This window comes from Pontibacter sp. JAM-7 (assembly GCF_048548695.2).
GTDB lineage: Bacteria > Pseudomonadota > Gammaproteobacteria > Pseudomonadales > Balneatricaceae > Neptuniibacter.
In genome coordinates, this window is sequence record NZ_JBLYIF020000008.1 from 57,672 (window position 1) to 115,342 (window position 57,671).

General features: G+C 52.0%; 56 protein-coding genes (2 of these 56 cut by a window edge). 21 read left to right on the forward strand and 35 right to left on the reverse strand.

The window, feature by feature from the left end:
- The 3 genes from ACFVYJ_RS11695 to ACFVYJ_RS11705 form a co-directional block, all read right to left on the reverse strand.
- A protein-coding gene (locus tag ACFVYJ_RS11695) for an H-NS histone family protein (protein WP_419414872.1) crosses the window boundary here: on the reverse strand, positions 1-335 show its 5' portion. 58 nt of this gene lie to the left of the window's left edge; the window shows 335 of its 393 coding nt (coding positions 1-335); the start codon lies at positions 333-335; the stop codon falls past the left edge of the window.
- 89 nt (positions 336-424) lie between these two features.
- Positions 425-1,045: an L-threonylcarbamoyladenylate synthase gene (locus tag ACFVYJ_RS11700; protein WP_419414871.1), complete on the reverse strand. Its 621-nt coding sequence runs from the start codon at positions 1,043-1,045 to the stop codon at positions 425-427.
- A 48-nt stretch (positions 1,046-1,093) separates the two neighbouring features.
- A complete protein-coding gene (locus tag ACFVYJ_RS11705) occupies positions 1,094-1,933 on the reverse strand; it encodes a PHP domain-containing protein (protein ID WP_419414870.1) in 840 nt (279 codons plus the stop codon).
- Between the two features lie 148 nt (positions 1,934-2,081).
- Between ACFVYJ_RS11705 and ACFVYJ_RS11710 the strand changes: the two genes are divergently transcribed.
- The 3 genes from ACFVYJ_RS11710 (at position 2,082) to ACFVYJ_RS11720 (ending at position 3,767) form a co-directional block, all read left to right on the forward strand.
- On the forward strand, positions 2,082-2,627 hold the full coding sequence (locus tag ACFVYJ_RS11710) for a septation protein A (RefSeq protein WP_419414869.1): 546 nt from the start codon (positions 2,082-2,084) through the stop codon (positions 2,625-2,627).
- 9 nt (positions 2,628-2,636) lie between these two features.
- Positions 2,637-2,936 carry a YciI family protein gene (locus ACFVYJ_RS11715; protein ID WP_419414868.1) on the forward strand — a complete coding sequence of 100 codons (300 nt, stop codon included), beginning with the start codon at positions 2,637-2,639 and terminating at the stop codon, positions 2,934-2,936.
- A 216-nt stretch (positions 2,937-3,152) separates the two neighbouring features.
- Positions 3,153-3,767 carry an OmpA family protein gene (locus tag ACFVYJ_RS11720; protein WP_419414867.1) on the forward strand — a complete coding sequence of 205 codons (615 nt, stop codon included), beginning with the start codon at positions 3,153-3,155 and terminating at the stop codon, positions 3,765-3,767.
- A 605-nt stretch (positions 3,768-4,372) separates the two neighbouring features.
- Here the strand turns inward: ACFVYJ_RS11720 and purL are convergent.
- The gene (purL, locus tag ACFVYJ_RS11725) at positions 4,373-8,275 is read right to left on the reverse strand and encodes a phosphoribosylformylglycinamidine synthase (RefSeq protein ID WP_419414866.1); all 3,903 of its coding nucleotides are present in this window, start codon (positions 8,273-8,275) and stop codon (positions 4,373-4,375) included.
- A gap of 106 nt (positions 8,276-8,381) precedes the next feature.
- Between purL and mltF the strand changes: the two genes are divergently transcribed.
- Complete coding sequence (gene mltF / locus ACFVYJ_RS11730; protein WP_419414865.1) at positions 8,382-9,860, forward strand: membrane-bound lytic murein transglycosylase MltF; 1,479 nt, start codon at positions 8,382-8,384, stop codon at positions 9,858-9,860.
- Between the two features lie 170 nt (positions 9,861-10,030).
- Here the strand turns inward: mltF and tadA are convergent, their stop codons facing one another.
- Entirely contained in the window at positions 10,031-10,543 is a 513-nt protein-coding gene (gene tadA, locus ACFVYJ_RS11735; RefSeq protein WP_419414864.1) for a tRNA adenosine(34) deaminase TadA, read from the reverse strand.
- Between the two features lie 521 nt (positions 10,544-11,064).
- Between tadA and ACFVYJ_RS11740 the strand changes: the two genes are divergently transcribed.
- Positions 11,065-12,240, forward strand: coding sequence for an efflux RND transporter periplasmic adaptor subunit (locus ACFVYJ_RS11740; RefSeq protein WP_419414863.1), 1,176 nt, complete (start codon positions 11,065-11,067; stop codon positions 12,238-12,240).
- A 3-nt stretch (positions 12,241-12,243) separates the two neighbouring features.
- A complete protein-coding gene (locus tag ACFVYJ_RS11745; protein ID WP_419414862.1) occupies positions 12,244-15,378 on the forward strand; it encodes an efflux RND transporter permease subunit in 3,135 nt (1,044 codons plus the stop codon).
- A 118-nt stretch (positions 15,379-15,496) separates the two neighbouring features.
- Here ACFVYJ_RS11745 and guaA read toward each other — a convergent pair whose 3' ends face one another.
- The gene (gene guaA / locus ACFVYJ_RS11750) at positions 15,497-17,077 is read right to left on the reverse strand and encodes a glutamine-hydrolyzing GMP synthase (RefSeq protein ID WP_419414861.1); all 1,581 of its coding nucleotides are present in this window, start codon (positions 17,075-17,077) and stop codon (positions 15,497-15,499) included.
- Between the two features lie 90 nt (positions 17,078-17,167).
- Positions 17,168-18,637, reverse strand: a complete 1,470-nt coding sequence (guaB, locus tag ACFVYJ_RS11755) for an IMP dehydrogenase (RefSeq protein ID WP_419414860.1) — start codon at positions 18,635-18,637, stop codon at positions 17,168-17,170.
- A gap of 182 nt (positions 18,638-18,819) precedes the next feature.
- On the opposite strand from guaB, the gene xseA reads away from it, so the two are divergent.
- Genes xseA through ACFVYJ_RS11775 form a run of 4 tightly spaced genes read left to right on the forward strand, consistent with a single transcriptional unit; the run spans position 18,820 to position 22,455 of the window.
- Complete coding sequence (gene xseA / locus ACFVYJ_RS11760) at positions 18,820-20,166, forward strand: exodeoxyribonuclease VII large subunit (RefSeq protein ID WP_419414859.1); 1,347 nt, start codon at positions 18,820-18,822, stop codon at positions 20,164-20,166.
- 3 nt (positions 20,167-20,169) lie between these two features.
- Positions 20,170-21,000 carry a peptidoglycan DD-metalloendopeptidase family protein gene (locus ACFVYJ_RS11765; RefSeq protein ID WP_419414858.1) on the forward strand — a complete coding sequence of 277 codons (831 nt, stop codon included), beginning with the start codon at positions 20,170-20,172 and terminating at the stop codon, positions 20,998-21,000.
- 37 nt (positions 21,001-21,037) lie between these two features.
- Positions 21,038-21,661, forward strand: a complete 624-nt coding sequence (locus tag ACFVYJ_RS11770; protein WP_463255305.1) for an FKBP-type peptidyl-prolyl cis-trans isomerase — start codon at positions 21,038-21,040, stop codon at positions 21,659-21,661.
- Positions 21,662-21,693: 32 nt separating this feature from the next.
- Positions 21,694-22,455: an alpha/beta fold hydrolase gene (locus tag ACFVYJ_RS11775; RefSeq protein ID WP_419414857.1), complete on the forward strand. Its 762-nt coding sequence runs from the start codon at positions 21,694-21,696 to the stop codon at positions 22,453-22,455.
- A gap of 3 nt (positions 22,456-22,458) precedes the next feature.
- On the opposite strand, the gene ACFVYJ_RS11780 is transcribed toward ACFVYJ_RS11775, so the two are convergent.
- From ACFVYJ_RS11780 to bioB, 7 genes are all read right to left on the reverse strand, one after another.
- Positions 22,459-23,274 carry a putative metalloprotease CJM1_0395 family protein gene (locus ACFVYJ_RS11780; RefSeq protein WP_419414856.1) on the reverse strand — a complete coding sequence of 272 codons (816 nt, stop codon included), beginning with the start codon at positions 23,272-23,274 and terminating at the stop codon, positions 22,459-22,461.
- A gap of 49 nt (positions 23,275-23,323) precedes the next feature.
- On the reverse strand, positions 23,324-23,593 hold the full coding sequence (locus tag ACFVYJ_RS11785) for a hypothetical protein (RefSeq protein ID WP_419414855.1): 270 nt from the start codon (positions 23,591-23,593) through the stop codon (positions 23,324-23,326).
- A 72-nt stretch (positions 23,594-23,665) separates the two neighbouring features.
- Positions 23,666-24,355, reverse strand: coding sequence for a dethiobiotin synthase (bioD, locus tag ACFVYJ_RS11790; RefSeq protein ID WP_419414854.1), 690 nt, complete (start codon positions 24,353-24,355; stop codon positions 23,666-23,668).
- Between the two features lie 12 nt (positions 24,356-24,367).
- A complete protein-coding gene (gene bioC, locus ACFVYJ_RS11795) occupies positions 24,368-25,162 on the reverse strand; it encodes a malonyl-ACP O-methyltransferase BioC (RefSeq protein WP_419414853.1) in 795 nt (264 codons plus the stop codon).
- On the reverse strand, positions 25,155-25,919 hold the full coding sequence (gene bioH, locus ACFVYJ_RS11800) for a pimeloyl-ACP methyl ester esterase BioH (RefSeq protein WP_419414852.1): 765 nt from the start codon (positions 25,917-25,919) through the stop codon (positions 25,155-25,157). Before bioH ends, bioC begins: the two co-directional genes overlap by 8 nt.
- Complete coding sequence (gene bioF, locus ACFVYJ_RS11805; protein ID WP_419414851.1) at positions 25,916-27,073, reverse strand: 8-amino-7-oxononanoate synthase; 1,158 nt, start codon at positions 27,071-27,073, stop codon at positions 25,916-25,918. The genes bioH and bioF overlap by 4 nt, the downstream gene beginning before the upstream one ends.
- A 46-nt stretch (positions 27,074-27,119) precedes the next feature.
- Positions 27,120-28,163 carry a biotin synthase BioB gene (gene bioB / locus ACFVYJ_RS11810; protein ID WP_419414850.1) on the reverse strand — a complete coding sequence of 348 codons (1,044 nt, stop codon included), beginning with the start codon at positions 28,161-28,163 and terminating at the stop codon, positions 27,120-27,122.
- 245 nt (positions 28,164-28,408) lie between these two features.
- Between bioB and ACFVYJ_RS11815 the strand changes: the two genes are divergently transcribed.
- The 4 genes from ACFVYJ_RS11815 (at position 28,409) to ACFVYJ_RS11830 (ending at position 31,771) form a co-directional block, all read left to right on the forward strand.
- Positions 28,409-28,945 carry a ComF family protein gene (locus ACFVYJ_RS11815; RefSeq protein WP_419414849.1) on the forward strand — a complete coding sequence of 179 codons (537 nt, stop codon included), beginning with the start codon at positions 28,409-28,411 and terminating at the stop codon, positions 28,943-28,945.
- A gap of 64 nt (positions 28,946-29,009) precedes the next feature.
- Positions 29,010-30,647 carry a Na/Pi cotransporter family protein gene (locus ACFVYJ_RS11820; RefSeq protein WP_419414848.1) on the forward strand — a complete coding sequence of 546 codons (1,638 nt, stop codon included), beginning with the start codon at positions 29,010-29,012 and terminating at the stop codon, positions 30,645-30,647.
- Entirely contained in the window at positions 30,625-31,398 is a 774-nt protein-coding gene (gene tsaA / locus ACFVYJ_RS11825) for a tRNA (N6-threonylcarbamoyladenosine(37)-N6)-methyltransferase TrmO (RefSeq protein ID WP_419414847.1), read from the forward strand. The genes ACFVYJ_RS11820 and tsaA overlap by 23 nt, the downstream gene beginning before the upstream one ends.
- Positions 31,399-31,423: 25 nt before the next feature.
- The gene (locus tag ACFVYJ_RS11830) at positions 31,424-31,771 is read left to right on the forward strand and encodes a hypothetical protein (RefSeq protein ID WP_419414846.1); all 348 of its coding nucleotides are present in this window, start codon (positions 31,424-31,426) and stop codon (positions 31,769-31,771) included.
- A 264-nt stretch (positions 31,772-32,035) separates the two neighbouring features.
- On the opposite strand, the gene ACFVYJ_RS11835 is transcribed toward ACFVYJ_RS11830, so the two are convergent.
- Genes ACFVYJ_RS11835 through ACFVYJ_RS11850 form a run of 4 tightly spaced genes read right to left on the reverse strand, consistent with a single transcriptional unit; the run spans position 32,036 to position 34,754 of the window.
- Positions 32,036-32,650 (reverse strand): HvfX family Cu-binding RiPP maturation protein, encoded by a 615-nt coding sequence (locus ACFVYJ_RS11835; protein WP_419414845.1) that lies wholly within the window; start codon positions 32,648-32,650, stop codon positions 32,036-32,038.
- Between the two features lie 51 nt (positions 32,651-32,701).
- The gene (locus tag ACFVYJ_RS11840) at positions 32,702-33,478 is read right to left on the reverse strand and encodes an HvfC family RiPP maturation protein (protein WP_419414844.1); all 777 of its coding nucleotides are present in this window, start codon (positions 33,476-33,478) and stop codon (positions 32,702-32,704) included.
- A complete protein-coding gene (locus ACFVYJ_RS11845) occupies positions 33,459-34,310 on the reverse strand; it encodes an HvfB family MNIO-type RiPP peptide maturase (protein WP_419414843.1) in 852 nt (283 codons plus the stop codon). The genes ACFVYJ_RS11840 and ACFVYJ_RS11845 overlap by 20 nt, the downstream gene beginning before the upstream one ends.
- Positions 34,311-34,370: 60 nt before the next feature.
- Positions 34,371-34,754, reverse strand: a complete 384-nt coding sequence (locus ACFVYJ_RS11850; RefSeq protein WP_419414842.1) for an HvfA family oxazolone/thioamide-modified RiPP metallophore — start codon at positions 34,752-34,754, stop codon at positions 34,371-34,373.
- Between the two features lie 398 nt (positions 34,755-35,152).
- Here ACFVYJ_RS11850 and bioA point away from each other — a divergent pair, with 398 nt between their 5' ends.
- Both bioA and ACFVYJ_RS11860 read left to right on the forward strand, forming a co-directional pair.
- Positions 35,153-36,448, forward strand: a complete 1,296-nt coding sequence (gene bioA / locus ACFVYJ_RS11855; protein WP_419414841.1) for an adenosylmethionine--8-amino-7-oxononanoate transaminase — start codon at positions 35,153-35,155, stop codon at positions 36,446-36,448.
- A gap of 8 nt (positions 36,449-36,456) precedes the next feature.
- Positions 36,457-36,888 (forward strand): acyl-CoA thioesterase, encoded by a 432-nt coding sequence (locus ACFVYJ_RS11860; RefSeq protein ID WP_419414840.1) that lies wholly within the window; start codon positions 36,457-36,459, stop codon positions 36,886-36,888.
- Positions 36,889-36,894: 6 nt separating this feature from the next.
- Here the strand turns inward: ACFVYJ_RS11860 and dnaB are convergent, their stop codons facing one another.
- The 10 genes from dnaB to ACFVYJ_RS11910 form a co-directional block, all read right to left on the reverse strand.
- Positions 36,895-38,286: a replicative DNA helicase gene (gene dnaB, locus ACFVYJ_RS11865; protein ID WP_419414839.1), complete on the reverse strand. Its 1,392-nt coding sequence runs from the start codon at positions 38,284-38,286 to the stop codon at positions 36,895-36,897.
- 129 nt (positions 38,287-38,415) lie between these two features.
- Positions 38,416-38,865 (reverse strand): 50S ribosomal protein L9, encoded by a 450-nt coding sequence (rplI, locus tag ACFVYJ_RS11870; RefSeq protein ID WP_419414838.1) that lies wholly within the window; start codon positions 38,863-38,865, stop codon positions 38,416-38,418.
- Between the two features lie 40 nt (positions 38,866-38,905).
- Positions 38,906-39,757 carry a hypothetical protein gene (locus ACFVYJ_RS11875; protein WP_419414837.1) on the reverse strand — a complete coding sequence of 284 codons (852 nt, stop codon included), beginning with the start codon at positions 39,755-39,757 and terminating at the stop codon, positions 38,906-38,908.
- Positions 39,758-39,773: 16 nt separating this feature from the next.
- Entirely contained in the window at positions 39,774-40,001 is a 228-nt protein-coding gene (gene rpsR / locus ACFVYJ_RS11880) for a 30S ribosomal protein S18 (RefSeq protein WP_286239823.1), read from the reverse strand.
- Positions 40,002-40,024: 23 nt separating this feature from the next.
- Positions 40,025-40,444 carry a 30S ribosomal protein S6 gene (rpsF, locus tag ACFVYJ_RS11885; protein WP_419414836.1) on the reverse strand — a complete coding sequence of 140 codons (420 nt, stop codon included), beginning with the start codon at positions 40,442-40,444 and terminating at the stop codon, positions 40,025-40,027.
- Between the two features lie 119 nt (positions 40,445-40,563).
- Positions 40,564-41,010: a DUF2799 domain-containing protein gene (locus ACFVYJ_RS11890; protein WP_419414835.1), complete on the reverse strand. Its 447-nt coding sequence runs from the start codon at positions 41,008-41,010 to the stop codon at positions 40,564-40,566.
- Positions 41,011-41,053: 43 nt separating this feature from the next.
- On the reverse strand, positions 41,054-41,470 hold the full coding sequence (locus ACFVYJ_RS11895) for an OsmC family protein (protein WP_463255313.1): 417 nt from the start codon (positions 41,468-41,470) through the stop codon (positions 41,054-41,056).
- Complete coding sequence (gene trpC / locus ACFVYJ_RS11900) at positions 41,467-42,294, reverse strand: indole-3-glycerol phosphate synthase TrpC (RefSeq protein WP_419414834.1); 828 nt, start codon at positions 42,292-42,294, stop codon at positions 41,467-41,469. Before trpC ends, ACFVYJ_RS11895 begins: the two co-directional genes overlap by 4 nt.
- 11 nt (positions 42,295-42,305) lie before the next feature.
- Complete coding sequence (gene trpD / locus ACFVYJ_RS11905; protein WP_419414833.1) at positions 42,306-43,331, reverse strand: anthranilate phosphoribosyltransferase; 1,026 nt, start codon at positions 43,329-43,331, stop codon at positions 42,306-42,308.
- Between the two features lie 24 nt (positions 43,332-43,355).
- On the reverse strand, positions 43,356-43,937 hold the full coding sequence (locus ACFVYJ_RS11910) for an aminodeoxychorismate/anthranilate synthase component II (RefSeq protein WP_419414832.1): 582 nt from the start codon (positions 43,935-43,937) through the stop codon (positions 43,356-43,358).
- 181 nt (positions 43,938-44,118) lie between these two features.
- Here ACFVYJ_RS11910 and chrA point away from each other — a divergent pair, with 181 nt between their 5' ends.
- A complete protein-coding gene (gene chrA, locus ACFVYJ_RS11915; RefSeq protein WP_419414831.1) occupies positions 44,119-45,318 on the forward strand; it encodes a chromate efflux transporter in 1,200 nt (399 codons plus the stop codon).
- A gap of 2 nt (positions 45,319-45,320) precedes the next feature.
- On the opposite strand, the gene trpE is transcribed toward chrA, so the two are convergent.
- Positions 45,321-46,805 (reverse strand): anthranilate synthase component I, encoded by a 1,485-nt coding sequence (trpE, locus tag ACFVYJ_RS11920; protein WP_419414830.1) that lies wholly within the window; start codon positions 46,803-46,805, stop codon positions 45,321-45,323.
- A 282-nt stretch (positions 46,806-47,087) separates the two neighbouring features.
- Positions 47,088-48,260: a Na+/H+ antiporter NhaA gene (gene nhaA, locus ACFVYJ_RS11925; protein ID WP_419414829.1), complete on the reverse strand. Its 1,173-nt coding sequence runs from the start codon at positions 48,258-48,260 to the stop codon at positions 47,088-47,090.
- A 204-nt stretch (positions 48,261-48,464) separates the two neighbouring features.
- Here nhaA and ACFVYJ_RS11930 point away from each other — a divergent pair, with 204 nt between their 5' ends.
- Positions 48,465-49,418, forward strand: a complete 954-nt coding sequence (locus ACFVYJ_RS11930) for a LysR family transcriptional regulator (RefSeq protein WP_419414828.1) — start codon at positions 48,465-48,467, stop codon at positions 49,416-49,418.
- On the opposite strand, the gene ACFVYJ_RS11935 is transcribed toward ACFVYJ_RS11930, so the two are convergent.
- Positions 49,352-50,029, reverse strand: coding sequence for a phosphoglycolate phosphatase (locus ACFVYJ_RS11935; protein WP_419414827.1), 678 nt, complete (start codon positions 50,027-50,029; stop codon positions 49,352-49,354). The genes ACFVYJ_RS11930 and ACFVYJ_RS11935 overlap by 67 nt on opposite strands.
- Complete coding sequence (gene rpe / locus ACFVYJ_RS11940; protein ID WP_419414826.1) at positions 50,029-50,706, reverse strand: ribulose-phosphate 3-epimerase; 678 nt, start codon at positions 50,704-50,706, stop codon at positions 50,029-50,031. The genes ACFVYJ_RS11935 and rpe overlap by 1 nt, the downstream gene beginning before the upstream one ends.
- Before the next feature lie 164 nt (positions 50,707-50,870).
- On the opposite strand from rpe, the gene ACFVYJ_RS11945 reads away from it, so the two are divergent.
- On the forward strand, positions 50,871-51,920 hold the full coding sequence (locus ACFVYJ_RS11945; RefSeq protein WP_419414825.1) for a DUF3530 family protein: 1,050 nt from the start codon (positions 50,871-50,873) through the stop codon (positions 51,918-51,920).
- Here the strand turns inward: ACFVYJ_RS11945 and djlA are convergent.
- From djlA to ACFVYJ_RS11960, 3 genes are read right to left on the reverse strand one after another with little or no spacing between them, the layout of a single operon-like run.
- Entirely contained in the window at positions 51,898-52,689 is a 792-nt protein-coding gene (gene djlA / locus ACFVYJ_RS11950; protein WP_419414824.1) for a co-chaperone DjlA, read from the reverse strand. The two genes, ACFVYJ_RS11945 and djlA, sit on opposite strands and share 23 nt — an antisense overlap.
- 22 nt (positions 52,690-52,711) lie before the next feature.
- Entirely contained in the window at positions 52,712-53,407 is a 696-nt protein-coding gene (gene murU / locus ACFVYJ_RS11955; RefSeq protein ID WP_419414823.1) for an N-acetylmuramate alpha-1-phosphate uridylyltransferase MurU, read from the reverse strand.
- On the reverse strand, positions 53,404-54,456 hold the full coding sequence (locus ACFVYJ_RS11960; RefSeq protein ID WP_419414822.1) for an aminoglycoside phosphotransferase family protein: 1,053 nt from the start codon (positions 54,454-54,456) through the stop codon (positions 53,404-53,406). Before ACFVYJ_RS11960 ends, murU begins: the two co-directional genes overlap by 4 nt.
- Before the next feature lie 212 nt (positions 54,457-54,668).
- Between ACFVYJ_RS11960 and ACFVYJ_RS11965 the strand changes: the two genes are divergently transcribed.
- Together ACFVYJ_RS11965 and ACFVYJ_RS11970 are read left to right on the forward strand one after the other, a co-directional pair.
- The gene (locus tag ACFVYJ_RS11965) at positions 54,669-57,380 is read left to right on the forward strand and encodes an LPS-assembly protein LptD (protein WP_419414821.1); all 2,712 of its coding nucleotides are present in this window, start codon (positions 54,669-54,671) and stop codon (positions 57,378-57,380) included.
- A protein-coding gene (locus ACFVYJ_RS11970) for a peptidylprolyl isomerase (protein WP_419414820.1) crosses the window boundary here: on the forward strand, positions 57,370-57,671 show its beginning. The gene runs 988 nt beyond the window's last position; the window shows 302 of its 1,290 coding nt (coding positions 1-302); its start codon is at positions 57,370-57,372; the stop codon falls past the right edge of the window. Before ACFVYJ_RS11965 ends, ACFVYJ_RS11970 begins: the two co-directional genes overlap by 11 nt.

The window sequence follows — 57,671 nt, forward strand, 5'->3', positions numbered from 1 at the left end:
GGTGTACGGCCCCGGCCGGACCATTCATGCACTTCACCAGCATCATCAGTAACGCGATATTTCGCCTGAACCTTCTTCTTAACTGGTTTTGCATCACCTACCAGATCAAGCAAATCACTAATATCGACACCAGCTTCCTGCATGGTTTTACGAATGGATTCTATTTTAGCCAGTTTTTCCTGTTCTTCCGCCAGACGTGCTTCCTCATCAGCGCGCCGTTCTTCTAAAATTTCCGTCAGATCAGATATAACTTTTTCTAATTCGCTGACAGAGAGTTCATGACACTGTTTACGCAAAGAGTTTTTACGAGTGATCACTTTTGAAAATTCTGACATGGTAATTTCACTATATTTATTAACGTTCGAGAGAGTCATTATCTATATAGCCAAAAGTATATCAAGTTTCAAAAAATATTTATTGCTGTTTAATTAAATAAAGATGTTTCACCCGCACCTTGGCGAATTACTTCAGGTACATCCTCAGTTAAGTCAATTACGCTAGTTGCTTCCATGCCGCAATACCCCCCATCAATAACCAGATCAACCTGATGCTGTAATAATTCCCGCATCTCATACGGATCAGTTAATGGTTCCGCTTCCCCCGGTAGAATTAATGATGTACTCATAATCGGTTCACCAAGCTCTGCTGTGAGCGCAAGAACAATGGGGTTATTGGGAATGCGGATACCAATGGAACGGCGCTTGGGATGCAACAACCTACGCGGCACTTCTGAAGTCGCTTTCAGAATAAATGTATACGCACCCGGGGTATAAGCTTTCAGCAAACGATAATTGGTATTATCCACCTTAGCGTATGTGCTTATTTCACTTAAATCTCGACAAACAAGCGTAAAGTTATGCTTATCACTCAACTGACGAATACGTTTGATTTTCTCCATTGCATTTTTATCACCCAGATGGCAGCCCAATGCATATGCACAATCTGTTGGATAAATAACCACACCACCCTTGCGGATAATTTCTACCGCCTGATGTATTAAACGTGCTTGTGGATTTTCCGGATGGATCTGAAAAAACTGACTCAACGCTAAATATTCCTTACAAAAACCCTAATATTAAAAATTAAATTTCGCTTACAGGTGACACAAAACATGGTTATCAGTATTCATTAACTGAGGAAATCTCCCCAACTCGGTCCAAGTATAACTAGGTGAATGAAAATCACTGCCACCAGACACCATTAAATCATACTGTTCAGCAATGCGAAGCAGGTGCTTTTGCTGTTCAGATGTAACACCCGGATACGCCACTTCAATGCCATGTCCGCCAGCGATGACAAAATCATGTAAAAGACGGCGAAGTTTACTGAACGTCATTTTGTATTTGGTGGGATGTGCCACCAAGGCAAAACCTTTCGCCTCAGTCACCACGGCAACTGTAGTCTCCAACTCTGGCCATACTGCTTTTACATCGCCGGATTTCCCCGCACCTAAATAACGCTTAAATGCTTCCTGCTCTGACCCAACAACTCCACTGGCGACCATGGCTTTTGCAATATGCGGCCGACCCAATACATCCGATCCAGCAATATCACGCGCCTGATCATGCAGATCTGGCAATTGCAATTTCCGCAAACGCTGAGTAATTTTTTGGCCGCGCTCAACTCTGAGCTGACGCACCCCTGTCAGGTACTCTTGCAACGAGACGGATTCAGGATCGATACCCAGCCCCAACAGATGAACCACCCGTCCCTCCCACTGGCAGGTTAACTCAACTCCGCTTATCAGTTTTAACTGCTTCGATAAACCACTGCGCTGCAAAGACAACACCCCGGCTACCGTGTCGTGATCAGTTAACGCCAGAACATCAATCTCTTTTTCTACCGCTCGCTCAAGCAGCTCCTCTGGTAGCAAAGTGCCATCAGAGGCTGAAGAATGACAATGCAAATCATAGCGTGGCAGAGGTCGGGACATCGTAATTCCGTTTATATTAAGGAAAGATATGCCATCTTCATGGCAGCATGGACTGTTTATACGAGCATACCAACTTTATACTAGGCGACATTACATTCGGCACAGGCCATCAAACCGCCGCCTGTTTGCCCCAACTAAAAGGGTTGTCATGAAGTTATTGCTCGATTTTTTACCTGTGGTTATTTTTTTCGTCATTTACAAAGTCACTGGCGATATTATCATGGCAACCGCAGTTTTAATTCCTGCCACCTTGCTACAAATGCTCTACACCTGGTACCGGACCCACCGTATCGAAACCATGCAACTGGTGACATTGGGGCTGGTCGTCCTACTGGGCGGAGCCACTATTTTGCTGCAGGATAAAACCTTTATTCAGTGGAAGCCTACTGTTGTTAACTGGCTGTTTGCGATTGCCTTTCTTGGCAGCCACTTTATTGGCCAGAAAACCATTGTCGAACGCCTGATGGGGAGCAGCATCAGCTTACCAGCTCAGGTATGGAATCACCTGAATATTGCTTGGATCATTTTTTTCATCGCGATGGGCATTATCAACCTTTTTGTTGCCTATAGCTTCAGCGAAGATATCTGGGTGGATTTCAAATTATTCGGCATGTTGGGTTTAACCGTGCTGTTCATTTTAGGCCAGGGTTTCTACCTATCACGCCATATTCAAAATACAGAACCAAAAGAGTGAGCACCTACCGTGTATTATGCCATCATTGCTGAAGATATTGATAACAGCTTGGAACAACGTCTGGCAGCCCGCCCTGCGCACCTGGCAAGACTGGAAGCATTGAAACAGGCAGGCCGGTTACTGATAGCTGGGCCCCATCCAGCAATCGATTCAGAAGACCCGGGCAGTGCCGGATTTACCGGCAGCCTGGTCATTGCAGAGTTCAGCAGCCTGGAAGAAGCCACACAATGGGCCAGCGAAGATCCATATCAGCAACAGGGTGTTTATAAAAATGTCATGGTAAAACCTTATAAAAAGGTTCTACCTTAGGTTTACGGAAACTATAATGGTTCCCGTTTACAATAGGGACGCGGGATCACGGAAGGAAAAATCCCTAGAAAACTGAACAGTCGCAATAACAGACTGCTTACGACCAGAACCCTAATTATCATTTTTCAAAATGGTGTTGTACCGGGGAAATGTTGTAATAACCACACAGTTTATTATCATTCTAATTAAAGAATCACATACGTAAGGACAGCAATCATGAAAAAACTCGCACTTGCTACCGGCCTGGTAATGGCGATGGGCCTTGCCACTGGTGCACAAGCACACCCAGAAAACGAAGGTTACTGGGACGTTCAAGGCAAGACCATCTGGAAAACCGGCACCGGTGGCTGCTGGCGTCACGGTTTTTGGAAGCCCGAAAATGCCGTAGAAGGCTGTGAAGGGTATGTAGCACCTGTCGCAGCTGTTGAGCCTGCACCAGCTCCTCACGTACCTAAGCCTGTAATGGTTGATGCTGAAGAAAAACACATTGTTTACTTTGACTTCGACAGCACTGACGTTGAAAGCGTAAGCGACATCACTTCTTATATCGCTTCCCTGAAACAGCTGGATGCAGTACGCCTGGTCGGCCATGCGGATCGCATCGGTACCAATGCATATAACGATGCCCTCTCCGAGCGCCGTGTACTTAGAGTATCCGATGCCCTGGTAGCTGGCGGTGTCGATGCCAACAAAATCAGCACTGGCTACATGGGTGAAACTGCCCCTGCCAAGTCCTGTACTGGCCAGCGCAGTGCTGACCTGATCGACTGCCTGCGTGCGAACCGTCGCGTAGAAATCGCAATCACCGGTAAAAAAGTGATCATGCAGTAAGCGACAAACCAAGCTAAAAAGGTGCCTTGAAGGCACCTTTTTTTTGTCTCAAAACAGCACCTATCCCTTAGGGAACCTGCGAACAAGCCCAAGACTTTCTTTGCGGGCGATAAATTAGCCTTGTGCGCGAAAGGCGCGCAGTGGAATGACAAGTCCTTTCCAAGCTGCCTGACAAAACAGATGACTGCTTCCAAGCCAGCCCCCATGGGGCTTTCAGGGCAATCCAATCTCTGCGTTACCGATTTTCGACAGGCCACCAGCATGCCTGTAACCGCTGCCTTGATCTCAAATTGCCCTGAAAGCCAGAGACGTTTGGACTTATTCGTAGATTCCTTAGCACTGAATCTGTTTAGTTATTAAAGGTAAACCTGTGCAGTGTATTTCCAGCCCTGTTTCACCGCTGCAGGTTCAGGCACAAAACAACCAAAGCAGATTAGTTTTAATATGACCACCGGCCTAAAAAACGCATTGGCCGATTTAACCCACCATATTACGGTTTATGTCGCAATGAGCAGCTGAAAAAATGCATTGCTATCGGGCCTATGAGCAAAAAAAGGCACCATCCGGTGCCTTTTGTATTAAAACCTGCATATCACTAATTTAAATTAGTCCACCCATACTCTGGCATTGCGGAACATACGCAGCCAGGCACCATCTTCACCCCACTCATCAGGTGTCCAGCTATTGGTCACCGCCCGGAAGACCCGCTCTGGGTGCGGCATCATGATCGTAACGCGGCCATCAGGCGTGGTCACCCCAGTTACGCCGTCTGGAGAACCATTCGGATTCGCCGGATACTGCTCTGTTGGCTGACCCTGGTTGTTCACATAGCGCAACGCTGCAGTGCCTGAAGACTGCAGGGCCGCCAGATGATCCTGACTGGCAAACTCTGCCCTGCCCTCACCATGCGCCACAGCAATCGGCATTCGCGAGCCTGCCATACCCTGCAGGAAAATAGACGGACTGTCCTGCACTTCCACCATCGCCACCCGCGCTTCAAACTGCTCGGACATATTGCGAACGAAATGAGGCCACAAGTCCGATCCCGGGATAAGTTCATGCAGATTCGACAACATCTGACAGCCGTTACATACACCCAGCGCGAAACTGTCTGTACGATTAAAAAATTGCTGGAATTGCTCACGTGCACGCGTGTTGAACAAAATGGACTTAGCCCAGCCTTCACCCGCACCCAGCACATCACCATAAGAGAAACCGCCACAAGCAACCAGGCCTTTAAACTGATCCAGACTGATGCGACCTTCAAGAATGTCACTCATGTGAACATCGCGGGTAGCAAAACCCGCCCGGTCAAAGGCAGCAGCCATTTCGATCTGGCCATTGACACCCTGTTCACGAATGATCGCCATTTCCGGGCGAGCTCCAGAATTAATGTAAGGTGCAGCCACATTGTCATTCACATCGAAACTGAGCGCCACATTCAGGCCGGGGTTCTCAGTTTCCAACAACCCATCAAACTCCTGCTGGGCGCAGTCCGGATTATCACGCAATGCCTGAACTCTATAGGAGGTTTCTGCCCACCAGCGCTGCAACGTAACGCGGCTCTCGGTGTACACCTCTTCATCATCAAAATAGAAGTTGATTGAATCATCTGCATTTGGCGCACCAATGACTTGGGCAATGTCACCCAGTCCGGCAGCATTCAGCTCTGTCAGCACTTGCTCCAGATCTGCGCGCTTCACCTGCATCACTGCACCGAGTTCTTCACTGAACATGGCTGCGGCCAACTCATTACTATCTGCGGCCAACATGTCGAGATTAATATCAACACCCACTCGGCCGGCAAACGCCATTTCAGTCACCGTTGCCAGCAAACCACCATCAGAACGGTCATGATAGGCAACAATAAGTCCCTGCTGATTGAGTTCCTGAATCGCCGCAAAGAACGCCGCCAGCACAGAAGCATCATCAACATCAGGAACACTCTGACCAACCTGGTTATACACCTGCGCCAGCGCAGACAGACCCAGTCGATTCTGACCCTGACCCAGATCCAGCAGGATCAGGTCGGTTTCACCCAGATCAGTGCGTAACTGAGGGGTTAACGTACGACGCACGTCAGTGACTGAGGCAAAACCGGAAATGATTAACGACATAGGTGCCGTGACTGATTTGCTTTCTGCCTCATCCTGCCAAACCGTGCGCATCGACATCGAGTCTTTACCGACCGGGATGGTAATTCCCAACTCAGGGCAAAGCTCCATACCCACCGCATGTACTGTGTCATATAGCTTTTCATCTTCACCCGGATGACCGGCAGCACACATCCAGTTAGCGGAAAGTTTGATATCACGAATATCCGCGATTGCCGCAGCAGCCAAATTGGTAACGGTTTCACCAATAGCCATACGACCTGAAGCCGGCGCATCAACCAGTGCTAGCGGAGTACGCTCGCCCATGGCCATCGCTTCACCGGCATTGGTATCAAAAGAACTGGTTGTAACGGCACAATCCGCTACCGGCACCTGCCATGGACCAACCATCTGATCACGCGCCACCTGACCGGTAATAGAGCGGTCACCAATCGTAATCAAAAAGGATTTAGACGCTACAGCAGGCAGTTTAAGTACCCGTTCAACAGCATCGTCCAATGCGATTGAGCTGGTATCAAACGCAGCAACATTATAGGTCTGACGTTGCACCGAGCGGTGCATTTTTGGTGGCTTGCCAAACAGTACACTCATTGGCAGATCGACCGGATTATTATTGAAATGGCTATCGCTCAAGGACAGGTGCATCTCATCAGTCGCTTCACCTACCACGGCGTAAGGGCAACGTTCGCGGAGACAGATCGCTTCAAAGCGCGCCATATTCTCTGGCGAAACCGCCATGACATATCGCTCTTGTGCCTCGTTACACCAGATTGCCAATGGTGACATACCTGGTTCATCATTATTCACATTACGCAGTTCAAAACGACCGCCACGCTCGCCATCCTTCACCAGTTCAGGGAATGCATTAGACAAACCACCCGCACCTACGTCATGAATAAAGGCGATAGGGTTGGCAGCTCCCAGTTGCCAGCACTGGTCAATCACTTCCTGGCAGCGACGTTCCAGTTCTGGGTTGTCACGCTGTACTGAAGCAAAATCCAGATCAGCAGACGACGTACCAGATGACATGGATGAGGCAGCACCGCCACCCAAACCAATCTGCATAGCCGGGCCGCCCAGACAGATCAACTTGGCGCCCACTGGAATTTCGCCTTTTTCGACATGATCTTCACGGATATTGCCAAGGCCACCAGCGATCATAATCGGCTTATGATAACCACGTATCTCTTCCCCGGCCGCACCATTCACTTTCTGTTCAAAGGTGCGGAAATAACCAGTCAGGGCCGGACGACCAAATTCATTATTGAAGGCAGCGCCACCAATTGGGCCCTCCAGCATGATATCCAACGGCGTGACAATTCGATCTGGCTTGCCGTAATGTGACTCCCAGGGTTGTTCAAACCCAGGTATTTTCAGATCAGAGACAGTAAAGCCGGTCAGACCCGCTTTTGGTTTGGAGCCCTTGCCAGTGGCCCCTTCATCACGAATCTCACCGCCAGAACCGGTTGCTGCCCCTGGATGAGGTGCAATCGCCGTTGGGTGGTTGTGGGTTTCAACCTTCATCAGGATATGGATAGGCTCCTGATGATAAGCGTACTCTTTGGTTTCCGGATCGGGATAAAAACGCCCAGCCGTAGCACCCACCATCACCGCCGCGTTGTCCTTATAGGCCGACAACACATTATCACCCGCCACTTCATTGGTATTGCGGATCATGGCAAACAGCGATTTCTGCTGTGCTTCACCATCGATATCCCAGGAGGCATTAAAAATCTTGTGGCGACAGTGTTCAGAGTTCGCCTGAGCAAACATCATCAGTTCAACGTCGGTGGGGTTGCGCGCCAGGTCAGTAAAGCTGGCCACCAGATAGTCAATCTCATCATCAGCCAACGCCAGGCCTAATGCACTATTCGCAGTGACCAGCGCATCACGACCACCGCCGAGAATATCCACCGTCGTCAGAGGACGAGGCGTTTCCTGCTGAAACAAACCCGATGCAGCCGAAATGTCCGGTAGAACCGTTTCCACCATCCGGTCGTATAAAACTGCAGTAATCGACTGCAGTGCAGCTTGATCCAGTTCAACGGATGCCTGAAGATAGTACGCAATGCCACGTTCTATACGGCGAATCATCTGCAGCCCACAGTTACGCACAATATCGGTGGCTTTAGATGACCAGGGTGAAATCGTGCCCAGGCGCGGAACCACTAAAAACAACGCGCCGGCAGGCTCCTGAACGTCCGCTTTGGGTCCGTACTGGAGAATCTGCTGCAAATTTTCCTGCTGTTCAGCCGATAACTCAGCTGACAGGTCTGCGAAATGCATGAATTCAGCGTATAGCCCGGTAACTTCGGGTACAGTTGCCTGAATGACGGATAGTAGCTTTTCATGACGAAAAGCAGATAGGGCGGGTGCGCCGCGCAGTGCCAGCATCTCGGTGTCAGCCTCTTGATCGAATCCGGTGAAAACCGGGATTACAGGAGAAAATCAGGCATCGGATTTTACCGAATCAGCATGTGGGTTGCCAGAAAAGCAGTATATGTTTGACCTCAGACGCAAAAAAGATGCCGCCCACGCCCTGTTGGTGCTGCTTGTGTTATGCATTCCTGCCCTTTTGAGCTGGAATAGCAAGACACAATTAGGTGCGATTCAGGAAGCCGGGGTAATTAAACTGGTGACTCGGAACTCGCCCAACACCTATTTTTTGGAAAAAGGTGAACCTGCTGGTTTCGAATACGAGTTAGGTAAAGCATTTGCTGACTTTCTCGGTGTCAAACTTGAGCTTATCGTACCGCTCGACTTCAGCAGCATCTTTACCACTATGCGACAACGGGACGGTCATGTTGCTGCAGCTATGCTGACAGCCACCCCCGAACGTGAACAAGACTTCGCCTTCTCACCAGCGTATCTGGAAACAGCAGCGGTGCTGGTATATCGCATCACCCAGGGGCAGAAAAAGCCCCAAAAACTGACCGATGCCGCCACCCCAGACAAACAACTGATGATTATTGCCGACAGCAGCCATGCCTCGCTCATGCAGAGCCTTAAATTGCAGCAACCCGAACTGGTCTGGCAGGAAACATCCGATTTTTCATCCGTAGAGCTGATGGAAATGGTCCACAATCAGGAGATTGATTACACCATTGTCGACTCAGTTGCCTATAACGCCCAACACTCGTTTTTCCCCGGACTGGCAACAGCTATGGAAATTGGCGAACCGCAACCCCTGGCCTGGATGATCAATCCCTATTACGACAATTCACTTGCCCTTGCTCTGCAGCGTTTTTTTGAACGCGAGACAACTCAGGAATTAATTGAACAACTCAAAACCAAATATTTCCAACGGCAGAATCCGTTAAATTTCTATGATACTGCTGCGTTTCGCGAGCATATGCAGAGCCGTTTTCCCTCGCTAGAACAGTATTTCATGATGGGCGAACAGGAAACCGATATCGACTGGCACCTACTGGCTGCGGTGGCGTATCAGGAGTCCCACTGGAACCCTGACGCCGTATCTCCTACCGGTGTACGCGGCATCATGATGCTGACCAATGCCGCCGCGGCCGATGTCGGGGTGACTGACCGCACTGATCCTCAGCAAAGCATTATTGGCGGCGCTCACTACCTCACCCAAGTCATGGACAAGATCCCTGAGCGCATCCAGGGAGAGGATCGCGTCTGGTTTGCTCTGGCCGGCTACAACGTAGGTTTTGGTCACCTGGAAGATGCCCGCAAGCTGACCTCGCAGGGCGGTAAAAACCCAGACAATTGGGATGATGTAAAACAGTTTTTACCCCTGCTCACTCAGGAAAAATATTACACAAAAGTACGTTATGGTTATGCCCGGGGGTACGAGCCAGTACAGTACGTGCGTAATATACGTCGCTACCTGAAACTGCTCCGCTGGGAGATTCAACTACTGCAAGCAAGACGCCTTGATGCCGCTTCAGACCATGACCCCGACCATCCCAGCTGGGATCCGGCCAGCGTTAAAGAAAACATCTTACCGTCTTTATAAACCAACACACTGCCTGCTCAGGTCTATCTAATATCGAACAAGCAATACCAGGAACCAGCGGGTAAAGTGCTGAGGCTCTATAAGTGACAAGCGGCCAAACGCATGCGCAGCCTGACATACTCACTGAGACTCGATTGCCTATTGCAGGCACTGCGCAAAATCAAAGGTTTTTAATCCAACAACTTACTCAGAAGACGCTTTCTGCTGGCTTTTTGAGTGTCACGCCGACGCCGAAAGAACTGGCTTATTTTACTGCTGCACTGTTCCGCCAAAACGCCAGAAACCACCTCAACCTGATGATTAAACCACGGCTGGTCAAGGAGTTGACCATTGCTCTGTACGATGCCTGATTTGGGCTCAGTTGCACCGTAAATCAATCGCCGTATACGCGCATGAACCAAAGCCCCGGCACACATGGTACAGGGCTCAATTGTAACGTAGAGATCCGCATCTACCAGGCGGTAATTACCGATGCGATTAGCAGCATCTCGCAGCGCCATAATCTCGGCATGAGCAGTTGGGTCATGGCCACTGATGGGGTGATTCCAGCCTTCACCAATGACCTCACCATGCAGCACCACAACGGCACCCACCGGCACTTCACCCGCACCTTCTGCGTGATCCGCCAAGCTCAGAGCATGCTGCATCCAGAGCTCATCCCCTGGGTGATTGCTATCTGTCATGGTAATTACCTCATCGAATTCAGAGAAAACTGCCGCTGCTGTTCCAAATAGAGTCCTGCATCAAGGCCTACTCAGTTTACCCCATCTTAAGATTGGCACAGAGTATTACGTCACAAAACAGGGGGCTCAAAAATTACGGCTTAAATCTCGACTGGGCTACCTTGACTTGCAACAACCTTAAAAATATCCGGTTTTTATACGTACCAAACAACTGGGCATTCGCGCATTTTCAATACGTTTTCATGCACACCCGGAGGATTAGGCAATCATTGGGCATAATTGTTTTACCCCAGTCAGGTATCCAGGCGTTACATTCTTAAACTGGCAATATTGCGATTGACACACAGGAGTAGCATTGCGACAGGGATAACACCTTGGCTATCACGGTGACAGGTGCTTTTGATCTCACAGAAACCGACCCAAGACCCAAGGCAACACCCGGACACGCCCTTTAATACGGCCATGCCAAGCCAATAGCTGCACAAAACCAATGCCCGTTTAGCATCAAGGACCCGACAACCATGAATAAACGATTACTGATCCCTGCACTGCTCTTGGCTATTGGCGCCATGTTTCTGTATACGTTGGGCTTACAGACACAGAACGAAACCGTAGTCAAAACAGGCGCTCCTGTCCTGGAGGTGGCTACCCTGAGCCTGAAGACACAACGCATTTTGCTGCGCCATTCTCTGCCCGGTCGTGTTACCGCCCTGCGCCAGGCCGATGTGCGGCCTCAGGTGGACGGCATTGTTACCCGCCGCCTGTTTAATGAAGGCGCAGAGGTGGCAAAGGGTCAGCAACTGTATCAAATTGATGACACCCGCTACAAAGCCGAACTAAACAGTGCTGTAGCCGATCAGCGCAGTGCCGAGGCAAATCTAAAAGCAGTTGAAGCACGCAGTAGACGTTATGGAGAACTGCTGAAAAAAAGCGCTATCAGCCAACAGGACTATGATGATGCCGTGGCAGGTTTAGACCAGGCAAGAGCCGCCGTTGTCGTTGCCCAATCCAAGGTAGAACTGGCACAGATCAACCTGGACTACACCAGAGTTCATTCTCCTATTAGCGGACGCATCAGCCGATCGTTTGTTACAGAAGGCGCACTGGTAACCGCCAATCAGAATCAGGCATTGGCAACCATCACCGTACTCGACCCGGTGTATGTGGATATGCAGCAGTCGGCCGACAATCAGGCAGTGATGGAGCTACGCACTGAACTGATGCGCAACACCAGCATGCCCGTCCAGCTGCGACTGGAGCGCGACAACCTCGACAGCACCTACGCCCATGTTGGCGAATTAAAATTTTCTGAAGTGACCATGGACAAGACCACAGGGTCCACTACCCTGCGTGCAGAAATCCCCAACCCCGAGAGTTACCTGATGCCAGGCATGTTTGTACACGCAGTACTGGAACTTGGCGAGAAAGAGGTACTGCTGGTACCGCAACGTGCCACCGCACGCACCCCCCAGGGCCAGCTACGCGTCTGGACAATAGATAGCGGAAACAGCGCGCAGCCGCGTACTATTCAGGCCGAGGCACCCTACCAGGACAGTTGGATTGTGACCGATGGCCTTAAACCAGGCGAAACCCTGATCATGGCCGGCTACCAGAAACTACAGGCTGGCCAGCAGGTCAGCACCGTGGCCTGGAAAGGCAATCAAACCACCAAACTGGCTGACACTGAGGGGAAATAGAACATGGCCCGATTTTTTATCGACCGCCCGGTATTCGCCTGGGTCATTGCCATTGTCATTATGCTGGTCGGAGTTCTCGCCATCAGGCAGTTACCAATCGAACAATACCCGTCCGTAGCCCCCCCTACCGTTACCATTCAGGCAGATTATCCGGGAGCATCGGCACAGACCGTAGAAAACTCGGTCACCCAGATAATAGAACAGCGCCTTAATGGCATTGATCACCTGCGTTATTTCAACGCCAACAGCTCAGACGGTTCCATGAGTATCACGCTGACGTTTGAGCCAGAAGCCGATCCGGATATTGCCCAGGTACAAACCCAGAACAAGATCCAGGCAGCCATTGCCCGCCTGCCCCAAGTGGTGCAGTCACTTGGCGTCCGGGTAACCAAATCCAGTAGCAACTTTCTGCTGGTCATCGGCATGTATTCCGAAGACGGTGCACTGAGTCAGGCCGATTTAGGGGATATGATTGTCACTAATTTCCTCGACCCCGTTTCACGTATCAACGGAGTCGGCGATATCCGCGTGTTCGGCAATCAATATGCGATGCGCATATGGCTAGATCCGCAAAAGCTGTATAGCTATCAGCTCACGCCTCTGGATATAGAAAGCGCTCTGGAAGCGCAAAACACCGACGTCTCTGCCGGCCAGTTGGGCGGCATGCCCGCCCTGCCGGGTCAGCAGCTAAACGCCACTGTCACGGCACAATCCCTGCTGCAAACGGTCGCAGATTTTGAAAATATCGTGCTACGCGTCAATACCACGGGGGCACAGGTGCGCCTTAAAGACGTCGCCCGGGTTGAACGGGGCACACAGTCATATGACGTCATTGTGCGCTACAAGGGACACCCTGCCGTGGGCATGGGGGTAATGCTTGCATCCGGCGCCAATGCGCTGGAGACATCCCGCCTGATCAAAGAGAAGGTCACCGAGTTATCTGCACTGCTGCCTGATGGGGTGAAAACCATGTACCCCCGCGATGCGACGCCGTTTATTGAACTGTCGATCAAATCCGTGGTGCAAACCCTGATTGAAGCAGTATTTCTGGTATTCCTGGTGATGCTGCTGTTCCTGCAAAACCTGCGCGCCACGCTGATTCCGACCATTGCCGTACCGGTGGTATTGCTGGGCACTTTCGCCATTTTGTATGTGTTCGGCTTCAGCATCAATGTGCTGACAATGTTTGCCATGGTACTGGCCATCGGCCTATTGGTGGATGATGCCATCGTAGTGGTGGAAAACGTCGAACGTATCATCCACGAAGAGGGTTTATCCCCCAAGGAAGCAACCAAAAAGTCCATGGGACAGATCACCGGCGCGCTGATCGGTATCGCCGTTGTGCTCTCCATGGTATTTATTCCCATGGCCTTTTTTGGCGGTTCTGCCGGTGCCATCTACCGTCAGTTCTCCGTCACTATTGTGGCGGCCATGGGTCTGTCGGTGCTAGTGGCGATGATCTTGTCACCGTCACTCTGCGCGACTTTTCTCAAACCCGCACCGGTGAAAAACGCTGACCACGAAGCAAAAGGATTTTTCGCTCTCTTCAACCAATATTTCAACAAGGGACGCGACAAATATCAGAAAGGCGCAGGCTTCATTGTCAAACGCTCGGCACGTTTTTTTGTGGTCTATGTGTTGCTGGTCGGCGGCCTGATGACAATTTTCAGCCAGCTGCCCAGCTCATTCCTGCCCAACGAAGACCAGGGTCTGATGTACATGCTGATCGCCACCCCTCCTGGCTCTACTGCCGAGCGTACGCTGGAAACGGCACAACAGGTTGAGGAGTATTTTCTGACCGAACACCAGGATATGGTGGAGCACCTATTTACCGTGATCGGTTTCAGCTTTTCCGGTTCGGCACAAAACGCAGGCCTCGGCTTTGTTGCCCTTAAAGACTGGGATCAGCGCACGCAACCCGAGCAAAGCATCTTCGCCATAAATGCCCGATCCATGAAAGACCTGGCGCAAATAAAAGATGCTTCTGTATTTACTTTCTTCCCGCCACCTATTCGCGAACTGGGCAATGCATCCGGCCTTAGCTTCCAGCTCGTTGATCGAACCGGGCTGGGCCATGATGCCCTGATGACCGCTAAAGACCAACTGCTGCAACTGGCCAATGCCAGCCCGACACTGGTCGGCGTTCGCGCCAATGGCCTGAGCGACGTTGCACAGTACCGGATCGACATCAATAGCGAAAAAGCCGCTGCATTAGGCGTACCGCTCGACGATATCAATCGCACCCTGCAGATTGCCTGGGGTTCAAGCTATGTTAACGACTTCATTGACCGTGGTCGTATCAAGCGGGTTTACCTGCAATCTGACAGCGCACACCGGATGATGCCGGAAGACTTGGAGAAGTGGTATGTCCGTAATACCTCAGGTGACATGGTGGCGATCAATGCATTTTCCAGTGGCGAGTGGTACTACGGTTCGCCCAAACTCGAGCGTTTTAACGGCAGCTCATCCCTGAACATCCTGGCTCAGCCCGCTCCCGGCATCAGCTCAGGGGAAGCAATGGACGAAATTGAACGTCTGCTTGAGCAACTGCCGGCTGGCCTGGATATCGAATGGTACGGCATCTCGTATGAAGAAAAACAGAGTAGCGCACAAGCCAATATACTGTATGCCTTGTCGGTTCTTGTGGTGTTTTTATCACTCGCGGCGCTGTACGAAAGCTGGGCGGTACCCTTTGCGGTAATACTGGTCGTGCCTCTGGGGGTTCTAGGCGCGGCAGCCGCCGCCCTGATATTTAATCTGTCCAATGACGTGTTTTTACAGGTGGCCCTGCTCACAACGGTTGGCCTGGCATCAAAAAATGCCATTCTGATAGTCGAGTTCGCCAAACACCTGCGAGAACACGGCCATCAACTCCAGGAAGCGGTGATCATCGCCGCCAAACAGCGTTTTCGCCCCATCATTATGACGTCCATGGCATTTACCATGGGGGTACTGCCACTGGCTCTGGCCAGCGGCGCCGGTGCAGCCAGCCAAAACGCCATCGGAATTGCGGTGATCGGCGGAATGCTGGGCGCAACGTTCCTCGCCATCCTGTTTGTACCGATGTTCTATGTACTGGTAGATAGAATTTTCCACGGCGCAGATACGGCGGAGATAACAGTAGAAAAAGGCCACTGAGACAGGCAGTAAGCTCGCTACCACTTCCCGCCCAGGTGGTAGCAACCAACAACAAAAAGCCCGCTTTGATGCGGGCTTTTTATTTTAGCAACACTGAGTGCCGGTCAACTGGACCAGGTTACTCCCACTCGATGGTGGCAGGTGGTTTAGAACTAACATCATAGGTCACCCGGGATACGTGGGGGATCTCGTTGATGATGCGGCTGGAAACCTTTTCCAGCAACTCATACGGCAGATGCGCCCAGCGCGCGGTCATGAAGTCGATGGTTTCCACAGCGCGCAGCGCAATAACGTATTCATACCGACGGCCGTCACCCACCACACCCACAGATTTCACCGGCAGGAAAACCGCAAAAGCCTGACTGGTTTTGTGATACCAACCTGAATTATGCAACTCTTCAATAAAGATCGCATCGGCTTCACGCAGGATATTGGCATACTCTTTTTTAACTTCGCCCAGAATACGCACACCCAGACCCGGCCCCGGGAACGGGTGGCGGTAGACCATATCGTATGGCAGACCCAGCTCCAGACCCAGTTTACGCACCTCATCCTTAAACAGTTCGCGCAGTGGCTCAACCAGTTGAAACTGCATGTCTTCCGGCAGGCCACCTACATTGTGGTGCGACTTAATCACATGCGCCTTGCCGGTTTTCGCCGCCGCGGATTCAATCACATCCGGATAGATTGTGCCCTGTGCCAGAAAGTTAACCTCAGTCAGCTTAGTGGCTTCATCATCAAACACCTCAATAAAGGTATTACCGATGATTTTGCGTTTTTTCTCAGGATCATTTTCACCTTCAAGGCGGCCCAGGAACAGCGCCTCAGCATCGGAACGGATCACTTTGACGCCCATGTTTTTGGCAAACATATCCATCACCTGATCGCCTTCCGCCTTGCGCAGCAGACCGTTATCCACAAATACACAGGTCAACTGATCACCAATAGCTTTGTGCAAAAGCGCGGCCACGACAGAGGAATCGACACCGCCAGACAGTCCGAGTAACACCTTACTGTTACCGACCTGCCGACGCACCTTTTCAATCTGATCGTTGATAATATTGGCCGGGTTCCACAGTGCCTCTGCGCCGCAGATTTCAAGCACAAAGCGCTCTAGAATACGCCCGCCCTGCTTGGTATGCGTCACTTCCGGGTGGAACTGTACGCCATACAGTTTTTTCTTCGGATGGCACATAGCCGCAACCGGCGCAGACTCAGTAGAGGCAATCACCGTGAAGCCTTCCGGCAGTTCAGTCACCTTATCCCCATGGCTCATCCATACATCTAGCATCAAGCCACCATGGTTCGCAACATGGTCCTCAATACCTTCAAGCAAGCGGCTCGGGCTGCTGTCCAGGCGTACCTGCGCATAACCAAATTCGCGCTTATCGGAAGAACTGACCTTACCGCCCAACTGCTCCGCCATGGTCTGCATGCCATAACAGATACCCAATACCGGCACACCCATCTCAAACACCCGCTGCGGGGCACGGGGAGAATCACCTTCGGTAACTGACTCCGGGCCACCGGCCAGGATAATCCCTTTAGGCGCATAGGCTTCGATGTCTGCTTCTGACATATCCCAGGCATGGATCTCACAATACACCCCTATTTCACGCACACGACGTGCAATCAGCTGGGTATATTGGGAACCGAAATCCAGAATCAGAATTCGCTGTGCATGAATATCTTTGGTCATGGCCTTGTATCTCTCACTTTGCGACGAAGGATGCCACAAAAAAAAAATGGGGCAGCTTAGGCACCGCCCCACTTCTCTAGCTGAATGCTGTTAGCTAACCCGGTAGTTGGGCGCCTCTTTGGTAATGCTGACATCATGTACATGGCTTTCCTGCATGCCCGCATTGGTAATACGCACAAACTGCGGCACTGTACGCATGTTTTCAATGTTAGCGCTGCCAGTATAACCCATGGCTGCGCGCAGGCCGCCCACCAGCTGATGTACAACACCACCCATTGGACCCTTGCATGGCACGCGGCCTTCAATACCTTCGGGCACCAATTTCTCAACACCCTTGGAAGCATCCTGAAAATAACGATCGGAAGAGCCAGTGCTCTGACCCATAGCACCCAGTGAGCCCATACCACGGTAGGACTTGAATGCCCGACCCTGGAACAGCTCAACTTCACCTGGTGCCTCGTCAGTCCCTGCCAGCATTGAACCAATCATGATAGTTGAAGCACCAGCAACAATGGCTTTTGCCAGATCGCCCGAGAAACGAATGCCACCATCAGCCACCACTGGGATACCACGCTCATTCATAACAGCGGCAACATTGGCCACGGCACTGATCTGAGGTACACCAACACCCGCCACAATACGGGTGGTACAGATAGAACCCGGGCCAATACCGACTTTCACACCATCCGCACCGGCATCCGCCAGTGCGATTGCAGCGTCTGCAGTGGCAATGTTACCGCCAATGACCTGTACCTGTGGAAAGGTCTGTTTCACCCAAGCAACACGATCAATAACACCTTTAGAATGGCCATGGGCAGTATCAACAATAATCACGTCAACACCCGCCCGCACCAAGGCGGTGACACGGTCAGGCGTCTCAGCACCGGTACCCACTGCAGCCCCTACCAATAAACGGCCACGACTGTCTTTAGCAGCGCTCGGATGAGACTGTGCTTTATTCATATCCTTAACAGTCATCATGCCCTGCAATTTAAAGGCATCATCCACTACCAGGATTTTTTCGATGCGATGTTTGCGCAGCAAATTGCGCACTACATCAGGATCAACGCCCTCTTTCACTGTTACCAGGCGATCTTTAGGCGTCATAATAGAGGCAACACTGGCCTCCATTTTATGTTCAAAGCGGAAATCACGGTCGGTCACAATCCCCACCAAGTCGCCGTCATCAACCACGGGGAAACCAGAAAAGCCAACACTCGCTGCCAGCTGGCGCAGTTCACCCACGCTCATATCGGAACGGCAGGTCACCGGGTCATTAACCACACCCGATTCATATTTTTTGACCTTAAGTACTTCTGCAGCCTGCTGTTCGATGGTCAGATTTTTGTGGATGATACCAATACCACCTTCCTGCGCCATGGCAATGGCCAGCGAAGATTCTGTCACCGTGTCCATGGCGGCCGAAACCAGTGGGATATTCAGTTGAATCTCGCGGGTCAGGCGAGTTTTCAGGGATACATCCTTAGGCAAAACCTCGGAGTAACCCGGAACCAGCAACACATCGTCAAAAGTGAGTGCTTCCTCAAGAATTCGCAACATTCTTTGCCCGCCTGTAGTCCAGTAAAAAGTTAAACGCGAAATTATACAGATTTGCCCAATCACGGACAATCCAAATCTAGCTTAAAAGCGGTTCGCTGCCAGTGATCGGGCTACTATTTTCGCTGCCACCAGTTGCCTGTTTTTTACTGCCAACCAACACCAAGTTCGTATACCATGGCCCCATGTCAGATCAATTGCACTCCGTTCCGCTCGCCCTGAGCGTCAGTGAACTCAACCGCCAGGTCAAAAACCTGCTGGAACGAGCCTTTCTCACTGTTCAGGTGGTGGGGGAGATATCCAACTTTGTTCGCCCCAGCTCAGGCCATTGGTACTTCACCCTTAAAGATGAACGCGCCCAAGTGCGCTGTGCGCTGTTCCGGCAATACAATCAGCGCCTTAACTTTACACCCAAACAAGGCGACAGGGTTCAGGTCAGAGCCAAAGTCAGCCTGTATGAGGGTCGAGGCGACTATCAATTAATCTGCGAGAGTATTGAGCCCGAGGGCAGCGGTGCTCTGCAACTGGCTTATGAGCAGCTCAAAGCTCGTCTACAGCAGGAAGGTCTGTTCGATACACGCCACAAGCAACCACTGCCCAGTCACTGTCGGCATATTGGCGTGATTACCTCCGCCACGGGCGCTGCAATCCATGACATCCTGACCGTTTTTAAACGTCGTTTCCCCGCGTTGCCGATCACCCTATACCCTACCGCCGTACAAGGCGCCGACGCGGCTCCGCAGATCTGTCGGGCAATACAGCAGGCAGAAGACCACGGCCAATGCGATGTTTTGATTCTGGGCCGTGGCGGTGGATCTCTGGAAGACTTGTGGCCATTTAATGATGAGCGGGTAGCGCGAGCGGTATTTAATTGCCACCTGCCCATTGTCAGCGCAGTGGGACATGAAGTAGACATTGTTATCAGTGATCTGGTGGCGGACCTGCGCGCCCCCACGCCTTCCGCTGCGGCAGAGTTACTCAGTCCGGATAAGCAGCAATTGCAGTTTCGCTTGGGGCAAATTCAACAACGCCTGCGACGCACTACCCAGCGGTACGTTCAAGTACAGCAACAAAAACTCAACGGTCTGCGAGCTCGCCTGCGCCATCCTGGACAGACCCTGCGCGAACAGTCGCAACGCCTGGACAGCCTTGAAATGCGACTTTACCGCTCCCTGTCTCAGCGTTTGCAACAGCAACGTGACAGATTAGACCGGCTTAAGGCCCGGCTCAGCTACAATTCTCCAGATCAGCAGCGCCAGCGACTGCAAATACAACTAGCGACATTGAACCGCCGGCTTGAGCGACAGTCACAGCTGCTACTTGAGCAAAAAAAACAACGCCTTGGTATGGCCGTAGCTCGCCTGCAGATGGTCAGTCCGCTGGCCACACTGGAACGGGGATATGCCATTATCACTGATATTCAGGGTCACGTCATGACAACCGCAACAGACGCTCAACCCGGACAAACCCTTGAAGCGCGGCTGCATCAGGGCAGCCTGACCTGTACTGTCACTGAGATCAACACGGATTAAACCATGCGAATACCTGTTATTGCTGTTAGTTTCCTGGCGTTATTTGCAGTCAATGCCCTAGCATTACCGCAAGAAAGCCGAGTCCCAGGAGGCGTTGCATTGCTCCCTCTGACCGGAATCAATACCGCGCAACCTCCTTCTACATGGTATCGCAGCAACCGGGTGATGGTTGTGCCCAGCACCGACACCCGTTTGGCCGAACAAAGCCGCTGGGTTGCTGTTATTGGCATTCCCCTGAGCGCCAAACCCGCCAAACGACAGCACGTCCGCTCTGAAGGCACTTCATTTTATTTTTCTATCCAAGAAAAGGCCTATGAAGCCCAGTACCTGACGGTACCTAACAAACGGCATGTAGAGCCTAATCCAGAAGATGTCGCTCGCTGGCAGCGAGAGCGTCGGAAAATGAACCAGGCCTTTGTTGCCTGGAGCCAACCTGCGCAGGCAGTGAGCCGCTTTGATTTACCGACCCAAGGACCTTTCAGTAGTGCATTTGGCCTGAAACGTTTTTTTAATAACCAACCGCGCAACCCCCACAGCGGCCTGGATATCGCTGCACCAAAAGGCACACCTATCGTTAGTCCCGCCTCAGGCAAAGTAGTGGATACCGGTGACTACTTCTTCAACGGCAACACCGTGATTATTGACCATGGATTCGGCCTCACCACCATGTACTGCCATATGAGTCAGATTGATGTTGCAATCGGCGATCAGCTCAAATCAGGTGACATCATTGGCGCCGTAGGCAAAACCGGTCGCGTCACCGGAGCACACCTGCATTGGAGCGTAAGCTTGAATAACACCCGGGTCGACCCCACCTTGTTCCTTTCAGAATAACCGGGCTTAGACCCAACCCAACCAACTGGAATTGATAATGACACAGACACTCGACACGCTGGAACAACATGCCAGCTACGGTATCGGCCGACAGATGGGCGATCAATTAGCGCAAAACGGTTTTGAAGGCCTGGATCTAAACGCCATAGCACTGGGCATTGCCGATGCTTACAACAACGAGGGACTGCGTGTTGAGGCCGACAAGATTCAGCAGGCATTTAATCAGATCAACGAGCGAATCCGTGAAGCCCGTGAAGCTGAGGCGAAAGAAGCCGCCGGTGAAGGTGAAACTTTTCTCAATGATAATGCCAAGCGTGATGGTGTCGTAGCTCTGGAGTCTGGCCTGCAGTATGAAGTCATCGAAGCCGGTGATAGCACATCAGATAAACCAGAAAAATCCTCCCATGTCCGTACCCACTATCACGGTACCTTTATTGACGGTAAGGTGTTTGATAGTTCCTATGATCGCGGCCAGCCGGCAGAGTTTCCGGTGGGTGGTGTCATCGCAGGCTGGACCGAAGCCCTGCAGTTGATGAACACAGGCGCGAAATGGCGTCTCTACATCCCATATCAGCTTGCCTATGGCGCACAGGGTTCACCGGGTGGTATCCCCCCCTACTCCGCACTGATTTTTGATGTAGAACTACTGGAAATCCTGTAAAACCCGCCAGCTAACTGCCAAGGAGAGAGACAATGCAACTGAACTTTCAGACTCAGGGTGAAGGCCCCGCGCTGATCATTATGCACGGTTTATTTGGCTCCCTTGGCAACTGGGCGGGCATCGCCCGCCAACTGGCTACCGAGTTCCACGTCATCTCGGTTGACCTGCGCAACCATGGTCGCTCTCCCCACGACAACCTGATGAATTACTCCCTGATGGCGAATGATATCGTCAAACTGATGAACCAATTGGGCCTGGATAAAGCGCATATATTGGGGCACTCGATGGGAGGCAAAGTCGCCATGGAGCTGGCAATGAACCATGCCGATTACGTCAACAAATTAATTGTGGTAGACATCGCACCCGTGCGTTATCCGCGCCAGCACGACAATGTATTTGCGGGATTGCGGTCACTGGATTTGGCAAGCCTGACCTCCAGAACGGATGCAGACAATCAACTTGCCGCTGAGATTTCTGAGGTAAGTGTTCGCGCATTTTTGCTAACCAACCTATACCGCACTACCCGCGGTGGCTTTGGCTGGCGCATGAACCTGGAAGGGCTCTATCAGGCCTATGATGAGATTGCAGACGCGCCGCATGGCGAACCCTTCGCCGGTCAAACCCTGTTTATCAAGGGCGGTAATTCTGACTATCTGGACGAAGCATATCGACCCACCGTTCTGAGCCACTTTCCCCAGGCCAAATATCAAATCATGGGCAAAACCGGCCACTGGCCCCATGCCGAACAGCCCAACGAATTCTGTCGCTTAGTAAAGCGCTTCTTAATGGAGTAATACTCAGACGCTCAGGTCGACCAGAGAACCTGTCGAACCAAATTGTTCCATTGCCCCGGCATTAAACAGTTTACGGTTTAGCTCTGCTAATTGCTGACTGACTCTGGCCATACGTTCAGAATCCAGCTCAAACAAAGGTGTATCCGTTTCATCTTTCTCTTCAGCGACTTTTGCTTCACTGTCTGCCGTGGATGTAGCCGTTGTTGCTGCGATGACCTCCGGTTGGACCTGATCACTCTCGCCCTCAGCACCACTGCGATCCAGTCTGGCAATTTCAGCCTGCGCTGCAGCCGCCATCGCCCGCGCCTGTGCAGCGGCATTGCGGTCCGCCGGTGATGGATCAGGCACCGCCAAGGCGGCCCTCTGAATCACCTGAGCTTTCTCCAAGCTGGCTTGAGGATTACCCGGTATCGACGTGGTATCGATCTGCACTTCACCAGACACCGCATACAATCGGCCATCAGGGCCGCGCTCATAGGTAAAACTGGGCGCAGAGGTATAGCGTCCGCCCACCGAAGCATGAATGCGTTCGTGCGTACGCACCTCTAGGTCGCGCCGTGCTAACTCACGCACGAGACTTTGCTGTGCCGCATCAGTCTTGTAGCTAACCGCAGTGGTCTGAGATGATACCGTGCCATCAGCACTGCCAGCTGACTGCTGTTCATTGGCTGAACGGGCACGGGCTTCTGGCGATAGCGAGAGAATAACACTGGGGGATGATGGCCTGGCTGGTGCAACGCTAGCAGGCGTAACCGCACCATTCCCTGAAGTTTTCAGAGACGGATCGGTAAACGCGGTGGCAGTTGCACTGATCTGCACGTTGCGACTCCTTGATTACTTCCGTTTAGCTACCTTTTAGCGATAAACACTAAATAAACAGGTCAATAATCGCACCGGGATCAGCGGTACCCGTTGTGGCGTTCACAAGGGTAGTTGATAACTGACCAAGATCCTGACCCTGGTCGGATGCGGCGACCGACTCTGCCCCCTGCGCCGTTGCAGCGACTGTACTTTGCTCTGTTGCAGAGACCTGCTGACTGGGTGTTATCTGGGCAACACCGGATTCATCCGCTGCGCCAGCACTGGTGTTACGTGCAGGAAATTGCTGTACCGCCTGATAAACACTGGAGATATTCATAGCTGAACCTTACGGTTGTGCGTTTCAATAACGACCGTTGCAGAGTATAGACCAGCATTAGAAACTGTACAGTTATTGTACAGGAAGCATATCCAGATCGAGGTAGTTGGCAACGATCTCTGGACTTGCCTGCGCCAGGCGGGGCACTTCCCCTAACAGAGGGGCACGTAACATAGTTTTTAATGTTGCTAAATTTTCGTCATAGCTGGCCATGTCGGGATCAATACAGTTAGCCACCCAACCTGCCAGTTGCAAACCATCACGAGCGATACTTTCTGCTGTTAGCAAGGCGTGATTTATACAACCCAGCTTCATCCCCACCACCATAATGACTGGCAACTGCAATGAGCGCGGCAACGCGGCTAGCGTTTCCCGGTTATTTAGCGGTACCCGCCAGCCCCCTGCTCCCTCGATGACCACCAGATCAGCAGACTGTAATAGTGCGCCACGACAATAGGCAGCAACGCGATCTGCATTAAGTTGCCGCCCCTCATGCAGCGCCGCAATATGAGGCGCAATCGGCTCTGCAAAGCTGACCGGGTTGACCTGATCGTAACTCATATTTACTGAAGCAGTTTGCTGCAGGATCAGTGCATCGCTATTGCGCAGCCCGGCATCGGTTTGCTCACAACCCGCTGCAATTGGTTTCAAACCCAGCGTTTTCCACTGCCGGTTGTTGCCTGCCTGTAACAAGCCAGCTGAAACCACGGTTTTACCTGCATCGGTATCCGTACCCGTAACAAAAAACACCCGTTTAGCCATCGCAAGGTCCTGTTATTTAGCCTGTTGAAACACAAGATAATAGATCTGGTAGGTCGCCGGCAGCATTTCATCTGAGCGCCGCTGCGCCTCATAGGCATTTCGAAACTGACGTAACTGACGGCGTCCGGTCAAACCCGTAGCCTGACCCTGGTTCATGTTATGCGCACCCAACTCTTTTAACTCGTCCGTGAGTTGCTTTAGCTGCGCATACTCAAGCACACGCTGCTCTTCCTGCTGCACAACACACTGCAACCCTTCAGGCACCGTCACTAGTAAGTCAGTCAGCGGAATAAAACGATTCACATGTACAAAGTCATCTACCGCCTCCCAAGCACGACGAAGCTCCAGCAGGGTGTCCGGCCCCAGAGTCGCCGCAACGAAGCAACCGCCGGGTTTCAGTACCCTTTGCACCTCGCTGAACAACAGGTCTGGTTGCTCGCACCACTGAATAGCCAGACTTGAAAAAATCAGATCCACACTACTATCAGCCAGGGGTAAAGCTTCCGCATCACCACAGAGCCAATGAGCATTACTGACTGGCCGATGCTGCCTGGCGTAGTGCAACATACCCTGAGCCAGATCGAGATTTAGCAACTGCGCCTGGGGGTAGCACTGCCGCAAGATCGGCCCAAAAAAGCCAGTGCCACACCCCAGGTCCAACACTCGTTCGGCCTGGATAGAAGGCAGGTAACTGACTAACATCTGTCCGACCTGACGCTGCAAATCCGCCACCCGGTCATAGCTGCCCGCAGCCCGACTAAAGGACTCCGCCACCCGCTGTTTTTTGAGGCGGTTCGATTCAGCCAACGGATGACTCCATAAACTGCTGCAGATCACTGCAAAACATTTCCGGGTGAGACAAGAAAGGCAGGTGTCCTGCACCCGAGTATAACTGAACAAATCGTCCGGTCAGTTCAGCACAAGCCTGTGCCGCACTCTGAGGGATAAGCTGGTCCCGTTCGCCAAATATCTGCATGATTGGTTGCTGTAACCCTGCCAGCTGCCCCCGGCTATCCAGCCGCAGCAGCTGCAATGTTTCCGACAATGCGGCATGCTCTAGATTGGGTTGTAGTGCGCGCAGGAATTTGAGATTTTCCCGCCCCGCTTCGGCCCCCTGGGTTTGCAGCATCATAAATCGGCTCAGGGTTTTCTTCGGGTTCTCGAGCAACGCCGATTCAAACCCGGCAAATACCGCCTCTTGCATGGCACACTGCCAGTCATCCCGTTCGACAAAGCAGGGGGAAGAAGCCACTGTAATGATACCTTTAACCCGGTCTGGCGCTTGTGTTGCACACTCCACCGCCAATTGCCCACCCAGTGACCAGCCAAGCCAGCAAGCCTGCTCCGGTGCAGCCGTCAGCAGCGCATCAATAATTTCTGCCAGATGACAGGAAGCAGTCCTGGCAGAACGGCCTAAACCTGGCAGGTCGATCAAGGTCAGGCTGTAACGCGAAGCCAGTTGTGGCAACACCGGCTGCCAGACATCACTGCTCATACCCCAGCCATGCAACAGCACCAGCTCCGGCATCCCGGGATTGGGAATATGTTGTGTATACAAACTCATTTGACGACAGACTCCAGCGCTAACAGCAAACGATCGACCTGGGCCTCAGTGTGTGTAGCTGACAGCGTAACCCGTAACCGCGCCGTACCCTGCGGTACTGTAGGCGGTCGAATCGCACCGACAAAAATCCCCTGTGCTTCCAACGCTTCACTGATTTTCATCGCGGCGGCGGCATCACCAATCAAAATAGGCTGGATCGGGGTAAAGGATTCCAGCAATGTCAGGCCAAGTTGCTGGCATCCCTGACGAAACTGCTTGATCAAACTATTGAGTTTTTCCCGGCGCCAGTTCTCTTGCCTCAGAAGAGACAAACTGGCCAACGAGGCGGCCGCAACGGCCGGCGGCATACTGGTGGTATAAATATAGGTTCTGGCAAACTGAATCAGGGTTTCAATCAGATCTTCACTACCCGCCACAAAAGCACCAGAAGCACCAAACGCTTTCCCTAAGGTACCAACCAGTACCGGCACCTCTTCCATACCCAGGTTAAAGTATTCAGCACACCCGCCGCCTGACTCACCCAGGCAACCAAAACCGTGGGCATCATCTACCATCAACCAGCCACCCTGCTGGCGCGTGACGGCTGCCAGCTCCGGCAGGTTAGCCAAGTTGCCATCCATGCTGAAGACACCATCCGTCACTACCAGTTTGCGACGAGCCTCGGAGCGCGTCAGCTTTTGTTGCAGACTGGCCGGGTCATTATGCAGATACCGCTGAAAGCGCGCGCCAGACAATAAGCCCGCATCCAACAACGACGCATGATTGAGGCGGTCTTCAAACACCGCATCTCGCTTATCCAGCAGGGCATTGACCGCACCCAGATTTGCCATATAACCGGTAGAAAACAGTAAGGCTCTGGGTCGGCCCGTAAATTCGGCCAATGCTTCTTCCAGTGCATGATGAGCTTGGCTGTGGCCATTCACCAGATGTGATGCCCCGCCACCAACACCATAGATATCAGCGGCATCCTGTAACGCACGGATCACGTCCGGATGATTCGCCAGCCCCAAATAATCATTAGAGCAAAATGCCAGGCAGGTTCTGCCATCGACAGTGACCTCAGGCCCCTGCGGTGACTGCAACGTGCGGCGCTGCCGATAGAGAGACTGCTGTTTGCGAGCCAGTAGCTCACTGCCCAACGCATCAAAAGACATCAGGTTAACCCGTTAGGTTGCTGGGCGCAGGCGCTGCGCCATTCAATTAAGCTTCGTAGAAATGTGCGCTGTCCTGCTGCTTCTGCAGGTCATTCATCAGTGCGGCTTCCTGAGTCTCATCTGCTTCAGAGATGCGCTGTTCCGGATTGATGCCCAGACGCTTGAATAACTGCAGGTCACGGTGAGTTTCCGGATTTGGCGTAGTCAGCAGGCACTCGCCATAAAAGATCGAGTTGGCACCCGCAAAGAACGTCATCGCCTGCATTTCGTCACTCATTTTTTCGCGACCAGCAGACAAACGAACATGGGAGGCAGGCATCATAATCCGTGCCACGGCAATAGTACGAATAAAGTCCAACGGATCCAGATCGTCGACATTTTCCAGTGGTGTGCCTTCAACTTTGACCAGCATGTTAATTGGCACACTCTCTGGTTGAACCGACATATTGGCCAGCTGACACAGCAGGCCAATACGGTCAGTCTGCGTCTCACCCATACCCAGAATACCGCCACTGCAGATTTTCATACCGGAATCTCGCACATTTTGCAGCGTGTCGAGACGGTCCTGATAAGTGCGCGTGGTAATGATTTTGTCGTAGAACTCAGGTGAGGTATCCAGATTATGGTTGTAATAGTCCAGGCCAGCATCCGCCAGTTGCTCCGCTTTACCTTCATCCAGCATACCCAGGGTCATGCAGGTTTCTAGGCCCAGGGCTTTCACCTCTTTCACCATTTCCAGCACATAGGGCATATCTTTTTCGGAAGGGTGCTTCCAGGCAGCACCCATGCAGAAGCGAGTTGAGCCAGCCGCTTTAGCCTGCTTCGCTTTATTAATCACCGCTTCGACTTCCATCAGGCGCTGCTTTTCCAAGCCTGTATTATAATGACCGCTCTGCGGGCAATATTTACAATCTTCTGGACAAGCGCCGGTTTTAATCGACAGCAATGTGCTGACCTGAACTTCATTCGGATTGAAGTATTGGCGGTGCACCGTTTGCGCACGGAATAGAAGATCATTAAATGGCAGATCTAACAGGGCCTTTACTTCAGCCTGGGTCCAGTCGTGTCGAATATCGGCAGTGGCTTGCATGGTGTGTAAATCCTCAGAACATGTCTGCAGCCGGCGAGTTTGAGTGGCGGCCGCGAATATAGTGGCCATTCTATAATGACAGAGGGAACTGTCAACCAATGAAGCATCGCCAAGAGAACTGTTGTTTATTTTATAAACAGTGTATTTTCTGCGCCCAGCCCTGCACCACTACAGATTGCATCTGTACCGAGTGCAAAGCAGACCTACCCTGGCTGACCCGCTGCTGCTCCCGTTGCGCACTACCCGTGCCGACCTCTGCAGAAGTTATTTGTGCCCACTGCTTGCGCCAGACACCCAGCTTCGATCAAGTATCTGCGCTGTTTACCTATCGCTTTCCCATCGATCGCTGCATCAATCTGATAAAAACCCAGCGACAACCCGCCTATCTCGGCCACTTGGCGGCACTGGCCGCCAGTCATTTTCAGGATCGCCGTCAACCTGATTATATTCTGCCAATACCCATGCACTGGATCAGCCAGCAACGCCGCGGCTTTAACCACGCCCAACTCCTCGCAGAGCAATTAGGCAAGCGCTTACAGCTACCTGTGCAGGATAGCTGTCTGATCAAGCATCGCGCCACCCAACAACAGCACAGCCTCTCTAAAATCGAGCGCCGCAGAAATCTACGCAACGTCTTTAGTTGCCGTTACCCACCGGCACGCCATGTGGTATTAGTTGACGATGTGATGACCACAGGTGCCACCCTGCAAGAAGCCAGCCGGGTGTTGAAACAACAGGGGACAGAAATTGTTGATGCCTGGGTATTAGCGCGTACCCCCTGATACCACAGCAACAGAATTCCGCCTAAACTGCCAATAATAGTTATCCGCTGAGAGATACCACATCATGGATTTCATGACCCTGTCCGGTCTGCTGGGTGGCCTGGCGTTGTTTATGCTGGGTATGCAATTGATGACAGAAGGTCTGCGTCAGGCTGCGGGTAAACAACTCAAACAAATCCTGCAAACCGGCACAGACTCAGACTGGCGTGGACTCAGCTCCGGAACGCTAATCACCACACTGGTGCAATCATCCAGCGTAGTGACCGTCGCCACCATCGGTTTTGTCAATGCCGGGCTCCTCAACTTACGCCAGTCTATTACCGTCATCTTGGGCTGCAACTTAGGTACGACTGCCACAGGCTGGCTGGTTGCGTTAATCGGTTTTAAACTCTCCACCCATTTTTTTGCCCTGCCTATACTCGCTCTGGGCATGGCGCTGCGTTTATTAGGCCGTCATAAGAAACTGGCCCACCTGGGCACAGCGTTAGCTGGATTTGGCCTGTTTTTTGTCGGGTTGGATGTGCTTAAAACCACGCTTGAAGGTTTTCAGCAAACCTTTACCCTACAACCCGAAGGCGTCGGCCTGCTGGGGTTAGCCAGCGCCCTCCTTGCTGGTTTTATACTAACCGTCGTCATGCAGTCTTCCTCTGCAGCCATGGTGGTGATTCTGTCATTAATCGCCAGTACCAACCTGCCTATAAGTGCCATGGCGGCGGCAGTGATTGGTGCCAATCTTGGTACGACATCCACTGCTGTGCTGGCTGTTATCGGTGCCACCGCCAATGCCAAACGTATCGCCGCCGCACACGTAGTATTTAATCTGATTACCGGCATGGTTGGTTTACTGCTATTACTGCCCGCCAGGCAACTGCTGGACAACCTATCAGCATACTGGGATCCAGTACTCTTGCTGGCAGGCTTTCACACACTATTCAACCTGTTGGGGATCATCCTGTTTTGGCGATTTATTTTTCGGCTCAGCCAGTTTTTGGAGCGGTTGTTTCGAACTCAGGAAGAAAACCTCTCGGCACCACAATTCCTAGACCGAAACATCCTGACCACCCCCACCCTGGCACTGGAAGCTATGAGCCAGGAACTAACCCGAGTCAGCCAGCTGACCTCGGCTCTGGCACGGCAAGCAATCAGCAGTGAGTTAACCGAGATTGTGCAGCTAGAGCGACAGCGGGACGCTATACTCTCGCTCTGCGGTCAAATTGCCGACTACAATCAGAAAATCGCTCGGGAGAGTCTGTCGGAAGAAACCAGTAAACAACTGCCAATTGCCCTTCGAGTAACACGCTATTACAGCCATATCACTCAGTTAGCGGCACACCTACCCACTTACTACGACACACTTGCTGCCTTGGCTAATGCGGGGCTCAACCACCAGATCAATGAATATCAGCAAGCAGCCATCACCCTCATCGATAGCTGTGAGATACAACCCGATTCATGTTACGAAACGAATGCCCATCTACAACTCCTGCATCTGGAAAAACAATACCAGCGCCTGAAAACTACCGTTTTGGAGCAAACCGTGCAGGGGCACCTGCCCGGCAGCGAAAGTATCACTCTGCTCGATAGCCTGAGTCAGATCCATCAATTGAGTCAGCAAGTAGAAAAAGCCGCCCGTTACTGGAGCAGTATGCTACCTCTGCAGATACGTCAGCAGCCTACTCATGACCACTCTGGCGCAAGCTGATAGACTGTCATCTGATTATCATTCAGATGGCATCATGTCTAACCAATACAGCTTTACTCCAGTAGCACAGGTTCATAGCCCTTACCGACAGAAGTTCGGCATTCCCCGCCAGCCAAGGCTGACCACCAGTATCATCACCCGCATAGAATTACTTCCCGGTTTTGACCGCAAAGAGATGTTGCGGGGGCTGGAGCAATGCAGCCATATATGGCTGTTGTTTATCTTCAATGCCACCGCAGACCAGGGCTGGCGACCCACAGTACGCCCTCCCAGACTACAGAAAAAGAAGCTTGGTGTATTTGCAACCCGCTCACCCTTTCGGCCGAACCCAATTGGCATGTCCGCGGTCAAACTGGAAAACATTATTCACCAAGACAGCAAAACCTTCCTGCAGGTGAGTGGCGCTGACCTGCTGGACGGCACACCGATTATCGATATCAAACCCTATCTGCCATATTCTGATTGTGTCACAGAAGCACAGTATGATTTGGTAGCGCATATGTCAGAACTACAGCAGCCGGTAATTTTCACCACCACTGCGCAGCAGCAATGCGAACAATTAACCACATTATTGGGCGAACCACTGCAAACACAAATTACCGAATTGCTACGTTGTGATCCGCGACCGGCATATGACCGCCACGACGATGACCGCGAGTTTGGCGTACAGTTACATGATGTGAATATTCGCTTCTGTATTCGCCCTAGCGCTATTGAGGTCCGAGCAATCACCCACATCAAAGACAACTAAACGGTCGGACGATGAGAGGCAATCTATGATTTTGAAACAGGCCGGATTTTTCCTGCTACTGACAGCAGCAACGTTTAACGCCAGCGCGGCAGATGAAATGGAAACACTCCCTGAACACTGGCAACTCTGGTTACAACAATTGCCAGAACTGCTGCAGCAGCAATCGGCAACCAGCCAGATCTATATGAAAAACTATCTGCAATGCATGGATGACCAGCAAGCGCTAAAACAGTCGCCTGAACAATCTCTGGTGGAATCACTTAAAAATGCACTGGCTTCTGGTGAAGCCTGCCAACCCCTGCTCGAAGCCTGGCTCAAAGCACTGACAGAAAATACCCTTGAAGACAGCAGCCCAACCGAAAAATCACTTTAAATACCGACCATGAATATTTGACTAAAGTTTAACCAGTCATTATATTGCACTGCAACAAACTATTTTTTACAGCGTGCATGCACGCAATTGAGACACCCATGTGCGTTATGGCTAATTTTGAACAATATGAAAACATGATGAACAATGCAGCGGCCCTGTTAGACAGCTACATTGAACAAATCTACGAAGCGAAAGACATCCAGCAGTGGCTGAGCGCTAACCACTGGTACGCTGATGCCTGTGGATCACTGGTCTGCTCAAGCCTTATGAACATGCCCCGCTGCAGCGACGCTTGATCCAATAATCTAGGCTGAAGTAACGCCCGCCACCGGTAAAGAACAAGCTCAGCAGCATAATGAAGTAGGTGATGGCAAACTCAATCCCGTTATTGAGCATCACCACAGAACCCTGTTCCGTCAGCCAACTGTAGTTACCATGTTCCCGCAGAATTTCCTTAACGACGCCCAGGCGCTCTGACGCTTCCAGTACCCGGTCATTAGCCAGCCAGCTGGAAGCATCGCTAATCGCCAACCAGCCATTTGGCCAGTGTACTGCGAAGGCGGCAACCAACATGGTCACCATCAACGGGATGCTGATCCAACGTACGCCCAACCCAACAATCAGTAAAATAGCGCCGAAAAACTCTGTGCCAGCAGCCAGTGCCGTCATCAATTCAGGAAAAGGCAAACCCAGCCCCCACTCAGGATTACCAAACCAGGCAGCGGTATCCTCAAAGTGAGACAGTTTAGTCCAGCCAGCCTGCATCAGTACCGGTGCCAGATAAAGCCTGAGCAACAGCGGCGCTAAACCATCAGCAAACCGAGTGGCATCCAGCGCGTGCTGCATCCGGCAGGCCATCGCCGAAATTGGATTAGACATAAGATAACTCCTTATTTGTTTCAGCGCGTTTGAAAAACACTTCTGACAAAACTAGCAGCGCGTACCGAGCATAATGCCGACAGAGCGCAGATGTTCCAGTGTTTGCAACCCGCCGTTAATCACCACGTCCGGGTTGGGGTGCTGCATTTCTGCTGCGATCTGTTGCAGCGCTAGCTGACCGGTCAAGGTTACATCTTCTGACAACAGATAGAGCAGACGGCCGGTAACCGAATTAACTTCCATAAACTTCACACGGTCTTCCCGGTTGCGGTAAACCAGCAGGAAAACCGGCGTAGCCTCTGGATGCTGAGGTTGTACACCCTGGCTGATTCGGTGAACAGGAAACTGATAGGAAAGCAGCCAGGCTAACGGCGACTGGACCGGATGTCCCTCAAACAGATCGCCATTGGCCTCAACATCTGCCACAGGCAGAGTTTCCTGAGACACCTCCAAGGCAAGCTCCACCCACTCGTAATGCATCAATTCAAGCAGGAACGGCATCTCATGAGGATGAACCTCAGGGTTGGCCTGTAAAAATGCCATAAACTCCTGGCCCAGCTCGAGGAAGTACGGTGTAGAGCACTGATGTCGAATAAAAAATGCCCGCACCAGTGCCAACCAGTCTTGCTGGCACAGCAAACTGCGTAATACCGGAAAGTTGTTGCTTAACATCCCTTCAACATTATTAAAAAACAGATCCGAATAGATCTTCATCCGGCGCGGTTCAATATCCTCAGGAATGGGTTGACCTTCAGGATCTCGAATATGTCCGGCAAAAGCATACTGAAGCTGCTGAAATTTAGGGAGTTCAAGCGACTGTTTTTGCATCACGATTCTGCCATTTCGACTGATAGTCAACGATAGTGCCTACTTCCTGCATCAATTGCTCCAATGGAGGAATATTAAAATCACGTTCTAACAATGTAGGCACCACACCGAGATGATCATAGGCCGTATCCAGCAACTGCCAAACCGGATCAATCACATCAGCACCATGGGTATCGACAATCAAGTCGTCTGCTTCGTTATAGTGCCCGGCAATGTGCATATACATGACACGCTCTGCTGGCATCGCACGCAGGAAAGCTTCCGGGTCATAGCAGTGATTGACGCTGTTTACATAAATATTATTGATATCCAGCAACAACTGGCAATCGGCTTCTTCCAGCACGGCCAGTAGAAAGTCCTGCTCAGACATCTCAGCACCGGGAGCGGCATAATAAGACACATTTTCCATCGCCAGTGGTCGATCTAACACGTCCTGTACTATACGAATTCGATTCGCGACATAACGAACAGCCTCTTCAGTAAACGGAATGGGCATCAGGTCATATAGATGGCCATCATCCGAGCAATAACTAAGGTGTTCTGAATAGCCACGGATATTATGTTCTGCAAAAAACGCTTTTAGATTGTGCAGGAAGTCCATATCCAATGGGGTTGGCCCGGCTATAGATAGAGACAAGCCGTGGGTCATGAAGGGGTATGCCTGGGTATATTCTTTAAAAGCTTTACCCATGCGACCGCCCAGGGTCATCCAATTTTCCGGCGCTACTTCGAGAAAACTAAAAGGCTGGTTGTCCAGCTGCTTCAGGTCATCTAGCATGCAGCGGCGAAAACCAAGACCGGCCCCACTAACGGGGTAGGTTGTTTGCTTCATCCCTGCCACCTCTGGTTTATTAAAAAGCCCTGCAGTGCAGGGCTTTTACATTGCAATGGGTTATTTATTACCACCGCACTTAGCTTCACCACATTTAGCTTCTTCAGCTTTTTTACCTTCGCCGCATTTGGCTTCGCCGCACTTGCCTTCTTCAGCTTTTTTCTCGCCGCATTTAGCTTCAGCTTTTTTACCTTCGCCGCATTTGGCTTCGCCACACTTGCCTTCTTCAGCTTTTTTCTCGCCACACTTGGCTTCAGCTTTTTTACCTTCGCCGCATTTAGCTTCGCCACATTTAGCTTCAGCCAACTGCTGGTAGCCAGAAGAAAGTTCAGATGTTGCAAATGGATTTTCTGCAGCATTAGCGACCGGAGCCATAGCCATACCGGCGATAAACGCCGCACCAATTGCAGCAACAACAGGTTTAACAGGAGTCATTTTAGCCATTTTATAATTACCTTCTTTTATGAATGTTCAAAAATTGAAAAGCGCTGAAAACCCGTCACGATTTTGTCCGCCGATTCCATCCAGACTTGCCAATAGTAGGCATAGTCACCTGCGAGATGAGTTTCACCCGCAACCGCTGGCTTATTTGCTGGACTGACGTTGACGCCAGAGCCCATACAGGTTCCTTAGCTTTCAGGACATTGTACGTGTCATTCAGGATAATAGAGCACCTGTGCATATAAATGTTCCAGCACCCAGGTAAACTTTACAAAACCTTTAAAAAACAAAAGAACATCTCGCCAATCCTCGTTCAAGGTTGCAGCGAATGCCGATGCAGGCTGTAATTAGGCACCTGGTTTAACTACCAGCCGATTTTCGTTCACTATTCAGGTTATATGATGTCTCAGTTATCACCCACTCAGGTTGCCTTTGACCAGCAACATATATGGCACCCTTACTCTTCCATGATCAATCCTCCCGCCACCTACCCTGTGGTGGCAGCCAGTGGAGTACATCTCACCCTGAATGATGGTTCCAGACTGATCGATGGCATGGCTTCATGGTGGTCGGCAATTCATGGTTATAACCATCCAGTATTGAATCAGGCAGCCCACGACCAGATTGATCGTATGGCACATGTCATGTTTGGTGGCCTAACCCATCCACCGGCAATTGAACTTTGTCAGCGTTTAGTCGACATGACCCCCGCGCCGTTGCAAAAAGTCTTTCTGGCCGACTCAGGATCAGTTTCAGTAGAAGTCGCTCTGAAGATGGCTATCCAGTATTGGCACGCCCGTGACCTGCCTCAGAAACACAAGTTTGTGACCCTCCGTAACGGTTACCATGGCGACACCTTCGGCGCTATGGCTGTGTGTGACCCCGTCACGGGCATGCATCAGATCTTCAGTGGCGTATTGCCACAGCATTTTTTTGCTCCCGCTCCCCAAACCGGTTTTGCTCAGCCCTGGGATGAGAACGATATTGCACCCCTGGCAGCACTGCTGGAACAGCACCAGCATGAGATTGCCGCGCTGATTCTGGAACCCGTCGTGCAAGGTGCCGGCGGCATGCGTTTTTATTCACCGGAATACTTAAAACGCGCCCATGCCTTGTGTCGTCAATTTAATGTTTTGCTGATCGCCGATGAGATCGCCACAGGTTTTGGCCGCAGCGGCAAGCTGTTTGCCTGCGAGCATGCCGCTATCTGCCCGGACATCCTCTGTGTTGGCAAAGCACTTACCGGCGGGTATATGACGCTGGCGGCAACACTGACGACTACCGAAATTGCCGAAACCATTTCCGCTGGCGGAGCGGGCTGCTTCATGCATGGGCCTACCTTTATGGGCAACCCTCTGGCCTGCGCCGTAGCGGGTGCCAGCCTGAAACTACTGGTGGAACAAGATTGGCAAGCTCAGGTGCAACGCATAGAGCGGGGCCTCAATAACGGGCTGGCCCCTGCCGCACAACTGCCAGGTGTTAGCAGCGTCAGGGTATTAGGCGCTATTGGTGTCATTGAACTCAGTGACTCCGCTGACAATCGAATCCTGCAGCCCATGCTTGTAGCACAGGGAATTTGGGTGCGGCCATTTGGCAAGCTGGTGTATGTGATGCCACCCTATGTAATGGATGATGCCACACTGGCAGAACTGACCAATAGTATGGTGTCTGTATTGCAGAAATATCTGACAAGCTGAGATAGATCATGGCCCGTATAAAACTGGAGATGCCCAAGCACTACACTTTCAGCACCAGCATGGTGGTTCGCATCAATGATATAAATTACGGCGGACACCTGAGCAATGACTCAATCCTATCGATCATCCATGAGGCCCGGGTTCGGTTTCTGGCACAGTATCAATATACCGAAATGGATATTGAAGGTAGCAGTTTAATTATGACGGACTCGGTTGTGGTTTACCGGGCGGAGGGCTTTCATGGTGATCAGATTCAGGTCGATGTCTGCATCCAGGATTTCAATAAATACGGCTGTGACTTTTACTACCTGTTAAGTAACAAAGCCACGGCGGTAGAGATAGCGCAGGCCAAAACCGGCATTGTGTTTTTTGACTATGGCAGCCACAAAGTACGACCGGTACCCGCAGCATTTAAGGCGCGGATGGAAAAACAGGCCTAAATCAGTTTATTCCATATCCGCGTACTGGGCGTAAACGTCCGGTGCCAGATTTTCAAATCGAGTATGTTTGCCGATAAAGGCCAGCTTACTGCTGCCAATCGGGCCGTTACGCTGTTTGCCGATAATGATTTCAGCAATGCCTTTTTGATCGGAATCTTCGTTGTAGACCTCATCCCGATAGATAAACATGATCACGTCGGCATCCTGCTCAATCGCCCCGGACTCACGCAGGTCAGAGTTGACCGGCCGCTTATTCGGCCGTTGCTCCAGCGAGCGGTTCAGCTGCGACAACGCTACCACTGGGCACTGCATCTCCTTAGCCAGCGCTTTAAGTGAACGAGATATCTCAGAAATCTCCGCTGTGCGACTCTCGACACCCCCGGTTTTCAACTGCATCAGCTGCAGATAATCCACCATAATCATGGCCAGATCACCATGTTCACGTACGATACGTCGAGCCCGTGCACGCATTTCATTGGGACTTATGCCCGCCTGGTCATCGATAAACAGCGGTTTGTCCCGCAACATATTGACCGCTGTCGTCAAACGCGGCCAGTCATCCTCCTCCAGCCCACCAGTACGCACCCGCGTCTGGTCAATACGCCCGAGAGAGGACAGCATACGCGTGATAAGCTGCTCAGCAGGCATCTCCAGGCTGAACACCAGAATCGGCCGCTCCGATGCCATCAGAGCATTTTCCACCAAGTTCATAGCAAAGGTTGTCTTACCCATTGAAGGACGCGCCGCGACGATAATCAGATCCGAGGGCTGTAACCCAGCGGTGCGTTTATCCAGGTCATCAAAGCCTGTCGTCAGGCCAGTGAGATCCCCTTCACTGTTGAACAACTGATCGATCTTATCGACCGCTTTTTTCAATAACGGATTGACCGCTACCGGGCCACCCTGGTTTGGCCGATTCTCGGCGATGCGGAAAATTTTCTGCTCGGCATCGTTAAGAATCTCTTCCGAGGCACGACCTTCCGGATTAAACGCATTTTCTGAAATTTCGTGAGCAACAGTGATCATCTGCCGCAGCAAGGCGCGGTCACGGACGATCTCAGAGTAAGCCCGAATATTCGAAGCGCTCGGTGTATTTTTGGCCAGGTCGATCAGATAATCCAGTCCACCAGCCCCTTCAAGGGCAGCGGTACGATCCAACTCTTCCGACAGCGTCACCACATCCAGCGGTTTAGAGCCGTTAATCAGCTTCTGCATGGTGCGGAAGATCTGCCGATGCTCCTGCCGGTAGAAGTGCTCTTCAAGAACCACTTCGGACACAATGTCCCAAGCATTGTTATCCAGCATTAAACCACCTAGGACTGACTGTTCCGCCTCCAGAGAGTATGGCGGGGCTTTGATATTAGCCAGATCGGCTTCGGTGATTTTACTGTATTCCATCGGTGGCTCTACCTGATCTCAAACTTCAACGCTGTTGACCGTGACAAGGAGTGAATCCCGGACATAAAAAAAGCACTGCGCAGTATTCTACGCAGTGCTTTAGTGTACTGTCTAACGAAACTGTTGGGATTAAATGTCGCCAACAACCGCCAGTTTAACAGTAACCATTACTTCAGGGTGCAACTGAACGTCGATGTCGAACTGACCGATCTGACGCAGCGTACCCTCTGGCAGGCGAACTTCGCTTTTGCAAATTTCGCTACCGGCAGCAGTCACTGCTTCAGCGATGTCTGCAGTGCCAACAGAGCCGAACAGTTTACCTTCTTCACCACACTTCGCAGTGATGGTTACTTCTTTGCCTTCCAACGTTTCAGCACGTGCCTGAGCAGCTGCTAGCTTTTCAGCAGCAGCGGCTTCCAGTTCAGCGCGACGCTCTTCAAACTTAGCAACATTATCAGCCGTAGCTGAAACTGCTTTACCCTGAGGCAGCAGGTAGTTGCGACCGTAACCACCTTTAACGGTTACCTTGTCGCCGAGGCTACCCAGCTTACCGATTTTCTCGAGCAGAATAACTTCCATCTCGTTAACCTCTATTTGTTCTGCAACGTAAATTGCAGTACTAGTTCTTGACTGGCATACGACTGCGAAAATCAACAAAACTGTCGAGTACAGCCGCTGCAACCAGCAGCAAAATCATATAAGGCCCAAAAAATACAACTGCCAGGTAAAAACCTACCAGCCAGGACCTGCCTAAATCGCGTTTTGCCACACTGCCATGAATCAGTGCGATACCGCAGATAATCCAGGGCAATAACACCAGCGGTAACCAGCGCCAGATTTCCAGGCCGACTTGTGATCCCAGCACCAATGCCGCCAGCAGCAGCGCGGTGTAGGTAGCAGGCAGTCTCATTTGATGAAACTCCTGCTGAAAACCTCCTGGGTTGTACAGTCCGGATTGCCATGAGCGCGCCAGTATCAAACTGAGCAGGATCATAGCGGTGTGAACTGCACTCAGACCACCTACCAGAATTGCATTTAGCGTTTCTGTAGTAAGTAGCTTGTCAGCCTCCGCACTAGTGGTTGACTGTTCCAGCAACTGCTGGGTCATCTCGACCATCTGGCCGATTACTCCACTCAGCGCGGTTTCCAGCAACAAAGCCATCAGAGCACCGAGCGGCAACGCCAGCATCAATACTCGAGGCCAGGACACCGTCTGTCGCAGTAAAATTGCCAGTACATAGGTACCTGCAATCACCACCAGGGGTGTCGGGTCTCCGCTGTATGTCCAGACGCCGGCTGGCAATATTGCCCAAACCAGCAGTCCGGCACCGTCACTCGGTCCCCTTCGCAGGGTTACCAGAGCAACAGCCGCTGCACTTATCCAATAAAGCAGTGGCAGCAAGGCGGCAACAACCGCCACAACAGCCGCATGTTTCTGACCCCGCATGACCAGTTCGGCCAAGGCTCGCATGCGACTCTAATTCCTCTTACTGATGACCGTCAGTGTAAGGCAGCAGCGCAACAAAGCGTGCACGCTTGATGGCCGTTGCCAACTGACGCTGATAACGGGCTTTAGTACCAGTAATACGGCTTGGTACGATTTTGCCAGTTTCAGTGATGTAACCTTTCAGGGTATCCAGATCTTTATAATCGATCTCTTGAACACCTTCAGCCGTGAAACGGCAGAACTTACGACGACGGAAAAAACGAGCCATAGTATCTCTCCTAAGATTCAGTCTTATTCTGCGTCGCCAGAGGCGTCGTCAGAAGTGTTAGTAGCTTTCTCTTCAGTAGCTTCAGCTGGCTTTTCTTCACGACGAGGCTTGCGCTCTTCGCGGGATTCAGCAGCTTTAATAGGAGATACTTCGGTCACAGCATCTTTACGACGGATAGTCATGTTACGCAGAACGGCATCGTTGTAGCGGAACAGATTTTCCAGTTCGTCCAGAGTCGCCTGATCAGTTTCGATGTTCATCAGGATGTAGTGTGCTTTGTGAGCATTGTTGATTGGGTAAGCCAGTTGACGACGACCCCAATCTTCCAGACGATGAATTGTACCGCTAGCACCTTCAATCAAAGTGGTGTAACGCTCAACCATCGCAGGAACCTGCTCGCTCTGGTTCGGGTGAACCAGAAAAAGGATTTCATAATGACGCATAGTTGCTCCTTTCGGGTTATTAGCCCCCGGATTAACCTGTAACCGGAAGCAAGGAGATTGGATGTTCTCCAAAGGACGCGTGATTCTACGCCTGTTGTATCGCTTATTCAAGCGACTGATCAGTCACAAAACAGCGATGGAAAAAATGAATGGGCAAAGTATGGATGGTGGCCCCACCCATAACCATAACCGGGGAAAGCGCGTTGCCAGCAATAGAGAGCGGCCTGATTTCGACCACGGAGATAACCCCTGAGAAACGCCGCTTCGGCTTCACCTGTGCAAACTTCGTAATACGGCAGGTTAAGCCAGCCGACTTCAAAACCCGAGGCTTGAGTACAGTAGCGCAACAGCCCCTGCTGGTGCCCAGCAGCATAGTCGCTAGCAACAACGTCAATACTGAATTTATCGCAGGCCTTTTGATGAGACTGTAGCCGTGATACCGGGTAGCCATTGGCACCGTCACTCACCCCTAGCCGGTACCATGCAGCCTGTTCGCACTGCTGTTGATTCAGACTGGCACAGCCGACCAGCAGCAACATTGGCCAGATTGCAATAAACCGTTGCATATAGCCTCCCCAGGCTTTTTTACAACAGTTTCAGTATAGGCGCTCAGTCGACTTCGACAATCTGATAACTGTGACTGATCTCTACCCCGCCTTTCTCCAGCATCAAGGAGGCAGAGCAGTATTGTTCAGCGGACAGCTTTACCGCCCTGGCAACTTTCTTTTCATTCAAGTCACGGCCTGAAACAATAAATTTAACGTGAATTTTAGTGAATATCGCCGGCACGGCATCGGCACGTTCAGCATCAATTTCGGCAATACAATCGACAACGTCCTGGCGGGTTTTCTTCAAAATACCCACCACGTCGTAACTGGTACAGCCGCCCAAGCCCAGTAGCATCAGTTCCATCGGGCGCGGTCCCTGTTTCAGCTCACCGTCGATCATCACGTCAAAGCCAGATCCGGTGGTGCCCTGAAAACGCACGTCGCCGTCCCACTTCACCCTTGCATTCATGTTGCTCATCCGGTCACATCCTCCAGCGAAAACAGTTGCTTCAACTTATCACCTGGATCAGCGGCACGCATAAAGACCTCTCCTACCAGAAAGCTATTGACGCCATGTGCACGCATGTCGGCGACATCTTCAGGCGTATGAATACCGCTTTCAGTCACCACGATCCGGTCATCCGGAATACGGGACAGCAGTTCATAGGTATTATTCAAGCTGACTTCAAACGTATTCAGGTTACGGTTATTGATACCGATCAGGCGAGTATCCAAGGTCAAGGCACGCTGAAGTTCCACCGCGCCATGCACTTCAATCAGTACATCCATACCCAGACTCACGGCCAACTCATATAACTGCTCAAGCTGCTGATCATTGAGTGCAGCAGCAATCAGCAAAATACAGTCAGCGCCAATGGCTCGAGCCTCATAGACCTGGTACGGATCAACAATAAAATCTTTGCGTATCACCGGCAACTGGCAGGCCGCGCGTGCCTGCTGTAGGTAAGCCTCACTACCGTGGAAAAAATCCTTATCTGTCAGCACAGAAAGGCAACTAGCGCCACCTGCCTGATAGGAACCTGCAATGGCAGCCGGATCAAACGGATCCCGCAACAGACCTTTCGACGGGCTGTGCTTTTTGGCTTCTGCGATCACTGCAGGAAAACCCGCTGCCAGGGCATGAGCCATACTGTCCACAAAACCGCGCGGATCAAATGCAGTGCCTTTTTGGCGTTCGATCTGCTGTTGCAGGTCAGCAATAGAACAACGCTGCTGACGCTCAGCAACCTCTTCAGTCTTGCGCGCCAGAATCTTTTTCAAAATTGTCGGTGTATCAGACATGAATAACTTCTTTAGTTGGTAACCAGGGACTGGCTGAACTGCGCCAGCTCAGCCATCTTTGCTGCAGCAGCACCGGAGCGAATCACCGTTTGTGCCTGTGCAACGCCAGCCGCAATGCTTTCTGCCAGATCAGCAGCATACAAAGCCGCACCCGCATTCAGTGCGATCATATCAGCGGCTTTGGCGTGTTCGCCATTAAACGCCGCCTGAATCAGCGCCAGACTTTCAGCAGAACTATCCACCTGCAGGCCATCAATATTTTGCGACTGCAATCCGGCATCGGCTGGAGTAAAGCTGTACTCGATCACCTCGCCATCACGCAACTCAGCAATATACGTGGTGCCTGACAGACTCATCTCATCCAGCCCCTCTTCTGCATGTACCACCAGCGCATGTTTGGCACCTAACTCTTTCAGGGCCCCGGCAAGCAAACCGCACAGCTTGCGGTCAAATACACCCAGTAGATAGTGCTGCACACCCGCCGGATTGGTGAGTGGACCAAGCACGTTAAACAGAGTACGCAATGCCATCTCCCGACGCGGGCCAATAGCGTGCTTCATCGCACTGTGATGCTGGGGGGCAAACATAAAGCCCACTCCCACTTCATCAATACAACGGGAAATCTGCTCGGGTGTCAGATCAAGTTTGATACCTGCCGCTTCCAATAAGTCAGCAGAACCTGAACTGGAAGAAACCGACCGGTTGCCATGCTTCGCTACATGACCACCTGCTGCTGCTACGACAAAGGAGCTCGCACTTGAGACGTTAAATAGATTGGCGCCATCACCACCGGTACCCACTATGTCTACTGCGTTACTGGCCTTAATCTGCACCGGCAATGCCAAGGCACGCATCGCTTCTGCCGCGCCACTGATTTCAGCCACCGTTTCGCCTTTCATGCGTAACCCGATCAGCAGTCCACCGATCTGAGCATCAGTCGCCTGCCCGGTCATGATTTGTTGCATGACCTGCTGCATCTCGGTTTTATTCAGATCACGGCGCTCCACCATGGTTGCCAGTGCCTGTTTGATATCCATTACCTTCCTCTCTCTGGCGTCTTATCAGCTACGGCGCAGAAAATTCGCCAACAGCTCATGCCCCTGCTCGGTCAAAATTGACTCCGGATGAAACTGTACGCCCTCAATATCCAGTGATTTATGGCGTACCCCCATAATTTCGTCGATGCTACCGTCAGCGTTTTGTGTCCAGGCGGTGACCTCCAGACATTCTGGCAAAGTCTCCTGTTCAATCACCAAGGAATGATAGCGCGTCACCTCAACCGGATTATTTAGTCCGGCAAATACTCCTTCGCCACGGTGATACACAGGGGAGGTCTTGCCATGCATCACGTGCTTAGCACGCACAATGCTGCCACCAAAGGCCTGACCAATACTTTGATGCCCAAGACAGATCCCCAGGATCGGCAGTTTGCCGGCAAAACGTTCAATGGCCGCCACTGAAACGCCAGCTTCTTTCGGCGTACAAGGGCCTGGAGAAATCACCAGATGCTGCGGTTGAAGCTGCTCAATCTGTTCCAGTGTGATTTCATCATTCCGGTATACCTGAATCTCGGCACCCAGCTCACCCAGATACTGCACCACGTTGTAGGTGAAGGAGTCATAGTTGTCGATCATCAACAGCATGTGTTTGGTTACTCCCGATATAGATCCGTTACCGTCTGGTGCGGCTTGGGGTTAAGATTCAGGTCGGCCATGTTAGCATAAATCCTCAATTGCGGGAGTCTGTCCCTGCGACATTAAAGCGTCACAATACAGCCCTATAATCACAGCCGGTTTTTCGTCACAATCTATGCGCTCAGAGCAAATGAACACCCAACCTACTCCCCCGGAGTACAGCTCCGCCTTGGCTATTTTCTGGCTATTCCTGCGCCTGGGCTGTACCGCGTTTGGCGGCCCTATCGCACACTTGGCCTATTTCCATGAGGCTTTTGTAAAACAGAAACGCTGGGTCTCCGAGCAGACCTACAGTGAACTGGTAGCGCTTTGCCAATTTTTACCTGGCCCAGCCAGCAGCCAGGTGGGCTTTGCCCTGGGCCATCTGCGCGGAGGCTGGGTCGGCGCAGTTGCTGCCTGGATTGGTTTCACCCTACCCTCGGTACTGATACTTACCATTGCCAGCCTGAGCCTGAGTCACTTTCCCTCCGCCATACCCCAGAGCCTGATAACCGGTCTGAAGGTTGTCGCAGTGGCAGTCATTGCACAGGCCTGTTTAGGCATGAGCCGACCGCTGCTACACGATCCAAAACGTATAACCCTGCTAATTCTGTGCGCTACCTTCATGTTGCTGCTACCGGGACCCTGGACTCAACTGGCCATTATTCTGCTGGCCGGTTGCCTTGGCGCCTGGTTCTTACCGATGCCCGACCGCTCGGCAACACCACTGCCCACAACCATCAACAAGCCCCTTGCGCGCGGTGCCTTGTTGCTGTTTTTATTACTGTTACTGTCTTTACCTATACTTGCGCATTTCAGCGGGGGAGATTGGCACTTAAGCAATGCGTTTTACAGCAGTGGTGCATTGGTGTTTGGCGGCGGCCACGTGGTCTTGCCCTTATTGGACAGTGCACTAGTTCAACCGGGCTGGCTGAGCACGCACGACTTTCTTACCGGCTACGGCCTGGCTCAGGCGATGCCGGGGCCGCTGTTCTCTGTGGCAGCCTTTTTTGGCGCGCATGCCAATATTGGCCCGGGTGGTGTAACCGGCAGCCTGCTGGCGGTATGCCTGTTGTTTTTGCCGGGTCTGTTACTGGTATGGGCAATCCTGCCGTTCTGGGCGGCACTAAGAGACAGAAAACGCGTTTCAGCCGGTCTACTGGGCATTAACGCTGCGGTAACCGGCATACTGCTGGCAGCGCTCTATCAGCCAGTCTGGGTGAATACCATCTCAGGCATCAGCGAACTCGCATTGGCTGCGGTTGCATTTGCCGCGTTAACAGTCGGCAAACAACCCCCCTGGCGGGTGGTGTTAATCTGCCCGCTGCTCAGCTGGTTGTTACTGGGATAACCTTAAAGGTTATCCAGTCCCTTCTCGACCATTGCCACTGCACTGAACACTGCCCGCCCCTTATTCATGGTCTCTTTCCACTCCAGACGAGGAATAGAATCCGCGACAATGCCCGCCCCGGCCTGAATATGCAGCACATCATCTTTGATCACTGCGGTACGAATGGCGATAGCGGTATCCATATTACCATTCCAGGATAGATAGCCGACTGCTCCGCCATACACACCCCGTTTTACCGGCTCCATTTCATCAATAATTTCCATCGCCCGCACCTTAGGCGCACCACTAAGGGTGCCCGCCGGTAACGTTGCACGAAGCACATCCATGGCGCTGACATCCGGCTTCAGTTTACCGTTCACATTAGAAACGATATGCATGACATGGGAATACCGCTCTATCACCATTTTATCGGTCAGTTCGACACCGCCCACTTCTGCCACACGGCCTACATCATTGCGCCCTAGGTCGATCAGCATAAGATGCTCAGCTACCTCTTTCGGATCAGCCAACAACTCCTGCTCCATCGCCAGATCTTCTTCCGGAGTGGCACCACGCTTGCGTGTACCCGCAATTGGCCGCACCGTCACTACCCCCCCTTCCACCCGAGCAAGAATTTCCGGTGAAGACCCCACCACATGAAAATCTCCCAGGTTAAGTGCATACATATAGGGTGACGGGTTCAAGCAACGCAGGGCCCGATAAAGGTCCAGAGGCTTGCTGCTAAAGGGAATCGACATCCTTTGAGAGATCACACACTGCATGATATCGCCATCCAGCACATACTCTTTGAGCTGGCTTACCGCATTCTTAAAGGCCTGCTCACCAAAACTGGATTTGAATTCAGATTCATCAACGTGCCGAGCCTCTCCCGGAGGCGTTTCTTCGAAAGGGATCGCCGCCCTCAGTTGAGCGACCTGGTCATTGAGTCGTTGTTGCGCCTTGTGCAACGCTTCGGGCTCCGCCGGATCAGCATGTACAATCAGAATCAGTTTGCCAGCCAGGTTATCAAACACCACCAGCTCATCCGACACCATCAGCAGGATATCCGGCGTACCCAACACGTCCTCGGGACAGCTATCCCGCAACCGTTTCTCGACATAACGCACCGTGTCATAACCAAAATATCCCACCAGACCACCGTTAAACAACGGCAGGCCCGGCAATTCAGGCACCCGATAACGCTGCTGAAACGTTTCTACAAACGCCAGCGCGTCTTCCTGTTCCAGTTGCTCTACCACCTCACCATCGGTGGTCACTGTGATCTGACTGCCAAAAGCACGCAAAACTGTGCGACACGGCAGACCGATAATCGAATAACGCCCCCATTTCTCACCGCCTTCGACCGATTCAAGCAAATAGCTGTATGGTCCATTGGCCAGTTTTAGATAGGTAGACAACGGTGTATCCAGATCTGCCAACACTTCACGCGTAACTGGAATACGATTGTAGTTTTGTGCTGCCAGGGCATCGAATTGTTCTTGGTTCATGCTGTTCTCTCAACTACCCCGATGGATAGGGGGTGCATCGACAGGAAAATTGGCGTCAGGTACAACAGACAAAAAATTCAACGCCATATACGGAATTTGGCACGATATCGGGCCAAGCTTATAGACAGGCTCGCCATCGACATGAAGATCCGTACTGCGAGGCAGCAGGAGAGAAAAAATAATGTAGAGAGGCGCTGTTCATGGTTTTAGGGCATTCTGGAGTTCATGGAATGCCCCAAACCATATAGCAGGCTGAGTTTCTAATCAACCGACATGGTCAGGTTAAGCCTCACGCTTGCGCACCGCCATATGCAGCAACACCACCCCAACCACGGCAGAAGCAAACGAGCCAATCAGCACGGCCAGACGATCGGCAGAAGCAAACATCTGCTCAATGCCCGCGTAGGCCAGGGAGTCAATAAACAGACTCATCGTAAAACCAATACCCGTTAGGATAGACACCGCGTAAAGTGCCAGCCAACTACTGCCCTGAGGCATGACTGCCACTCCCATGCGGATAGCAGCCGCACTGAACAAAAACACACCCAGCTGCTTACCAACAAATAACCCCAGTGCAATGCCCAACGGTACCGGCTGCAACAAGCTCTCAACCGACATACCTGACAGCGAAACGCCCGCGTTGGCAAATGCGAACACTGGCAAAATCATATAGGTCACCCAGGGCTGCAGTGCGTGTTCAAGTTCTTGCAACGGCGAATGGCCCGGTTGTTTACGATCACGCAGAGGGATAGCAAAAGCCAATACCACACCCGCCAGTGTCGCATGTACACCCGATTTCAATACACTGATCCACAACACCACACCCACCAGAATGTAGGCGGCCACACGGGTAACACCCAAGCGGTTCATCATCACCAGTACCAGAACACAGACAGATGCCAGCATCAGTGAAGCCTCCGACAATTCAGAGGTATAGAACAACGCAATGATAATAATGGCACCCAGGTCATCAATAATTGCCAGTGCCATCAGGAACAGTTTGAGGGACGTTGGCACTCGAGATCCCAACAAGGTCAAGACACCCAGCGCAAACGCTATATCTGTCGCAGTAGGAATTGCCCAGCCGCGCATGGATGCCGCATCACCATAATTAAAGAACACAAATACCAGTGCAGGCACCAGCATTCCGCCGACAGCTGCAACCCCCGGCAAAACAATTTGTGACGGTCGAGATAACTGACCCACCAACACTTCACGCTTTACTTCCAAACCGACCAGGAAGAAAAACACTGCCATCAAGCCATCGTTAATCCACAACAGCAATGGCTTAGCGAGTTGCAAATTACCCACCCGAACCTCAACTGGAAGATTAAGAATTGAGCGGTACTCATTATCCAAGAAGCTGTTGGCCATAAACATTGCCATCAGCATGGCCAGACAAAGCAGCACACCACCGGCAGATTCATGTTGTAACAGGGCTTTTAGTTTCTGCATGTTTTATATCCGGAAAAAACCCCGGCAACGCCGGGGAAGAGCAATTCACTCGTTTGAGTGCTGTCATGTGAACACAGACAAAGAGATGTTTGAGACGTGACTTCAATCAACTCTGTTTGCGCCAGTCTGTATGGAAAAGTATAGACATCTAACGTATAAATAAAATTCGAATATTAACTGTAATTATTTCGTATTTTTCGAACTATGGACAATCTAAACTATAAACACCTGCGTTACTTCCTCACTGTGGCAGAAGAAGGCTCCATTAGCCAAGCAAGCGAGCGTCTGAACCTGACGCCTCAGACCATTTCCGGACAGCTGCGTCTGCTGGAAGCGCAACTTAACTGTACTTTGCTGCAAAAACAGGGGCGAGGACTGGAACTGACACCTGCCGGTCGGCGCATCCGTGATTACGCCAGACAGATCTTTGCTATTGGCGATGCCATGCAGGAACAGTTACGCAGCGATAGTCCGTTAAATCGGTTTGCCATCGGCATCACCGATGCAATGCCAAAACAAATTGCTTATCGCCTGCTGGAGCCGATATTCGATCTGGACGAGCCGATTCGGTTGGAATGCCGGGAGGGCTCGATGGAATCTCTGCTGGCTGATTTGACGGCGCAACGGGTAGACCTGGTACTCACCGACCGACCGGTGGATTCAACGTTCCACGTACGGGCCTATAATCACCTTTTGGGGGAATCCAGTATCTGTCTATTCGCAAAAAAAGCTGTGGCAAAACAGGTTACCCCAAGGTTCCCTAAGTCCCTCGATGGCGCGCCCATGTTGATGCCAACCCCAGATACCATGCTAGGCAGCAACCTGTGGCGCTGGTTCCAACAGCATGAATACCGCCCCAAAGTGGTAGCGGAATGTGTTGATAATGCATTGCTGGCCACCTTTGGTCAGGCAGGGCGAGGACTGTTTTGTGGCCCCAGTGCGATCAGCAGAGAGATTTCGAGCCTTTACCAGGTCGAGTCGGTAGGGGTTATTGAAGAGATTCGTGAACGGTTTTACGCGATTTCGCTGGAACGTCGCTTAAGCCACCCCGCTGTATTAGCAATCACCAATATCGCCCGCAACATCCTGCATCAACATAGTTCCATTAACGAATCGACCAGCAGGTCCGGAGAAGATGCAACAATCGATTCACCATGATTGTAACCATAGCTCACACAGGCAACCGGACAGCCCGCCGCGCGAGCTGCCAAGACATCATTTTTTGAATCACCAACCATCAAGCTCATCTCAGGTGCCACCTCAGCGGCTTGCAGGCAAGCGAACAGCATTTGTGGATCCGGCTTTTTCACCGCCACACTGTCCCCACCCAAGACAACTGCAAAGTAAGATGACAGACCAAGCTGTGCTAACAAAGGGGTGGTAAAACAGATCGGTTTATTGGTCACCAGGCCTAGGGCCACACCAGCCTGTTGCAATTGATCTAAGCAACTGCGGACGCCAGGATAAAGCACACTGTGCTCGGCGGTGGCTTCGGCATAAAACGACATAAACAATGCCAGGGCCCGTTTGGTAAGAGCCGCATCAAGTTGAGGTTCTACTTTAATGGCACCACTCAAGGCACGCTGAACCAGAACAGCAGCACCATTGCCAACCCACTGTCGCACTTTCTGTTCGCCGGCGACAGGCCGGTCCAACGCCTGCAGCATCCGGTCCACCGCCACTGCCAGATCAGGCACACTGTCCACCAGCGTGCCGTCCAGATCAAACATCACCAGCTGCGGCAGCTGACCGTCAAACAGGTTGCGCATCAGCTTAGCTCTGCCGCCGCCAGCTGTTCACGCATCTGGCGTAGAGTATCCGCGTAATTATCGGTATTAAAAATTGCTGAGCCGGCAACAAAAGTGTCAGCACCCGCCTCTGCAATTTCACGGATATTGCCAACACCCACTCCACCGTCAATTTCCAGACGAATATCACGACCACTCTGGCGGATCAGCTCACGCGCCTGACGCAACTTATCCAGGGTACCCGGAATAAATTTCTGCCCGCCAAAGCCTGGGTTTACAGACATTAGCAAGATCATATCAACCTTATCCATCACATACTCGAGATGTGACAGTGGGGTTGCCGGGTTAAATACCAGGCCCGACTTGCAACCACCAGCGCGAATCATCTGCAGGGAACGGTCTACGTGGTCACTCCCTTCCGGATGAAAGGTAATATAACTGGCGCCTGCTTCAATAAAATCACCAATAATCCGGTCAACCGGCTTGACCATCAGGTGCACATCAATCGGCGCAGTCACACCGTATTTTCGTAACGCCTGACACACCATTGGACCGATCGTCAGGTTGGGCACGTAATGGTTATCCATTACATCAAAATGCACGATATCGGCACCGGCTGCCAGGACAGCGTCTACCTCTTCACCAAGACGGGCGAAATCGGCTGAAAGTATGGAAGGCGCGATGAGAAAATCAGACATGAGTAAGCTATCCGCTGGTTAATCAGGCGGCCATTTTAACAGCTCAGTTACAAACTATCTGCCTTAAAACGACCTGACAAACCCGCATCGAACATCAGTGGTTGCTGTCACCCTGCGCTTACGGATAATCTGAACCCTGAAAACAGTTCCGGAAGGTAAAACTGATGCCACTGCGCCATGCTTTAATGATTGCCTGCACTGCTACCTGCTTGCTAACAGGGGCCACCACCCTCGCTGAGGAGCCTGCCAGCAGCGCGGCCCAGCCGAGTACAGTGATACCACCGCGATTTCAGCCCAATCCTAGCGCAACACTCAAACAGCAACTAACTGAAGTGGTATTACCCGGTGATGAAGTATTGCAATTAGACAGCCCCGCCGGCGGGGTTGTCGGTTTCTTACACCGCGCGGAACAACCAGAGGCCCTGGGTTCCATTCTGCTGCTACCGGATCAGCAAACCCACCCAGACTGGCCGGAACACACCCGGACATTGCGGCGGGGACTGGCAGAGCATGGCTGGGACACACTCGCAATCTACTTGCCACCCGCGCCAACACCAGCGACGCCAGCACGCAGCTTACCCACGCTGACTGAGCTGGCCTCCGGCGCTGCCAGCGTTGCAACATCGACTGTTGCCGCCAGTACCGCAGCAGCCTCTAATACCGAAAACAACAGTGATTCCAGCGCAGATTTTGACCGTTACCTGGCGCAAACCCGGCAATCTATCGCTGCCGCACTGGTTCACCTGCAGCAGCAAAATGACAAGCGAGTTGTGCTGTTAGGCATAGGTCAGGGAGCTCCCCTGGCCATCGATAGCGTCCTGCAGTTGCAAGACAGTAATGATCTGCGCTTGGTAATGCTCGACACGGAACCTTTTGCTCACCCCTCAGCACCTGCCCTGTTAGCGCAACTGGCTAAGGTAAAAATCACCACCCTGGACCTGTACCACCGCACTCGCCAACTCACACCTCAAGCAAACGCTACCGCACAACAGCGCGCCATACTGGCACGCAGAGAGGGCATGAATTTCTATCACCAACGTGAACTGGCGCCGTTTATCAGCGCCGAAGCCAGTGATACCCGGCTGCTAAAACATCTGCGTGGCGCAATTAAGCGCTGGATTATTAACGCCGAGCCGGTACCAAAACCGACACCTGCGACACCTGCCAAAAAACCTCAGACACCCCCCGGCATCATGAACGACGTGCGCTCTTAATCCGTTCATACGCGGCCTGGATCTCTTGAGATTTTTCTTTGGCAAGCTCTTGCATCTCTTCAGGTAAACCACGGGAAACCAGCTTATCCGGATGATGTTGACTCATCTGACGGCGATAGGCTTTTTTCACGTCCGCATCGGTGGCCGTTTCCGTTACACCCAGAATTGCATAAGCATCCTTAAGCAAGATTTTGGGATCACCACCATCTTGCCCGTGGCGGAAAAAGTCACGCTGCGCTTTAACCCGAGCTAAGACCTCTTCAACATTAACGTTACCAAACTCCAATGCACGAAATACCCGCTCCAGCACCTGACGTTCTGCCGCGCTGATATCACCATCCGCCATCGCCGCCTGAAGCTGAATCTCGATAAACATCAATTTCACATCTGGCCGATGACGCAACAAGATCGCCAGAGGCCGCAGCTCAGCTTCCAGGTCAAACAATTCATCCTTACCACGGGTAAAATGATCTATCGCTTCTTTACGCCGCAGCTCATCCAGTCGCATCTGAGACATAACCGTACGGGCAAACTGAATTTCGTGTTCAGTAACGCGCCCATCCGATTTTGCAATACGCCCCATCACACTGAAGCTGGCCTTAAAGAACAGCAGCTGCGGATTGACCTTCTTTGCCATCCCTTTCAACGCTCGGCTGATAAAGAAACCCACAAACCCGCCCAATAAGAGGCCAACAAAACCACCACTAAACAAACCAATCAGTGCACCAATTAAAATGGCGCCTGTATGTCTTTGATAGGCTTCGGCCATCTGGCCACCTGCCCTTTGAGGATCAAAGGCCACTGATCAAGCCCTCCTTCACGGCAGCATCTATCTCGGCCAGCCGCTGGGGCGTGCCGATATCCGCCCAGAAGCCAGAATAATGTTCACCCGTGACCCGGCCCTGCGCCATCGCCACGCGTAATATGGGGGCAAGCGCTGCCGGCGCACCGGATTCAAGCCCGACAAACAGTTGCGCGGACAAACAACTGATACCGCTGAAGGTTAAGGCATTGGAGCCTTCAGCCATCACTGCTGAGCCGGACAAACTAAAATCTCCAGCCAGATGGTGTGCGGGGTTATCCACCAGCACCAAGTGCGCAAGCCCTTGATCGGGCAGTCCTCGCTGCAACCGGTGAAACGGATAATTGGTGAATACATCACCATTAACCACCAAAAACGACTCATTTTCCGCATCCACCAGCAGAGGTAGGGCCTGACAGATACCGCCGGCAGTTTCCAGTGGTTCCTGCTCAGCAGAATAACGGATTGAGACACCAAACTGAGCACCATCGCCCAGCGCCGATTCCAGCTTATCGCCAAGCCAGGCATGATTGATGACTATGTCGGTAATACCCGACGCTCGCAAACGCCGAATATGATACCCAATCAACGGCATGCCATTGACCGGCAACAGGGGTTTGGGAGTCGTCAGGGTCAAAGGGCGCATACGGGTACCCAACCCTGCCGCGAGAATCATAGCTTTCATCGTGCCAACCACTGCTTGAGTTCAACGTCTGACCAATAGCCGCTGTCCGCCATTGCCGGAATCACTCTATTTTGCAGCCAGTCATTCACGTCTCTTAGCTGTTGATCAACTGGTAGTTCAAGCAGCAGATAGTGCAGTGTTCGCGGAATGTCCGACAGATACCCCTGTTTATCATCGCGCAATTTCAAACGGGCAAAAATACCAATCGCCTTGAGGTGACGCTGCGCACCCATCAGATCAAACCAGCGCTTAAATTGCTGGCTATCCGCAACTGGCTGCCCCTGCGCCAGCAGAGACAAGCGAAACGCCTCCACCCAGCCATATACTTGCTCAGCGGGCCAGGCGATATAGCAGTCTCGCAGCAAAGAAACTAAGTCGTAGGTGACGGGACCATAAACCGCATCCTGAAAATCAATGACTCCTGGGGCGTCATCTGGCCGATACATCAAGTTACGCGAGTGATAATCCCGGTGCACGAATACCCGGGGCTGCTCCAACGCCGCGGCAATCAGCACAGCAAACAGATGATCCAGCTGTTGCTGCTCCCGCGGACTCAAAGTTAGCTGCAGCAGCCCTTGCAAGAACCACTCACGGAACAGTTCAACTTCACGCTTCAACAGGGGTTCATCATATTGTGGCAATTCACCCTGCAGTAAGCCTGGACATGCCTGAATCAGCAACAAACTTTGCAAAGCTTCAGCATAAAGTTGATCAACCGACGCTCCGTTTAACCGCCCCAAATAAAGTTCATCACCCAAATCACTGAGCAGCATAAAACCTTGCTCAAGATCACTGGCATGGATTTCCGGCACGGCTACAGCGTGCTGGGCAAGTGCTTCTGCAACCGCAATAAAGGGCCGGCTATCCTCTTTCTCCGGCGGTGCATCGACTGCAATCCAGCTTTGTTCCGGAGTTACGGCACGAAAATAGCGCCGAAAACTGGCATCACCCGATACCGGTTCTAATTGCCACTCATCACCGGAAAAGCCCGGCTGCTGGGGCAAAACTGCTGTTAACCAACCTTTAAGCTGTTCAAAACGCTGATCCATTCAGCTATATCCTCTAGCACTTGCTTTCAAGAATGTTTTATCATTCTCGGCTTTGGAATCTCTGGGTTTATAGGAATTCCGCCACGATTGAATCTGCGGCAGCATACGCAAACGTCCTATTTCAGTCTTGGCCATACTCCGTATAGTACTCGAGAGGGGTTCGGCACAAAACCGGCTTGACCGGCAATCGTCTGAAATGGACTGAGTTTTTCATGCCCTTTGCGAAGCGATCTACCCATACACTTACCCTGGCAATCAGTGCGGCGTTATTAAGTCACTACAGCCCACAGCTGCTTGCTCAGTCTGAACAGGATACGGCCTGGAGCTGTACTCAGAACAGTGCCGGCGAATGGGATTGTGAGGTAAACGAAATACTGGTAAAGCAGGCCGAGTCTGCCCCAGTAACAACGGCCACTGAGACAGCGGCAGAGCCAGTCCAACCGGCTACTGAGCAAGTCAATATAGAAACGGCCGCCCCCGCTGCCCCCCAGCCTGCACGGCCGACTGTACGCCCTGAGGTCACTACTGCCAAGACCGCAACGCCGCCATCGACTGAGCCAAGTAAAGCAACTGCTCCCGCAGCCACAGCTGCGGTGACATCTGGCAGGGTTATCGATCAGGAATGGAACTGCGAAAGCACCACCGACGGACGCTGGGACTGCAGCAACGAACCCGTCTACGAGCTGGTCACGCAAATAGGTGCCCAACCAACGCTGACGACCGCTCAGGTACAGTTCATAAAAGATAATCCATACCAACATCTGGATTGGGTCTACTATGGCGCGCCATCGCAGATGATGTGCCCGGGACAGTACCTGGAACCGGTTTTCCCACCGCAGGGTGATGAAAACCTGGCGGACCCACCGCTCTATGTCGACGCTGCCAGCTCCAGCACTGAGCTGGGCGGCCTGACCCGCCTGGAAGGCGGTGTCAATATGCGCCAGGGCCGTAAACGGGTCAGCGCCAACTATGCCGAGCTCGACCAGGTCACCAACAAAACCCGTTTCGAAGGCAACGTGCGTTACCGGGAACCCGGCATGTTGGTATTAGCCAATACAGCACAGGTGGATAACCTGACTCAGGAAGGCGCCTTTACTGACACCGAATATGTGATGCATCAGGAGGAGCTGCGTGGCACTGCTGATCGTATCTTCTACCTGGCCGATGGCCGGATGCGTCTTGAGCAGAGCAGCTATACTTATTGTCCGCCTTTCAGTGAAGCCTGGGTGCTTGAAGCTGACAACATGATGCTGGATCAAGCTGAAGGCGTAGGGGTAGCCCGTGATGCAGTATTACGGGTAGCCGGTGTGCCGATTTTCTATACTCCTTACCTGTCGTTCCCGATAGATGATCGACGCAAAAGTGGTTTCCTCTATCCATCCCTCAGTTACAGCAAAGAGAACGGAATCGACCTGGCAGTACCCTATTATTTCAATATTGCTGCCAATATGGACGACACCTTCACCCCACGCCTGATCGGCGAACGCGGACTGATGCTGGAAAACGAATTCCGCTACATGAACCGCTGGTCACATAACATGCTCAGCACCAGTTTCCTTGATGATGACGAACTGGGTGAGCAGCGTTGGTTACTGGGCATTAACCATGAAGGCACCCCAGTCCGAGGCTGGCGTAGCGAGATCGACTTTACCTCAGTCAGTGATAGCGACTTCTTCAGTGATCTGGATACCAATCTGGAAGTCCGCCGTAAAACCCATCTCGATCAGCGGGCCGACCTGGCATACAAAGCCACCAACTGGAGCTTCGTAGCACGGGTTCATGAATACCAAACCATCAAAGATGACATTGCATCGCCCTATGAAAAACTGCCGCAATTATTACTCAATGGCAACTATGAACTGAGCGAAGATGCCAGCGTAGGTTATGCAGCAGAGTATGTTAATTTCCAGCGTGATATAGACGATCTGTCAGGTTTTGCCCGAGTGACCGGGGAGCGCCGTTTCCTGATGCCAACGTTGAGTTATGAGTGGCGTCGCCCTTGGGCTTATGTCAAACCGGAGCTGCGCTTATGGAGCAGTTCTTACAGCCTAGATGATCAGCTGACCGGACGGGACGAAAGTCCGAGCATCAACGTACCTATTACCAGCCTCGATAGCGGTTTATTCTTTGAGCGCGACCTGGATAACGGTGGCATCCAAACACTGGAGCCGCGCCTGTTCCTGCTGCATGTTCCCGAAGAAGACCAAAGCGACATACCTCGCTTTGACACGGCACTGATTGATTTCTCATACAGCCGCCTGTTCCGCTATAACCGCTTTAGTGGCCGCGATCGTATCGGTGATGCAAAACAGGCCTCTGTGGGTATCGGCAGCCGATTCCTGGCAGCCAATGGTGCCGAACTGTTTTCCGTTGGGGTTGGCCAGGCCTTCTATTTTGATGACCGGGACGTGACACCAGGCACCGCCAATGAAGATAGAACCCGCAGCCAAAGTGATCTGGCCACCTACTTGGGCTGGCAATTAAGCCAAAACTGGCGCGTAAGCCTGAACGCCATTCTTGATCAGAGCGATTTCAAAAACACCGAATCCAATGTACGCTTGCGCTACAACAGCAACCTGAACCAACGCATCGACCTGAGTTACCGTTTTGAAGATGACGTCCGCGAGCAGGCGGACCTGTCCTTCATCCTGCCGGTGGCTAACCACTGGACCAGCTTTGGCCGCTGGCTGCAGGACATGCAGGAAAATGAACTACTGGAAGCAGTACTGGGTCTGGAATACGAGAGCTGTTGCTGGAAAATCAGCCTGGCCGGTCGCCGCTGGCAGGACGATGACGAAATCTACGATTCAGGTGCTTTCCTGACACTGACACTCAAGGGGCTAGGTGCTCTGGGCAGTGGCAGCAATGGTTTCCTGGAAGACATAACCGGTTACGAAGAGCGTGAAGAGCACTATGACGAATAAGCTCGCAAAATTTATAATTACATGTAGCACCTGTCTGTTATTGCCAGGCATGGCCAAAGCCGCAGCGGAGCCCATTGATCAGGTGGTCGCTGTGGTCAATGAAGACGTTGTCCTGCAAAGCGAGCTTGAACAACGTATCGACATCGTCACAGAGCAATTAACCGCACGCAACACCCGTCTGCCGCCGGATGATGTCATGCGCAGTCAAGTCCTGGATCGCCTGATCATTGAAAGCCTGCAGCGCCAAGTGGCAAATGTCCGCGGTATTCGCATCTCAGATAGTCAGCTCAA

Coding starts and splice junctions, on each gene's coding strand:
- guaA (WP_419414861.1), bottom strand. CDS start 17,077: ATGACCAAAGATATTCATGCACAGCGAATTCTGATTCTGGATTTCGGT.
- murU (WP_419414823.1), bottom strand. CDS start 53,407: ATGAAAGCTATGATTCTCGCGGCAGGGTTGGGTACCCGTATGCGCCCT.
- bioD (WP_419414854.1), bottom strand. CDS start 24,355: ATGGCTAAACGGGTGTTTTTTGTTACGGGTACGGATACCGATGCAGGT.
- bioA (WP_419414841.1), top strand. CDS start 35,153: ATGTCTCAGTTATCACCCACTCAGGTTGCCTTTGACCAGCAACATATA.
- bioF (WP_419414851.1), bottom strand. CDS start 27,073: ATGTCTTTTGATGCGTTGGGCAGTGAGCTACTGGCTCGCAAACAGCAG.
- ACFVYJ_RS11720 (WP_419414867.1), top strand. CDS start 3,153: ATGAAAAAACTCGCACTTGCTACCGGCCTGGTAATGGCGATGGGCCTT.
- ACFVYJ_RS11775 (WP_419414857.1), top strand. CDS start 21,694: ATGCAACTGAACTTTCAGACTCAGGGTGAAGGCCCCGCGCTGATCATT.
- djlA (WP_419414824.1), bottom strand. CDS start 52,689: ATGGCCGAAGCCTATCAAAGACATACAGGCGCCATTTTAATTGGTGCA.
- ACFVYJ_RS11860 (WP_419414840.1), top strand. CDS start 36,457: ATGGCCCGTATAAAACTGGAGATGCCCAAGCACTACACTTTCAGCACC.
- ACFVYJ_RS11820 (WP_419414848.1), top strand. CDS start 29,010: ATGGATTTCATGACCCTGTCCGGTCTGCTGGGTGGCCTGGCGTTGTTT.
- tadA (WP_419414864.1), bottom strand. CDS start 10,543: ATGACAGATAGCAATCACCCAGGGGATGAGCTCTGGATGCAGCATGCT.
- ACFVYJ_RS11890 (WP_419414835.1), bottom strand. CDS start 41,010: ATGCAACGGTTTATTGCAATCTGGCCAATGTTGCTGCTGGTCGGCTGT.
- ACFVYJ_RS11910 (WP_419414832.1), bottom strand. CDS start 43,937: ATGCTGTTGATGATCGACAACTATGACTCCTTCACCTACAACGTGGTG.
- bioB (WP_419414850.1), bottom strand. CDS start 28,163: ATGCAAGCCACTGCCGATATTCGACACGACTGGACCCAGGCTGAAGTA.
- ACFVYJ_RS11785 (WP_419414855.1), bottom strand. CDS start 23,593: ATGAATATCTCCAGTGTTTATCAGGCGGTACAGCAATTTCCTGCACGT.
- ACFVYJ_RS11945 (WP_419414825.1), top strand. CDS start 50,871: ATGCCACTGCGCCATGCTTTAATGATTGCCTGCACTGCTACCTGCTTG.
- bioH (WP_419414852.1), bottom strand. CDS start 25,919: ATGAGTTTGTATACACAACATATTCCCAATCCCGGGATGCCGGAGCTG.
- ACFVYJ_RS11960 (WP_419414822.1), bottom strand. CDS start 54,456: ATGGATCAGCGTTTTGAACAGCTTAAAGGTTGGTTAACAGCAGTTTTG.
- ACFVYJ_RS11965 (WP_419414821.1), top strand. CDS start 54,669: ATGCCCTTTGCGAAGCGATCTACCCATACACTTACCCTGGCAATCAGT.
- ACFVYJ_RS11770 (WP_463255305.1), top strand. CDS start 21,038: ATGACACAGACACTCGACACGCTGGAACAACATGCCAGCTACGGTATC.
- rpsF (WP_419414836.1), bottom strand. CDS start 40,444: ATGCGTCATTATGAAATCCTTTTTCTGGTTCACCCGAACCAGAGCGAG.
- ACFVYJ_RS11875 (WP_419414837.1), bottom strand. CDS start 39,757: ATGCGAGCCTTGGCCGAACTGGTCATGCGGGGTCAGAAACATGCGGCT.
- trpC (WP_419414834.1), bottom strand. CDS start 42,294: ATGTCTGATACACCGACAATTTTGAAAAAGATTCTGGCGCGCAAGACT.
- ACFVYJ_RS11850 (WP_419414842.1), bottom strand. CDS start 34,754: ATGGCTAAAATGACTCCTGTTAAACCTGTTGTTGCTGCAATTGGTGCG.
- nhaA (WP_419414829.1), bottom strand. CDS start 48,260: ATGCAGAAACTAAAAGCCCTGTTACAACATGAATCTGCCGGTGGTGTG.
- trpD (WP_419414833.1), bottom strand. CDS start 43,331: ATGGATATCAAACAGGCACTGGCAACCATGGTGGAGCGCCGTGATCTG.
- ACFVYJ_RS11930 (WP_419414828.1), top strand. CDS start 48,465: ATGGACAATCTAAACTATAAACACCTGCGTTACTTCCTCACTGTGGCA.
- chrA (WP_419414831.1), top strand. CDS start 44,119: ATGAACACCCAACCTACTCCCCCGGAGTACAGCTCCGCCTTGGCTATT.
- ACFVYJ_RS11935 (WP_419414827.1), bottom strand. CDS start 50,029: ATGCGCAACCTGTTTGACGGTCAGCTGCCGCAGCTGGTGATGTTTGAT.
- trpE (WP_419414830.1), bottom strand. CDS start 46,805: ATGAACCAAGAACAATTCGATGCCCTGGCAGCACAAAACTACAATCGT.
- ACFVYJ_RS11895 (WP_463255313.1), bottom strand. CDS start 41,470: ATGAGCAACATGAATGCAAGGGTGAAGTGGGACGGCGACGTGCGTTTT.
- ACFVYJ_RS11705 (WP_419414870.1), bottom strand. CDS start 1,933: ATGTCCCGACCTCTGCCACGCTATGATTTGCATTGTCATTCTTCAGCC.
- dnaB (WP_419414839.1), bottom strand. CDS start 38,286: ATGGAATACAGTAAAATCACCGAAGCCGATCTGGCTAATATCAAAGCC.
- mltF (WP_419414865.1), top strand. CDS start 8,382: ATGTTTGACCTCAGACGCAAAAAAGATGCCGCCCACGCCCTGTTGGTG.
- ACFVYJ_RS11710 (WP_419414869.1), top strand. CDS start 2,082: ATGAAGTTATTGCTCGATTTTTTACCTGTGGTTATTTTTTTCGTCATT.
- rpe (WP_419414826.1), bottom strand. CDS start 50,706: ATGTCTGATTTTCTCATCGCGCCTTCCATACTTTCAGCCGATTTCGCC.
- ACFVYJ_RS11840 (WP_419414844.1), bottom strand. CDS start 33,478: ATGCAAAAACAGTCGCTTGAACTCCCTAAATTTCAGCAGCTTCAGTAT.
- rplI (WP_419414838.1), bottom strand. CDS start 38,865: ATGGAAGTTATTCTGCTCGAGAAAATCGGTAAGCTGGGTAGCCTCGGC.
- tsaA (WP_419414847.1), top strand. CDS start 30,625: ATGACCACTCTGGCGCAAGCTGATAGACTGTCATCTGATTATCATTCA.
- ACFVYJ_RS11830 (WP_419414846.1), top strand. CDS start 31,424: ATGATTTTGAAACAGGCCGGATTTTTCCTGCTACTGACAGCAGCAACG.
- ACFVYJ_RS11845 (WP_419414843.1), bottom strand. CDS start 34,310: ATGAAGCAAACAACCTACCCCGTTAGTGGGGCCGGTCTTGGTTTTCGC.
- purL (WP_419414866.1), bottom strand. CDS start 8,275: ATGCTGGCACTGCGCGGCGCACCCGCCCTATCTGCTTTTCGTCATGAA.
- ACFVYJ_RS11765 (WP_419414858.1), top strand. CDS start 20,170: ATGCGAATACCTGTTATTGCTGTTAGTTTCCTGGCGTTATTTGCAGTC.
- guaB (WP_419414860.1), bottom strand. CDS start 18,637: ATGTTGCGAATTCTTGAGGAAGCACTCACTTTTGACGATGTGTTGCTG.
- rpsR (WP_286239823.1), bottom strand. CDS start 40,001: ATGGCTCGTTTTTTCCGTCGTCGTAAGTTCTGCCGTTTCACGGCTGAA.
- ACFVYJ_RS11740 (WP_419414863.1), top strand. CDS start 11,065: ATGAATAAACGATTACTGATCCCTGCACTGCTCTTGGCTATTGGCGCC.
- ACFVYJ_RS11835 (WP_419414845.1), bottom strand. CDS start 32,650: ATGTCTAATCCAATTTCGGCGATGGCCTGCCGGATGCAGCACGCGCTG.
- xseA (WP_419414859.1), top strand. CDS start 18,820: ATGTCAGATCAATTGCACTCCGTTCCGCTCGCCCTGAGCGTCAGTGAA.
- ACFVYJ_RS11745 (WP_419414862.1), top strand. CDS start 12,244: ATGGCCCGATTTTTTATCGACCGCCCGGTATTCGCCTGGGTCATTGCC.